This is a genomic window from Bacillus sp. SRB_331 (assembly GCF_003264175.1).
GTDB classification, from domain to species: domain Bacteria; phylum Bacillota; class Bacilli; order Bacillales; family Bacillaceae_G; genus Bacillus_A; species Bacillus_A mycoides.
In genome coordinates this window covers 1-50061 of the sequence record NZ_NADV01000037.1, presented here as the reverse complement: position 1 = coordinate 50061, position 50061 = coordinate 1, and the positions used below count along the sequence as shown (strand labels likewise).

Here is a 50061-nt window from a genome sequence, read left to right as displayed (position 1 = left end):
ATGACTGACTGCAAAATATCTAGTAATTCATCATTAAAACTCGACATTTTGGCAGCCAGTAATTCTCCCTCTTACATATATCCTAGCTTTTCTACTTCAGTATTTCTTAATTGCTATATTTTTTTAGCAATCATTGAAATTCTTGTAGCTGAAAACAAACAATTTTTTTTGTTTACCTCATCTGTATAAAAGCATAAATTCTTATCCGGTAAAAAATGTATGTCCCATTCTTTATAAAGATCTGTCAATAGTGCTTTAGCTTCTAAAGATGATATTATTAACCTTTCCGGATAATTTTCACCATCTAATTTAACATCTGTAAGAAAAGTTATAATATTCTCACCATTATCTTTTGTACTATTCTGTATTTTCTTAACGTAATTTCCAATTGGAATAGTTGTAATATTATGTATTGCATCAATAAAAATAACCGCGTCATAAACCGATAAGTCAAAACCAAAATCTAACATATCTCCACACTCAACATTTACGTAGTTCTTAGCATTTTGTGATTCCAATCTTCTGTTTAATATTTGCACTCCTCCTTCGGATTTTTCTATACAATCCACGAAGAAGCCCTTTTGAGCAGCAGGCACTGTATGCCTTCCATCCCCCGCCGCAATATCTAAAACTCTTATTTCGTCTCCTTCTATATTTCTTTTCTCTTCCAATCTATTAAATAATTCTTTCACACATGTTTTAGGCTCTCCATGAAATGACTCCTCCATTTCATGTGTGTAAAATTGATCATATTTTGTACGCATATCCATCTACTCCTTTTAAATTATTTGATTTCATTTATGACTGACTGCAAAATATCTAATATTTCATCACTAGAATTCTGAGTACCATAACTTAATTTAATTACTTTAACATTATCAATAATTTTGTTAAGCATAGTGATTCTTACCTCATCAAGTTCCCCATCTGAAAGAGTACGTTTCTCTATCCATGGATTTAGCCACATGTCATCATTAGGACTTAACATATTTTCAGCCAGTAATTTTCTCTTTTCAGCATCTCCTAATTCTTCTACTTCAATTATATTTTTATTTAAAATAATGTTTGGCATCACAACAAGTCTTAAATTAGCACAGTCTTTCAAATTACACGAAAAAATCTTTTCTAGTTCTTTTGATACAATTTCATATTTTAACGCCCCTTTAAAAATAGCCTCACTATTACCATTGAGACCTTTCATTTGCATCCTAGAAAGTTTCATTGTTTTTACATATTCCCTGACTTTAGACATATTATTGAAAGTACCTACACCAATTCTCATTGATAACGGTAAATATACAATATCTAACTCATCTGTTATAATTATCCTATCATTCGCAATATAATCGATATTCATTTTATTTAAGATGTGACATAACAAAGTTGTTTTTCCTGCTCCCTTTGGCCCACTAATAATAATACCTTTATTTTGTAGCATTACAGCACCAGCATGGAAAATAACCCCACCTTTATTCTCATATGTGCGAATAGTAACTTCTTTCATTATTCTTAATAATTGTCTATTCTTCTCTTTTGTATTTTTCCTTAACACTAAATATTTATAATTACTATCACTTATAAAGAAACACTCCATTACTTCATTGAAATACACCTGTAATCCACCAAAATCATATTCATTAACAAATGTATCAACTCCATTATTACTTTGGTAAATCTTTATTTCTTTATTTTTTTCGAATTTTTCGGACATATCATACAGTTCATCAAAAATGTTTTCGCTTTCAATTCCATATATGTTAAATTCCTCATTTAATAATCTATCACCATTATGGATATAATCTAAACTTTCAACTAAAGTATCCTCTACAATAGCATCTAAATATAGGTTAAACTTTATCCCCGACATAATTACTTCTCTTTGATAAAGTTCCTTGCTTCGAATTTCTTGTATCAATCTGTTAATTTTATCCATTTGTTTTTTTGTATGATATATCTACGCAGACTCTATCATACTCCTCCTCTTTTCATTCTATGTGGATGATGAATTTGTTATTAAGATTTTTTGTCAATTCATCTTAATCTACTATATAAATATAAACTTTCAAAATAATTCTAACATCAAAGATGTTAGGTCAATATTTATTATATTCATGAAATACACTTACTAACTAAACTGAATCAATAATGAAGCCATTGATAGATTTTCATATTTACTACATAATTGTTTAAGTGAACAAGAATCATTTAAAAATTTATCTATTACTGAAATTCTTTCTTTAAAAACATTGTATCTACAATCCTCTACACATTCCCTCAACTTACGTCTAAAATTAACTTCTCTTTCTTTCCCCCAATATTTTTCTATATAACCAAGCAATTTATCTCTAATGAATATTATTGTACTATTCAAATTCCCTCTCTTATATTCATTAGCATATTTTATAAACGGTCTAACCAAATACCCATATAATGCAATCCAATGATCTTCCATAGTGTCTAGGGATTCCAAAAATATATTCATTGGATAAGCTGATCTTTCAGGAAATGCACTTCTATATATAGGAGGTGTAACGTCAATATAAATAATTTTATTAGTATTTTCCTGTATAATGAAATTCTTAGTATTTAAATCTATTCTAATATCCTTATTATATATCCACGCTTTTCTTTGAATAAATATCAACAACTCTATCATTTCCATTAAACCTTCTAAAAAATCAAACTTTAAATTTAATGCAAAATAGTCATGTGCTCTACTATCTTGTATAGAGTGTAAAGTATATCCTTTGATATATTCTTGCTTAATAATTATTTCATTTTTTTTAGAATTATAGATCTCAAAAATTTGTGCAACGTTTATTTTTGCATTTAATAAGTCATTGTAATATTTATATATATTTTTTCTCGGTTCATTTCCACAAAACATATGCATTATTTGAGCATCTAATTTTGAATTAGGATGCTGTACCTTGGTAATAATATTTTTTTCTGTATGACATTTTAAATGACTTCCATTTTTTAAAGTACCATTCACAAGATTACTCCTTAATATCTAGAAATATAAATTCACCGAAAAATAATCTATAAAACTCAAAATCAACATATATATTTTAACACTTTAATATTTAATAACAGCGTACTGTAATGATCAGCTAATAACTATCCTAGATAAAATTTGTGTACATTTATTTCATTATTAAATTTTTGTTCATATATACTGAATGCCAAAATATAAACATATTTTCTTCATTATTTCATCTGCCATATTTTCAAATTCAGCATCCGTATATACTAAAGTATATTTATATATACCTAACGCAGTTAAAAATTCCATTCCTTTTTTCAACAATTCACTTGGCTCTTCTAAAATCCTCACTTCTGCATATCCTTTTAAAAAACTAGTTTTTAGTTCTTTTGTATTAGCTTCTCTATTTAAAAACTTTGTAAAATCCATCCATGGGCTATCATATCTACAACGTTCAAAATCAATTAAAATATATTGATGATTCAGTTTTTTTATATTTCGAATACCAAAATCTCCGTGGATATTTATTTTGGGAATATGTTTATATTCTTCATCTACTAATTGCATACTTGCATATATTTGGTTATATAATGAAATAATTTTAGTATACTTTTTATGATTTTTTAATATTGAAATAAACTCAAAAACTTTCAAAGAGAAATTCGGTTCAACATTATCATATAATTCAATCCCACATGCTTGTTCATGAAATTCTGCAAGCAATCTACCCGCCTGAAATGAAACTTCATTATTAACAAAATCAATATTTGTATAATCTTTGTTGTGAAGAATAAGTATATAATTACTATTTATATAGTCTGTACCTATATATAACTTAGGATAAATCCTACATATAATCTTCACTTCATTATAAAAATTCATTGCATTTGTACTTACTTTTATAAAAATATCGTCATGAAAAACATCACTATACCCAAAATAGTGTTTATTACTCGAACTATGATCTTTCTTTTCAAAATTCCCTTTATATTTATCATTTAAATAGGTAACTATCCCCAAATTTTCTATAATTATTCTCACCCTTTTATGAAAAGATATTGAAAATTAGACAACATGAAATTTATTATGTCAATTAGTAATTTGATTCATAAAGAGCATAGTACTCATGACACCACAAAATTCACTTCTATCTTTTTAAACTAGTTAACTCAATACTATTCATTTTTTAATTCATTCTTACAAATACACTAGCTTTTCCTATTTTATTTTTTTAGAAGTACTCTCAAAAAATAATGATTTTATTTTTTTTCTTTTAAAAAAGTATAAAGTTAAAGAATAAAATCTAAATAATATGCTAGTAAACCCTCCAATTAAAAAGTATATACATTTTGTTGAAAACAAAGGTATTTGGGTTCTACATTGTTTTTTCTTAATAAACAAGAAGAAAAACATATATACAGCCAATACAATTGAAAATGAAATATAGTAAGAAAGTAAGTACAATGGATTTGAAAATAGACCAACTAAACATAAAAACAGAACTCCACATTCTAACCATTCATTAAATACATCAAAAAGCACGCTTACAGACATAGCAATTTTCTTTGAAATTGGTAGCTGGCCAAATTCTTGTTCGTACTCTCTTAGTATTTCCCAAAACTTAAAAAGACCATGGTATATTTTTAAATGTTGCTTTTTGCATTGACTAAAGGAAGTCGTTGCATAGACTGAATTGACATGTGGCACAACAACTTCTTTCTTATTACGAATAAACAATTTATATCCTAATGCAATATCATCTGAATAAACCGGGAAACCATTTAATTCAACTAAGTCCTGGTATTTAATAAACATACCTGATCCCATACAATACTGTATTTTCTTTAAACTATCTTTAAAGATTAATGGCATTCCTTCGATTCCTAAAGATCGACGTATATGCCATATTGAATAAATACTTACAAAAAGACGTTTATAATTAAAACCATTTAAAATAATCGGAATTTGTTGATATATAGAAGGCAATTTACTTTTTTCTTTTACCCTTCTTTCAATATCATCAATTATCCAATTTAACGTCATATTATGGGGTTTAGCATCAAAATCATAAACTCCAATATATGTGTTACTATTTAGTTCATCACTAGAAATTTGTTTTACCGCATAATTCAACTTAGCTGCCTTAGTACTCTCTTTATTGGTATCAAACAATATACTTATATTGTCAAATTGTTTATCTTCCAAGATTTTATTTAATCTAGTATATGAATCTTCTTTTATTATTTTCCCATTTTCATATTCACGTCCAGTTATAATTATCACCTTGACATTACTATGTTCTTTAGTGAATTTATGAAAAAACTCCAACGTGGATTCAAGCATCTCATATTCTTTATGACACGGTAATAATATATAAATTTTCCCGTTTATCAATTTTACAGCTTTATTGTCTCCCCTTAAATAATAATTAATTCTTCTAAGATTATATCCCGCTCTAAAAAGGAGAAATATTTCAAACGCTATCACCACTATTAAAATGACCTTCAATTTAGTCACTCCTAATAAAATAATTGACTGCAAAAACAAAAGTGCAATACTATTTCACTTTGCCTTGTATCTAATTAGAAGGATTTTTACAAATTAATAAATTAATTGTATAGATACTGCCCAATTCATAAATAACAACTAATGTATTTTTTTGTAATTCGTATGCATTAGAACGAAAAGGGATTTGTATTCTTTCGTAATCACCATACTATTTAATCCTAAGTCAACAAATAATGATTAAAGATTTACCTACATATTCATTCTAAAAGTAATACAGAAAATGTTCTTATCTCTGCAACAATTTTTTAAAAACTACACTACTATGAAAATAATCTTCTTTTGTATCTATTCCACCTAGTATAAAAGTCTCTACTCCAGCATCAACATAGCTTTGTAAATAATTTGCTACTTCATCATAATCCCCTACTAGAAGCGGATAAGATGATCCTCCCGTTTTAAATGCCCCTGTCCAATATACCTTGTCGTAAATATCTCCATTGAGCGCTAATTTTGCTATTTTTCTACTCCAAGTATTTTCACTTTTTGCCCTCATAATGGTTTTAATTTTCCCTTCCCTAGTTTGAGGATATCTACTTACTGCAATATCCCATGCTTTTTGGGCTGTATCTCGAGCTATGATTCCAATTCTTATTCCATTACTTTTTAAAGAACTCAATGACTTTTTATTATTCTCTAAAAAAAGTGATATTGGCTCGGGATGAGTTATAATAACATCACCAATCTCTATCCCAACCTCAACTCCACTTTCTGATGAACCTGAAACAAAAAACTCGGGCATGAGATCAAAGCTAATTTTAGAATTAACATATAAATCCTTATAATTATAGTATTTTCCATTATAGGAAAGGGGTGTGTTTTGAGTTAGGCAATATTCTAATACTTCCTTATACTCTTTCAATCGCTTATATCTTTCATCATGTATCATTAATTCGTTTGTTTGTTCTAATTCACTTTTAGAAGCACCTGCAATTAAATTAATATTAATTTTCCTATTGTACAGAACTGTTAAGGATTTTATAATTTTCGCCAAACTATATGGTGGTATTGCATAAGGCTGTACAGCCACTACAGGCACAATTTTTTTTGATAACTCTAATACTTTTGATACTAAAATCCAAGGGTCCATTACATTGTGATTATAATAAATCAATGCACCATTATAGCTATAAGTTTCAATCTTTTTAATAGTGTTTTTAAGATAATCTACATATTCTTCTTCTAAATAGGGGTTCTCCCATTCACCTGATATCTGTGTATATATTTTTATCATTGAATTCTCCTATTCTAATTAATTTCTGAATTAAATAATGATAACTTACCATTTATCCCTTTAAGACGATTATTATGAAACATTATAGAAGCTGATCTTAAATCTCTTAAAGTTCTCTCAAAATTTATTTCCTCTATTTGCTGATAACCATAATACATACCAGATACTTCCACAATCTCATTAATTGCCTTATACAAATTTTCTGATGAAATTATTTTCAAATTATTTATTTGAATACTAAAGCTATTCCAATCCATTTGACTCTTATCTTCTTCTAAATATTGAATGAATTTTTCAATAGTTGATTTTAGATAAATATCAACGGTGTCTATCAACAATCTTATCTCAGAGATTTTACTTAAAATAATTTCAGAATCCCTTTTTGTTTTATCTTTTCTTATTATACGAATAAAACGTTTAAAGGCACTTTTTATTGAACCCAGCCAACTTGAAGCCCACATGATATGACCAATTGGAATCATATAAAATTTTGCAATCTCTTTGAAAGAGATAGAATTTAAGACCCTGTCTTCACTTAATATTCCATGGAACTTCATAGGGATACTTTGGGTGCCTCTCATTCCAAGAGAAGACCATTTTCCTTTCACTTCACTCTGAATCTCATCTTTGAAAGCAAACACTAAAGTAACATCATCTTCGTTAGAGTTAATTGATTTTTTCATAGTAATTAAATACCCATCGGCAAATGCTCCACCTGTTACTACGGGTGCTCTTCTATTAAGAATTATGTTTTCATTTAACCACTCTATTGGGCTTGTAGAGGTTAAAAGATGCCCTCCTTTTCCATATTCAGATGTTACTGAAGCAATATAACTTTGATTATCACAAATACTTTTTAATAACATTTTTTTGAATGGAGTCTCTTCAATATTTAAAAGTGTAAATAATTGTTGACAGTGCATTCCATAAATCATAGATGTGGACAGACAATGCTCTCCTATTTCTTGAACTAGCTTAGAACATCTGAGTATACTCTCTTTTCTTTGTTGACTATTTTCATACATGATCATACTCATTAGTTTATTTTTTTTTAACAGCTCAATGTTCTCTATCGGAAATATACCTTTATCTATTTTTCTTGCATTCTTTGATATGACCCCTAAAACAGTTGTTAAATCTTTATCAAATAATTTAGGATTCTCCATTTAACATCCTGCCTTATCAGGGGTTAATTTGTTTATTGATTCCCATAATGTTTTTGCTGTCGAAAATGTTTCCTCAGTTAAAAGTTCATCTGGAAACACAATGTCAAATTGATCTTCTAATTCTAAAAGTAACTCAATAGAAGCCATAGAATCTAATCCCATATCTTTTAGGGTAGTTTCAAAATTATTACTTACATCATCACTTAAATAATTATTTAACACCTGTATAAATATATTTTTCATTATTATCTCTCCTTGATATTAATTTATTTTCAAAAACCAGGTGTACCTTTTCGTTTTCAACAATTATTTCTTTTGGTAAATCTCTACTAAGGAAACCTATTAGACTCGCTGTTAATCCATAAGCTCCTACATTAGGAATGTAAAAATTATCTCCCCTACTAAAACGGGGCAAATATGCCTTTTTATTTATATAATCTAACGGTGTACATAATGGTCCGACAAGAGTAGTTTCAATCTTTTCTTCATTATATTTATCTAGCGGAATTATATTAAAACTAGATGAAGGAAGCCTTCGTAATCCACTCATCCCTCCTAAACTATTAATACCAAAATCAATCACACAAAAATTACTTCCTTTACTTCTTTTTAAACTTTGTACAGTTCCAATTATTACACCCGAGGTAGCAGTTAGATAACGTCCTGTTTCGAAAGCGATTTCAACTTCTTTATCAAATTCTTTATTTATCATTTCTTTTAGTTGAATTGTTACATCTGAATAATTTGTTAAATCACCAATCTTGCCATACGGTGCCGAAAATCCTCCGCCTAGGTCAACAAACTTTAAATCAATATCTAATTTTTTACTAATTCGTTTTACTGTAAGTATTGCTGATTTGAAATTGTTCAATAATTTTTCACTACTATCAAAATTAGAGCCATTATATATATGGAATCCTTCAATAAGAATGAACTTATTTCTATATTTACTTAATTCTTCAGAATTCAATTGTTCTTCTTCAAATCCAAATTGAGAAGAAACGCCCGTCATGTTTATACTTGCACTCGAAGCTTGAATCTCAGGATTAATCCTTAAGGTAATTCTTATTTTCTTCTGTTTACTCAACGATAAACCGCTAATAATTGCCAACTCATCTAGCGATTCTACGGAAAAATGATTAACCCCTTTTTCTATTGCACAATTAATCTCATCATTAGATTTACCAGGACCTGTATATAAACATTTATCCGCTGACAACCCTGTTTCAAGAGCTGTATCTAATTCTCTAATAGATGATACTTCTGCATAGCATCCTAACTTAATTATATGATTTACTACTTCAGGATTAGGATTTGCCTTTAATGAATAAAATATCTTACTACTATCCGGTAAATAACTTTTTAATCTTTTATACGCAGTTGTAATTTTATGTAAATCGTAAATATATAAAGGACTTCCATAAATCGCAACCAAGTCTTTATAAAATTTCATTAGTTTCGTCTCCTAAGTAAGATTCTATAAGCTTGTTTTTGTCAACCTTTCCATTTATATTAAGTGGAAACTCTTTAACTACTACTATAATTTGAGGTAACTTGTATCTCTCTAATTTCATCTTTAATTGTTCGTTAACATAAGATATGTCTTTATTCGTTTTTGCATATAAAATGGATTTTTTTATTTTTTTATTTGGTGTTATTAATATTCCTCTCTCTACATAAGGGATTTTGTTTACCGCTTCTTCGATTTCTATGGAACTTAATCTATACCCACTTTGTTTAAATTGATCATCCCGTCTTCCATGAAAATATAAATATCCATCATCATCCATATGGAAATAATCCCCAGTAAACAAGGCTCGATCTTTTGTAAAGGGTAAATTATGTCTAAATCGCATTTTTGTCAATTCACTTTGATTCAGATACCCCTCCATTACATTAGGACCTACTACTACAAGTTCCCCTATTTCCCCTGATGGTAATAGTTCATTGTTTTCATTTACAATAAAACAATGTGTTCCCTCTAATGGCTTACCAACTGATGATATTTTCGTACTAATATCTTTTGGGTTAAGTATTGATACACGCTTACATTCTGTAAGTCCATACATAAGATATATCTGACTATCAGGAATTAACCTTCTAATTTTCTCAATTAAACTACTAGGTAAACTCTCACCTGTATTCGTTATTTTTTTAATACTTAAAGTACCCTTTCTTTTTTCTAATATTCTAATTAAACCATTAGTTAAATGAGGCATTGATGGAAAAACTGTAATTCTCCATTTATTTAAAAAATTGTACAATTGTATTCCTGCATCTTTAGTATTACCTAAACATATATCAGCACCAGAAATTAGAGCTAAAAACACTTGATAAAGTCCATAATCAAATGAAAGTGGGAGTAAACAACCAATTACATCACTGTTTCCCATATCTAATTCCTTAGAGATAGCTTTTGTACAGAATATCACCTGCTTATGAGATGATATAACAGCTTTTGGCTTCCCTGTACTCCCCGAAGTATATATTAATAAGGCCTCATCATTTTTAGATCGAGTAATATATTTGTGACAAAAATTCAAATTAATTCCCTGTGAATAAAACTGAATATCCTGTTTATATTCCATTAAAGAAATAATTTTAATTTCCTCATTGTAATAATTGAATTTATCAGCGAATGATGATATGATATATTTTGGTTTGCAATCATTTATAATATACTCAACATTCTCTGTTAAGGTGTCTGAATTAACAACAACAACACTTCCCCCAGCCATTGAAGTACCAAATATGAGTTGAATTAGTTCTATACTATTTTCTAACATTATTAATACTCTATCGCCGGGTTGTAATTTATATGATTTTAGTAAAGCTGCTGTTCTCTTTGCATTCTTTCTTAATTCTGAAACATTAACTGTATCATCATCTGTATGAAAAAATAAATTCCCACTTTTTATATCTAATAAATCGTGTATAAATTCCACTATATCACCCATTAATTAATTAATTATTCATTCCATTAATTATTTAGTTAATTACTTATTTATTTCATTAATCATTCTCGGTCTACTTATATCAAATACTCTATCAACTAGCTCTTGATTAGCGTTATGCTTATAAGCAACTTCTTCGCTATCGTATTGATAAACAATATCAAAATCTTCATTGTAGCTATTTTTATTAAGTAACGGAGAAATATCACATTTAAAAATCCTTTTTACATAAGTTAAAGCAAACTCAACTTGTTTTTCCATTTCATACTCCTCAATGGTTGAAACAATGGTATTCCAGTTTATAAGATTTTTATTAAGCAATATGTGATATATATCACATATTTTATATAGCAATAAATCTTTATACATATTCAAATCTCTAACTGACTTAGCTTCTTTATAAAAGTGTTCACATAAAAAGATAAACATATCATTATAATCAAGTGAATATATCATCTTCCCTTGGATTTTTTCTTTTATCCTATGATTTAAGAATTTTTCAACGATATCCTCATTATGGTTTTTCGTCATTAAATTAACCGAAAAGTGAAGATCAATGACATGGTGAGCTGCCAACATACTATCCTTTGATATATCCTTTACTAATGGAATTACTTCATGAGAATTCATCCTTCTAATCAATAACTCTCGCCTAGTTGGCTTTACAATTTTAATATGGTGTTTAACGTTTCCTTGTACATATCCTAGGGAAAGAATTTCTTCTTTTGCCCTATCTAAATCATTAGGGTGAATCAATATATCATTGTCATTAAAATCCCTTAGGCCACCATCTTTATAAATTATTCCTGATAATGAAACCCCCTTTAGTACTACATATCGAATATTTTTATCTTCTAAAGCCTTACATACCTGATATGTATACTCTAATTGTTCGGAAAATTTTTCTTTTTGCGCATTATATGATTCATTTAAGAGTTTAAATAATCTAGGCATAGCACATCTATTTTTTTCATCTTGAGAATAGTATTTTTTTAAGTTTAACCATGCAATTCCTAACACCCTGTGAATATATAAGAGTCCAATTATTCTATCCCACTCTAAGTGGCTCCCTAATAATTCCTTTAGTCTATTAATCTCACTTTCATTTAAATCCTGTTTCGTTAACAATATTATTAATTCATACTCTAATTTCAGTACTATCAGTCCCTTCAACTAAATTCTCTTCGATAAATTTTTCAATCGGAATGTTAATACTGTACGTAGAACAGTTAATTGCTGCTGGGTGACTATTTTGTACCGCTATTCCAATTGCACAATTGTTTAACATTTGCACATCATTTTCTCCATCACCAAACGCAATAACTTTTTCTAAATTTTTCTCATGAAAATCTGTTGCTAAAAGTTTTATTAGTCCATCTGCCTTATTAACATTCGGTGTTATTTTAAATGCATTTAAGTACGATATAGGTTTCACATTATAATTACTAAAATAATTTATTGAAATTTGTTTATCTTTGTCTTTAGGAAAAACATATACATTACTAAGTCCATTCAAATTAATTTCATCAAAAGATTTTACAATTATTTGAGATCTGTTTATTCTATAAACCATACTATATTTAAGCGCAGCAGATTTTGTCTCTGCAAAACACTCTCCATTATTAATTACAACGAAGTCAGCACTGCTCTTTAATGAATAGAAAATACTCCAAAAAAAATCCAAATCAATTTTTTTAAGTATCGTAATTTTTCCTTCCTCATAGAGAATGTTTCCATCATGACAAACTATTTTTTTATGAAATAGTTTATTATATCTATTTGAAGAAAATAGATTTTTGTAAGATTGCAGAACCCTTCCTGTGGCTATTATTGGTGTTATTCCTGATTTTCTCAATTTCAAAATCGCCTTCTCAATGTTCTGACTAATTTCACCTCTTTCATTTACTATAGTTCCATCTAAATCAAATGCCGCAAATTTAAATCCTTTTAATGTGAACGTTTCTTTTTTCATAAACACCCTTCCTATCCATTAATACTTAGATGTAACTATTAAAAATAACAAACACAAAATCCTTCAAGCTTATTATTTTGACACTAGTAAAAAATAATATAAATCTGATTTCAAATATGATAGAGCGTTAATTTAAAGTTTTTTCATTTATAGCCCCCTCAAAGTGGAAAGGGCTTTCAATAAAGACTAATCTTTTATCGAAAAAATTCTTACCAGTACAAACGTAGCTCATAAACTGCGAACAACATTTTTTAAACTTCATAAAAAATCTGACTTCACCACCTCTATCCCTAAAATCCAAGATAATAGAAATTTGAATTCTCTTCATGTTTTTTTCATAAAGACTTCTAAAAAACAACTATTATTTTGAATTTAAAAAAACGCTATAAGATTTGATTAAATAGTATCCCTATGCAACCTAATCGTAACAGAAAAACGACAAGCTCTTAACATGAGACGATTAGTTATTTAGCGATAATTAAAGCAAACGTTTTCGCTATTATTCAAAAAAAATGAATAAATCATTTAATAACCAATTTCCTCTTATAGTTAAAAATAGTCTTTTTCTTCGTCAATCTTGATAGAATAGTAATACATGGGCATTCATCCCTTCACCAATGATATAAATCCGGATTATTTTCCATAACGATGGTTAAGAATCCTTACATCAATTTAAGAAAGCGATTGCATAAATTAATTTTATTTATTAAGATAGTAATTGTCAAGATATTTATTAAATTGATAAATTTGGAATGGGAGGTGTTTTTTTGATAAAGATTAAAAATCTATCAAAGAAATATAAAGTTATTAAAAAGGAACCTGGATTAAGAGGTGCTATAAAAGCCTTGTATAATCCAAAATATGAATTAGTACATGCGGTTAATAATATTAATTTTTCTATTTCAGAGGGAGAGATAGTTGGCTACATTGGTTCAAATGGAGCAGGAAAATCCACAACAATTAAAATGATGAGTGGAATACTTACACCTGATGACGGGGAAATATTAGTTAATGGTATCATTCCGTATAAAAATAGAAAAAAAAATGCACAGCAGGTTGGGGCAGTATTCGGGCAAAGAACACAATTATACTGGGACATTCCCATCCGCGAATCTTTCGAGCTTTTAAAGCATATTTATGCAATACCTGAGGAAGAATACAATAAAAACCTGAATCACTTTATAGAAATATTAAACCTTAATGATTTACTAGATAAGCCCGTACGTCAGCTATCCTTAGGACAGAAAATGAGATGTGAACTCGCTTCATGCTTTCTTCATAATCCAAAAATTGTTTACCTAGACGAGCCCACAATTGGATTAGATGTAAGCGTTAAAGAGAAAATTCGAGACTTTATAAGTTATATAAATCAGAAAAAAAAGACAACTATAATTCTAACCACCCATGATATGCAAGACATCGAAGTATTATGTAACAGAGTTATAATAATTGATAAAGGCGCTATTATATATGATGGCGATATAAAAAATTTAAAAAACAACTCTCAATATAATCGTGTAATAGAAATGGAGATAGAAAATATAGAAGATAACTTTATATATCCAAGTGAATTCGAGGGATTGGTTGAATATGAAATCAGAACCAATTCGATAAAAGTTCACTATAATAATACAAAAGTCTCTTCACAAACTATTCTATTAAATTTCATGAATAAATATGAAATATCAGATTTCACAATTACCGAACCTGATATAGGCAGGGTCGTTCAAGACATATATAATGGGAGTGCAGAACAGTGAGAAAATATTGGGAATTAGCAAAATCTCAAATAAAGGTTGATATTGCATATATTTCTTTGCATTGGACAAGTATGTGCTCTGGAATTCTAAAAGTATTTCTATTATTTTATTTTTGGAAAGCAGTATATGCTAATCGCTCTACAATTAACGAAATGAATTTTTCTACAATGATTACCTATGTAATTATTGCTCTAATGCTGGAGAGCTATGTGTCAGGTGTAGGTAATAACTTGTCCAGAGGAATTAAAAATGGAGAAATTGCAAATGAGCTACTTAAGCCATATCACTATTTAGATAAGCTTGTAAGTCTCGATATTGGATTTAAAATTTCTAACCTTATAAGGATCTCTTTTCCAATGTTTCTTATCTCTGTGCTTGTATTAAGAGTCGAATTGCCTGGTTCCCCCGTTTCATTATTTTTATTTTTAATAAGTGCATTATTTGGTGTACTAATAGGTACACAATTAGACTTATTAATTGGAATATTAGCCTTCTGGACTACAAATACCTGGGGAATAAAAATATTAAGAGATTCAATTATAAAATTCTTTTCTGGAGCATTAGTACCATTAACTCTTTTTCCTCAATGGTTTCAAATAATTGGGGATTACTTACCTTTTAAGCATATGATTTTTATTCCGGTTTCAATTTATGTTGGTCAGTTTAACACTCACGAATCAATTAATTGTTTACTTTCCCAATTTTTATGGTTAATATTACTATTCTCTATAGTTAGAATTGTTTGGATGTTGTCAATTAGAAAAATAACAATATTTGGAGGTTAATAATTTGTTTAAAAAATTTATAAGATATAGTTCTCTGTATCTTCAATATTTTAAAAAACATATCAAAGTTATTATGGAATATAAAATTGACTTCTTAATCGGCAGTGCTTCTATAATAATGCAGCAACTAATTGCAATCTTCTTCTTACAGATTATTTTTAGCCATATTGAAAAATTAAATGGCTGGAATTTTTATGAAATGTTATTTATTTATGCTGTAGCTTACCTCGGGAGATCCATTCATCATATATTTTTTGATAATCTATGGACACTAGGTTGGGGGTACATAAAAACCGGAGATTTTGACCGATTATTATTAAGACCAGTTAATCCACTTTTTCAATTAGTTTCAGAAAGAGTTCAGCAAGATGGCTTAGGACAGATTATTGTTGGAGGAATAATTTTATTTATTTCATCGAAGGAAATTGGTCTCCAGTTTAATCTTAGTATAATTCTACTTTTACTATTAATGATTATTTCTAGTGGTATAATCTTTATATCTATTAACTTATTTTTCATTAGTTTTTCCTTCTGGATAGTGGATAGTTTAGCTCTTACTTCATCCGTGTTTCAATTAAATGAGTATGCTCAATATCCAATTAATATTTATAATAAGTACATTACCTTTGTTATAACTTGGATTATTCCATACGGTTTTACAGCTTTCTATCCAGCTTCTTATATAATTGAAGATAAAGGTTTCATACACATCGGAGTATTGACTCCTCTCATAGCTATATTATCTTTTATAGTTGCCTATAGATTTTGGAAGTATGGAATCAGAAATTATACTAGTACTGGAAACTGATAATAAATTAATATACATATTCTCTCATAATTTTTCATAACTGATTGCATAGAAAAATCCAGGTTCTGTTGCAAAGTTTCTTAACATCAAATGAGATGAGAAATTTCTCACTAACTATTATGCAACTATAAATAATTTTTGTAATTCACTGTACGTCGAAAAACAGGAGTCTGGTTTAAAACTCCTGTTTTTCTTATATAAAGCATGAATCGTTTCGATTCCTTTCAAGGTGCGCGAAGCATGGCGAAGACTTTGAAAGCCTGCTGATTTAGCAAAACGTCGTTTTACATGTCTATGGTCTTGTTCTATAAGATTGTTCAAATATTTGATTGTACAATGATTTGTGTGTTTATAAAGACCTTCTTCTTTTAACTTCTTAAATGCACAAAGTAATGCTGGGGCTTTGTCTGTCGTGAGAACCGCTGGTTCTCCAAACGTTTTTCCCAATCTTTTCATACAGGCATAGGCAGCCTGATGATCTCGCTTTTTCCGAAGTTGAATATCCAATGTGTCCCCTTCTTTATCAATCGCACGGCATAGGTAACACCATTTTCCTTTCACTTTTATATAAGTCTCATCTAACTTCCACGACGATTGTACCTTTTTGTTTTCCCTCTTCCAGATTTGATAGATCAAATTCCCACATTCATGAACCCAGCGCATAATGGTTGTAGGGTGCACAGAAACACCACGTTCTTTCAAAATTTCAGAGACATCACTATAGCTTAAAGAAAAACGACAATAATAGCCGACGGCTACCAAAATAATATCCTTCTTGAACTGTTTCCCTTTAAAATATCGCATTTGTGATTCTCCTCGTACCCTTTTTCTAGAATGTAAACTACTTTGCAACGGAACCGAGCGAAGCTTTGCGGATGCCAAAGAACTACATGGCTACCGCTATGCCCGGTTTCGAGGGCTGAAGTCTGTCAAAATGCAAGCTTACCTCACCGCTGCTTGCCAAAACATGAAAAAAATAGCCCTCCATCTAACCAAAAAGGGGTTAATGGAGGGCTATTTATCTAAATTCTATTATTTTATATGGTTTTCTTTCACTAAAATCAAAAAGATTCCAGAGTGTTGGGAACCCCTTTAGGGGTTCCCAACACTCTGAGCATTTTTTCAAAATGTAGTTAAACTACTCTTAATGGATATCTAAATTTCTAATCACCCTACCAATTACTACCACCTTCTTGTTTATTATCTATATCCTGTTTGTACTCTAATTCTTCAATTAACTTAGATAGAATTTCAATTTCTAAATCTTTAATATCTTTAAGCGTTTCTTTAATATTTTCAAGTGTCGATTCATTATATGTTTTGTTAAATTTCATAGTAAGTAGTTTTATACTTTTTGATTTTTTTACTACGTCGTTATATTTAATAGAACAACCATGCTCTTTCTCTACATAACCTTCCTGTTCTAAATATTCTATTCTTTCTAGCATACATAGCTTATGCTCTAAGAGCTTTTGTAAATATCTTAAATCTATAAAAGAAGTCCTTTCTCTTTCGTAATCTAGATATTCGACTAAATAGTTATAACATTCAATTCCAAACACAAGATTTTCCGGTTCAGCTAATGCATTAAATTTCCCGGCAGAATTCTTAGAAAACAAGTACTCTTTTAGAGAATCTATTACAACACTCAATCTAAAATTGTACTTCGTGTTCCTTTCAAATCTATAAAGATAAATTTGATTGCAATCATTTTTTATATTACTAAGATTTTGAAAGCCTTTTCTAAACAAATCATACGGAACCTTAGTTTTTGAAAAAAGCTGTTTTTCATTGTATCCTAATAATGAAAATTCCAAGTCATTTTCATTATAACCAAACACTAATATATCGTGAGATTTATTGTAATTCTTATATGCTGCGCGATGTGGTATAAAATATTCATCCACATTCAAATATACATAATATTCTAAATCAATTGCTTTTTTAATAAAATCTACTATATCTTCATTAAATAACGAATATACTTCCCTATCTAATTTCTGAACTTTTAGCCAGGGAACTAAACTATAATCGAAGAGGTAAAACTTAAAAGGTACTGGAGCTTCTATAAAATCTTTATGGAATGCAAGTTGTATGTAATTACTATGAATCCATGGAAAAGATTCTTTATAATTTGAAATAATTGTTAAGGGAAAGGCCTCAAATTGAAAACATGTTACATTAATTTCAGTATTAATAGGTAATATTTTCTGCATATTAAAAATGCCTCCTACATCTACAAATATTTTAAATTGCACACTTTACGTAAAAAACAATTAAATAATATAATTTTCACATCAAATTATAAATTTTAATTACTATCCCAAACGGAAGAATAACTAACTTTTCTACCAATACAAAACTACTATAGTCAATGATGCATTCATCCCTATATTTTTAAGCTTTCCTAAAAAATTAGAGCTCTAAAAACAAACATCCATAGTTTATCTAAGATTAATTGCAACTAAATCACTACTTATTATATTATTACACACAATTCACATCACGAAAACAATAAATCTAATAAAATACAACACTTTGTTCAAGAGATTTTTTACATCTCTAGATTGTTCGTGAAATCTTATTAGAGATGTTGATTTTATTATACATGTTTCAAATCTCTAATGGTTTCTCCACAGTACATTTGGTTAATTGAATCAATATAATCTTTAGTAACAGTCTTAAAATGTTAACGATATTACTTATCTTATTGATTCGTCTGTTTTTGTCCCATGAAAGAAAATAGATTGATAGGAGCAAACTGGCCAATAAGAAACCGTAGCAAATGATCCAAAATCAAGTTGGTAATGTAGAACCCCCCCTAGCAATCCACCCCTCATTAAGTGTATCCGTTATAATATTTATTGTGTTTTTTCTCTTTTAATGTTGTTTTTTTACATTCTAACTAATTGCACCGTAGGTATGACCTTAATGTAAATTTTAAATTTTAAAATGAGCAACATACATACAACAACATCCAAAATGAAGGGGTAGCTTTGAAATGTCTTTAACTTCTTTCCACAAATATACATCTTTCACACTTCCACAAATTGAACACCCTTCTGGCTCCTCTGCCTTCAATATTTCAATTCCATCTCCAGCCCTAATAGATAATAAATTGTTTAACTTTTGTTGATTTGTTGCTTTAAACAGCGCATAGTGGCAATATAATCGTATCTTATCATTATTACTTGAATTCATTCTACTAGCGTATCCACCATGGGTTTTTTTAAGGAAACCATCTAGCGAAGAGCATTTAATTTCCTCCGTGGTTTCATCTAAAAAACGATTGATCATCTCATCGATGTGTTCCCCTAGCAAATCACCGATAATTAGATGCTTCTTTATTTGATTCTTAAACTCTTCTGTATTATCAAGGTCGAGAAAAGTTAAGTTAAAAATTTCATTACACCTATTTGTTAAATGATTTGGTTCAGTAGTTTCCCAATCAATCCCTAATCCTCTTTTGAATACTTGCTGTTGCTCATATTCGATAACTGCTTCTGCTGCTCTTGTTAAATTCCTCTCTTCAATGCACTTGGAAATATGACTTATGAGTTGGTTACGTTCTGTATCTTTCTTATGTTTATAGTCATTAACAAGCTTTTCCCCATCCGGTGTTAATACATATATAGTCAGATCCTTATGCATTTGATAAATATCCTCTTTTGAAATGCTCTGTAAAAGAGTATCAATAACTTCGACCTTTTTTAATTTAGAATATCCCTTTATACCATTGCTTTTAGCAATTTCTTTTAATGTCTTTATAGTATTGGTCTCAAGCATTTGATACTCATTGGGTTGTGTTAAAAGTCCCATATGAAGGAATTTAGATATTGTGGCATCTATATCCCCTATGTGTTCATACCAATAGTATGGTAAGTTAGTATAATCCTTTTTATTTACGTATTTTAAGAATTCAAGCCGTGCATCATCTAATCGATTACTTGAATTTGGAATATCCTTTTGAAGTTCAATTGTTTGAAGCTCATTCGGTTTATCTGTCTTTGATTTACTACCTTGGAATATTTCTAATATTTTTTTGAACATAAAACCTATCACTCCTTGTACTAATTATGTAACGCTTTGGCTAAGTTACTATTATTAAATTAGAGCTTCGTAATCTTCTTTGAATTTCAAATAAAGTCCTCCAGTTTTACTTGGAGACTTTACAGTTGCTGGTTCCGTTGCAAAGTTTTCTAAGTGAGTTTACGCTCTAGAAAAAAGGTACGAGGAGAATCACAAATGCGATATTTTAAAGGGAAACAGTTCAAGAAGGATATTATTTTGGTAGCCGTCGGCTATTATTGTCGTTTTTCTTTAAGCTATCGTGATGTCTCTGAAATTTTGAAAGAACGTGGTGTTTCTGTGCACCCTACAACCATTATGCGCTGGGTTCATGAATATGGGAATTTGATCTATCAAATCTGGAAGAGGGAAAACAAAAAGGTACAATCGTCGTGGAAGTTAGATGAGACTTATATAAAAGTGAAAGGAAAATGGTGTTACCTATGCTGTGCGATTGATAAAGAAGGAGACACATTGGATATTCAACTTCGGAAAAAGCGAGATCATCAGGCTGCCTATGCCTGTATGAAAAGATTGGTGAAAACGTTTGGAGAACCAGCGGTTCTCACGACAGACAAAGCCCCAGCATTACTTTGTGCATTTAAGAAGTTAAAAGAAGAAGGTCTTTATAAACACACAAATCATTGTACAATCAAATATTTGAACAATCTTATAGAACAAGACCATAGACATGTAAAACGACGTTTTGCTAAATCAGCAGGCTTTCAAAGTCTTCGCCATGCTTCGCGCACCTTGAAAGGAATCGAAACGATTCATGCTTTATATAAGAAAAACAGGAGTTTTAAACCAGACTCCTGTTTTTCGACGTACAGTGAATTACAAAAATTATTTATAGTTGCATAATAGTTAGTGAGAAATTCCTCATCTCATTTGATGTTAAGAAACTTTGCAACGGAACCCTTCTGATTTTCTTAATATTTTTTTCAAATATTCCTTTTTTGATTCTTGATTCATTGCTGTATCTACCTTCAGATTTTTAAATACACATAAATTATACCACATTTTAACATATACTGGATTAGAATTGATTTGAGGCTTCTAATCTACTTCTCTTTTATACTTATTCTAACTAAACATTATTACGTCATCTGAATTATTCACTTTAAATTATTTTGAAATAAATATTATCTCATAGATCCTCATTCACTCTTCATTTTTTTATATCCATTTTATTCTGAATCACTTTTATAATTTCATTATCAGAAAAATAAGCCATTTCTATATAAATTCTTTTCTTTGCCAACTTTAAATCCCCTGATATATAACATGTAATTTCTTTTCCTGATCAAGTTAAAGCACGAATAGAAATTTTAAATATATAAAATAACTTATCTTTTGATAATCTTAATTATATATATGAATATAACATTTCAACTTCCAACCTACTGCCTCTTCTGCCAAAAAAGAGTACTGATAAAATGTTTAATATGAATAATGCAATTCTTATAGATAAGCTAGATGCATAGTTTAATAATGCACATAAATTAGTTTTGCACACCCTGAAACAACTCATTTATATCTTATTTGTATACGTTTTTCACACTTCACTTATTTATGCACACATATTTTTTATAGATAAAGTACCTAAACCTTCTGTTTTCTTCAATACTTTCTCAAGCTCTTCATTCTCTAAATACTTACCGGCCGTTTTCATTAACGTAATGAGTTGTCCTTCTGTATAACGTTTCGGTGGCTGTGTTTTTCCTTCTTTCACTTTCACCTTTACAACTTTTCCTTGTTCACCTTCAGCTACAATTGGAAGAATCGTTTCGTCATCTTTATCGTCTTGGAAAATAACTTTACGCCAACCTTCTTGAATTTGCTGTTTTCCTTTCGAAATGAACGCAGCACGTTCGTCTACAAGAGTTGTAATCGTTGTGTAATCAAAGATTGCTACTTCATAATGCGCCGCAATCAGCCTTCTTACGATCATATCGTAAATTTTCTTTTCATCACCTGATAGTTTGCTTGGATTTGTAACTTGCTCTGTCGGTATAATTGCGTAGTGATCTGTAACTTTCTTTTCATTCACATAACGCTTATTATTCATAATCGATTCAATTGGTGCTGGCAATAAACCTTTATATTCATCAAACTGACTTAACTTCTGTAAAATATCAGGGAACGTCGCTGCTTCTCCTTGTGTAACATAGTTAGAATCCGAACGTGGATAAGAGACTATCCCTTTTTGATATAGTGCTTGCGTGATATCTAGCGTCTTTTTCGGTGAAAATTTAAAGGCTTTATTCGCTGTCGCTTGCAGTGCTGATAAATTAAATAAAAACGGCGGCTGAAACTCTTTACGCTCCGTTTTCATTTCTTTTACTACAGCCGGTTTGTTTTGACAAAACGCTGCAATTTTATTTGCCAAATCAGGGTCATTTAAGCGGGACTCATTATCTTTCTCCCATTTCCCCTCATATTTCTTTCCTTCTATATTAAAGGTTGCGAACACTTCCCAAAACGGCTCTGACTTAAAGTTCTCTATTTCTTTTTCACGCTTTACGATCAATGCCAATGTTGGTGTTTGCACACGACCAGCGGAAAACACATCATTCATTCCCTTTTTCTTTAGCAAAATACTAAAGACACGTGATGCATTCATACCAACAACCCAGTCAGCGCAAGATCTTGTATATGCTTCGTAATACGTATTAATCGTATCTGCTTCATCTAGTAAGTTTTTAAACCCTTGATAAATAGCTTGCTTCGTTAAAGATGAAATCCAAAGACGTTTCATCGGCTTTTGCACATTACAAAGATTAATAATATTTCTTACAATCAGTTCCCCTTCACGCCCAGCATCGCCCGCGTGAATAATTTCTGTTACCTGTGGATTATGTAACAGCTGTTTCACAACGTTAAATTGCTTATACTTTGACTTTGTTACCTCAAATTGAAAACGCTCTGGAATCATCGGCAATGTATTAAGTGACCATTTCTTCCACTCAGCGTGATAATGTTCTGGATTACATAACTGCGTCAAATGACCAATTGCCCATGTACAGTACGCTCCATTTGGAAATAACTCATTTGCTTCTACTTCTAAATACCCATCTTTCCGGCGATATTTAAACTGTGAAACAAGAGCCAAACCTTGATCTGGTTTCTCGGCAATAATTAATTTCATTTTATAACTCCCTATCTGTATTCCAGTGTTACTTTCATTGTCTATATCTTTAGAGGCGATGATAATACAACAATCTTATTTATCATTCGCGGTTTGTCTCACAAATGGGAGACCTATAATATTATACGCTTATTCTTTATAGCTTCACAATAGAAACTCATTATATAACACTTTCTTTCGCATGCTCACAAACAAAAAAGACGCCCCAAAATCGAGCGTCCTTTCCATTCACTACTATTTGCTTTCATATATTCTATAAAATTTAAAATACAACAATTCCTTATGAAGCATCGTCTACTAAGATAACCATCATTATTTAAAAATTATATTGAACTTACCTTTTTTAAATTGTGCAGATAATTTGCAGATATATATTAGCATAAGTACTCTCCATTTGAACATATGATGAAGTGAATGATAGGACAGGGAGGTATCATGATGTTCGCTTATACGTTAACTGCCTTAACACTTTGTTGTATCTCGATTATTATTACATCATATATTTCTAAACGTAAGGGTACCCTAATGGAGTATATGGTATTTATTATGTCTTTTAGTATATGTATCGGTTTAAGTATAGGTTTTTATTTAGGGATTCTCTTCAAAGGAGAATTACTATATTCTACTTTGCTTGCTATTTTGATTAGTGGGTTTATCGGTTTTTTAGTCGGTCTACGTTTTCACCTATATACTGCTTTAGAAGGACTGTTCTCTGGATTAATGGCAAGTATGATGGGAGCTATGATTACAGAGATGTTAAACGCTCAACAAGCCCATAGTATACTGTTCATTAGCCTCTTACTTACCATAACGATAACTATGTCATGTATGATTCAGCTTTTATCAGAAACCTTTTCTACTTATATCCATCGTCGGTTTCTATTATTACTTTCGATCAGCGTAGTAATTGTTCTTACTGTATTCGTAACATTCCCAGACCATATCCCACCGCTCCCCTCCGAACATGAACAACATATACATAAACACTAGCAGCTATAATCGATAATTTTATTTTTTAACAGATGAAAATAAAAAATACTTTTGAATCGTCAGCCCCAAATGAAAAGTGGTTTACGGATGCGACTTACTTATTATTTCGGAGTATTTGTAGATAATAACTATAGTTTAGCTTCTGGCATGGGATCAGGATTAATAATTATACAGAAAACTAATAAATAATAGCTTTGCATTATATAATAAGAGGTCACAGAATTACAATGCTGTGACCTCTCTTTTTCAAATTACTTCATGTCATAATCTTCACCATCAATTATTTTCCTACTTTTCTACACTTAATGAACCTTCTAAATCTACATGATTGATAGTATATTTTTTCATTTCATAGATATTCAATTCTCTTAGCTTGATAAAGTATACAATTCCACCTTGAAATAATAAATTCTTACTTAACTAATATATGTTTTTGGATCCATAGCATTGCTCTTCTGTGCATTCCATTCACCTTTATGGATTTCAAAATGTAAGTGTTGTCCTTCAGATTGTCCTGTATTCCCCATTATGCCAAGTTGTTGTCCTTGCTTCACTTTTTGACCTGCAGAAACAGAACGACTCTTTAAATGAGCGTATACAGTCATATATGTTTGTCCGTTAATATTGTGAGAAATAAACACAACATTACCGTAGCTTGTGGAATAATATGAGCGAGTGACTACACCTTCTGCGGCAACAACAACTGGCACTGTTCCTGAAGCAGCAATATCTAATCCGTGATGCATTTGCCCACCACGTTTCTCAAATCCAGAAGTATATCTTCCTACAGCTGGTTGAATAAAGTCATTCGTTTTAATTTCATTAGTTGTATTTACCTCTTGGGATTGTCGCTGCTCCTCTGCATCAGTCTCACTTGTTTTTGATAGAAATTTACTTGATACATAACCGTTTTTACCGTTGTAATTAATTTTCCCCCATCCATTTTGTTCAAATAGAACTTGTACTTTTATTCCTTTTGATAAAGCACCGATTACACCATGATTTGTACCAGCACCGCTTCTTACATTTAACACGCTTACGTTAACATAGTAGTCACCAACTGTTGCTCCAGTAAATGGATTACTTGTTTCAGGTTTTGATGGTGTACCCCCTTTAACGAATTTTACATATTCACTGCTTACATAACCAGTTCTTCCATTATGATTAATTTTCAACCAGCCATTTTCAACGCCAGTTACTTGCAATGTTTGTCCGTTTAATACACCACCAATTACACTATGGTAAGTAGCAGGACCTGTACGCACACGTAAAGAAGTAGCGTCTACAATGTATGTACCGTCAGTTTGAACCGTAACATTATTTTGTTGTTCATTTGTTTGGCCTACATTTGCATTAGAGCCACTCTTTGAAATGTAATCTTTACTAATATAAGCAGTTTGTCCACTATAGTTAATTTTGACCCAGTCTTGAACTTCACCAGTTACTTGAACAACTTGTCCTTTATGTATAGAGCCTAAAATCGTATGGGAAGTACTTGGACCTGTACGAACGCGGAGGGAGGATACGTTAACTTTGTAATTCCCACTCGCTACTTGAACTTTTCCATTGTTATTATCACTTCCATTTGAGCTATCGTCTATTACAAATTGACTGCTTACATAACCTACTTTTCCATTATGGTTAATTTTCAACCAACCGTTATCTTCTCCAATAACTTGTAAAACTTTCCCTTCATACACGCGCCCCATTATTGCACTAGACGTATTTGGCTGTGTGCAAACACGTAATATATTAGCAGTTACAGTTTTACTACGACTCGTACTTACATTCGTCTTCGCTGATACACCTTTTTCCGAAACAAATTCACCACTTACGTAGCCAATTTTTCCGTTATGATTAATTTTCAGCCAACCGTTATCTTCTCCAATAACTTGTAAAACTTTCCCTTCATACACGCGCCCCATTATTGCACTAGACGTATTTGGCTGTGTGCGAACACGTAGAACATTCGTGTTTACTGTTACTGGATTTTCATATGTTACTGCATCAGTAGATTGCTCATTTTTTTTGTCTTTTGGCATTATAGAAGTTTGCGCTTGAGCATTACCAATAAATGTACTTCCTGCAACAGAAACTACTGCCACACTAGCTAAAATTCTTTTCATAGGTATTAAACACCTTCCCATAAATACATTTAAGTATCATCATATCTTTAGTTTATTATTTTTTATATCAAATGCTTTTCTACTCATGTTGTACTCTTCTTTTCTATCAACCTCTATTTCTAGATATTCAACGGAGGTATTATTCCATTCTTTCGTAACGAAGAAGGCAATTAAGAAAAAAGGAATCGTAAATCCCAGTTTGTAAACTGTAATGTAAATAAATACTTGATCTGGATTCGTTGCACCAAGCATTAATAATGCTGTCAAAATTGGACCGATGCACGGTGAGACCAATGAAAGCATCCCCGTTCCTAGTACAATCCATATCTTTTAATCTGCTGCATTCATTTTGCTTCTTTTCACAGAACACTACACTGTGTAGTTTAAATTCTCAAAAAAAAGCTACAAACACTCACCCATAATTAATACTGCAAAAATAAAAAATAGCCCTGCTGTTTCATTAACTTTTCATATGTATAACTGAATATTCCATGTAACAGAAGATGGATCTACAATCTGCTGCACCCGTAAGTTAATCGCTGTTTTCGTAAAAGATACGGTTACAAGCTCATTTGAAGCTTTTTCCATCCCAATAAAATTAAGCAAAGCACTTCAAAATCCAAAAGATGAATTCATATTATGTACTGATCAGCTAACGATTCTTGAAATGTGCTATAACGTCGTAGCATTAATTTTTACTGCTCTTCTTTAATTATGACACCTTCTAAATACCAAATATTTACTATGTTTTTTTCAAACGGTTAAAAACAGTAATTTAGGCCCTCTTCATTTAACTTATAATTTTACTTGAACATACCCATCCTCCCTTCACACTACGGATTGTAGTATAAAATAAAAGAAAGGTCAAATATAAGTATCTATCCTTTTTGAACTACAATACATTAAATTTATCACTGTAATTTTCTCAACTTCTAATCAAAAACGAGTATGCTTTTTAAAATATCTAAATAGCAAAAATCCCATTTTTAATCTTGTAAACTCTTACTACACGGTATTTCTCTCTCTTATTGTCTAAACTTTTATAAAAATAATATTCCCAATTCACAACATTACATATAAAAGCAGCTATCCATAAGATAACTGCTTTATTTTATTATAAACTACTTGAATTTTACTTTATTCTGGCTTATTAGGAATGTTAGGGTTTGGAACATAATCAGATTTGTAATCTGTATATTTTACTTCTGTTACCATCCCCGCTGAAGCATGGTGTAAATCATGACAGTGGAACATCCAATCACCCGGATTGTCTGCTACAAAGGCTACTTCATATTCTTCTCCTGGTTTTAAGTTCAAAGTGTCTTTAACAATTGGAGAACCTTCTACCGGTTTTCCGTCTTTACTTAACACCTGGAAGAAATGACCGTGTAAATGCATCGGATGATCGTCCGCTTTAGAGCGATTTACTAATTTTACTCTTACTAAATCACCCTTTTTCACTGGAATTGGATCAATATCCGGAAATATTTTTCCGTTAATTGTATATACCATTTCCTTTCCATTCATTTGCGTATTCAAGTCCATATTATATGTGGCAGTATACTGCTGGTCTAACGTGAAACTACCTAATTTTTTCGCACCATATTTCGTCATATCTAATTTTGGTAGTTTTTCTTTTTCGTTTGCTTTATCTTTCATCTCTTTACTACCTTCATATTCAATAACAGCTTTCATTCCTTTTGCACCCTTATTTTTCGAATGGTCTTCAACGTACCATCTCCCAGGATTGTTAGCTGTAAATTCAACATCATAACGTTCACCCGGTGCAATTGAAATTACTTTGTCTTTTATAACTTTTGGATCATTAATTGGTTGACCATCTGTTGCAATTACTTTTAAATCATGACCGTGAACGTGTATATCATGTGATAGATAACCCGCATTAACGAGTCGAAGACGAACTTTATCCCCCTTATTCACTTTTAATGGCTCTACTAAATCTCCGCTTTTACCATTGATTGTGAATATGTCATACATACTCATATCATGACCTTCCATCTTCATATTTCCATGGTCCATTCCTGCCATATTGCCGGCATCTTTTTTATCACTGCCCATATCCATACCGGAATGATCCATGCCTTTCATATCATCATTCTTTTTCGTATTTTCATTATCCTTACTAGATTTATTACCGTCTGCTTTTTCTGTTTTCCCTTTTGTCATTTCTTTTAACTGCTTATTAATTTCTTCTTTATCTGTTACCCATTCATCTAACATTAATGTGTAATCTTTATCATACTTTTCACTTGTATCCTCTACAATAAGAGCACCATACAAACCTCTATCTAGTTGATTTACAGAATCTTGATGTGAATGATACCAATACGTTCCTGGTACGTTCGCTTCAAATTCATAGGTGAAACTTTTTCCTGATTCAACCGCATCTTGTGTCACACCCGGAATTCCATCCATGTTATTTGGGACTGGATATCCATGCCAATGAATAGATACTGGTGCAGATAATTCATTTTTTAATGTCACTTTAACCTTTTCACCTTTTTTCACCCTGATTTCTGGTCCAGGAGATGAACCATTAAATGTCCAGACCGGAACAATAACACCGCTACTTAGCTTTTGCTTTTCTTCTTTCGCTACTAAAGTAACTTCTGGTCCTTTTATAACTTTCAATGGTTTTGTAGCAGTTTCAGTCTGTTCTGCTTTTTTATCATTCATATTTTTATGATCATTTGTTGTATTTGTGGTCGCAGAACATGCAGCAATTAAAGATATTACGGAGATTGTAACTGCTGTTAATACAAATCTCTTCATGGAAAATCCCTCCTTTTTCTTTTTCAAGATTATTATAGAAGACAATTTTCAAGAAAATATGGAGATATAAAATGAGCAAAATAAAAAGACGCCCAAAATTGAGCGTCTCTTCTAATTATTATTTCGTAACAACTTCATCTTCTTTTACATTTACATTATTTTCACTCATAAATTCTTCAATCTCTTCAACTTCTCTAATGATATCTTTTGACAAGTTTTCATAGCCATCTTTTGTTACAAGAATATCATCTTCAATACGAATTCCAATTGATTCTTCTTCAATATATAGACCAGGTTCAATTGTTATAACCATACCTTCTTCTAATACTCTATCTTTGTATGTTCCTACATCGTGAGTATCTAAACCAAGGAAATGGCTGACACCATGATAGTAATATTTAGATAGTTCCTCGTCTTCTTGAATTAAACCAATTGCTTTACACTCTTCTGCTAGTACTTTTTTTGTATGCTCATTTAATGCAGCAAACTTTACTCCTGGCTTAATAATCTCAGTTGTTTCTTTCAATGCTTTTAACACGATATTATATATTTGTTTTTGGCGACTAGAGAATGTTCCACTCGCTGGGAATGTGTAACTAATATCAGCGTTGTAGTAATCTTTCTGAGCACCTAAATCGAGCAGTACTAAATCACCATTTTGAATTTGTGCATCATTATCTTCATAATGAAGGACTGTAGCATTTTTACCGCTCGCTAAAATTGTATTAAACGCATGATGTTTAATTCCAGATGATTTAAGCGTAAAATCAAAATGAGCTTCTAATTCATATTCCATCGCATCTGCTTTTGCATGCTTCAGCACGTTATAAATACCCTCTTTAGTTACAGCAATCGCTTCTTTAATGATTTCAATTTCTTCTTCTGTTTTAAACACTCGTAATTCACAAACGATCGGGTATACGTTACCAATTGTTATGTGTGGGTACTGTTCTCTTACATGTTTAGCAAACGCTAACGTTTTCGTCTCAGTACCCTTCCACTCACGACGCTCTAAATCTAAATACAGATGCTTCACATTTTCTGTGAAAAGTGTATTTGCCATTGTCTTCTCAAAGCTTTCTATATATACAACTTTTTTTATGCCTGAAATTTGTTCTGCATCTTCTTTAGAAACTGTTTTACCGTCCCATTTTTCCGTTACTGGATCTGATTTTTCAATGAAAAGAGTTTCTTCCACACTATTTCCAAACTTTTTCAACATGAAAATAACATTTGGCTCATCGATTCCCGTTAAATAGTAAAAATTTCGATTCGGCACAAATTTATAATGTGCATCGGCTGACATATGAGGTGCTTGCCCAGCAAATAAAATAGTAATAGATTCATCCGGTAATGTGTTTACTAATCGTTCTCTATTTTGAGCAAAAAATGTTGATTTCATAATAATCCCCCTAGCGTTCTATGTATAATTTTGAAACTGATTATCCAATATAATTCATTCTATTATTGTTATAATTTTTCGTCAATTAATAGTACTCATAGAGAAAAGAAAATTTTCATTACTAGGGCCCCTTCCACTCTAAATTATGCATACCACTCCACAATTTCTTGACATTTATTCCATATACTTAAAATCTCATATATAGAAAGGAGTCTACAAAAGTGAAACATTATGTAGCAACAGGGTTAGCAATTACTTCTTTATTAATAATTACAGGATGTTCTAGCAATGCTGAAACAGCACCAGCTAAAAAAGAAACCGTGCAATCTCAACCCAAAAATACAGAAACAGCAAATACGATTCCGCAAAACTTCTATAAAGAAATTACATCTGGAAAAATCGAGCACATTCATGGAATTGGCTATGCAGGAAATATGCCTGGGATTTCTATCGCCACGCACAGTGGTATAAAAGTTTATCAAGATGGCAAATGGTTTGAAACTACTACACAGTTACACGATTATATGGGCTTTCAGGCAACAAAAAATGGATTTTTTGCTAGCGGGCATCCTGAACCAGGAGCAAACTTAAAAAACCCTTTAGGATTAATGAAAAGTTCTGATGGCGGTAATACCCTTGAAAAGCTAGCGTTTTATGGAGAATCTGATTTTCATAACCTTGCTGTCGGATATAATACGGAAGCAATTTATTTATACAATGAGCATCCTAATTCTAAATTAGAACAAGGTTTTTATTTCAGTACGGACAACGGACAAGAATGGAAAAATAGTAAGTTAAACGGTCTTTCAAGTACAATCCATTCCTTTTCAGCACATCCAGATCAATCTAGTGTAGTCGCGGTAAGTGCTAAAGACGGTGTATATTCGTCTACAGATTACGGGAATACTTTTAAATTATTCTCTAAATCTCTTGAATCGACAGCAGTTACATTTAGCGATGAAGATGTCATTTATGCCCCTATTAATAAGGAAAACAAACAAATGATAACGAAGAAATCAATTGCTACAAATAAAGAAACAAACTTACAAATTCCATCTTTAGATTCTAAAGATACAATTATGTACATATCACAAAACCCTCAAAATTCAGCTGAAATAGTATTTGCTACAATGAAAGCAAATGTGTTCCTTTCTCCAGATGAGGGGAAAACTTGGAAGCAGATTACTAAAGAGGGAACATTCCAATTTAATTAGAAAGGTGAATATAACGTGTTTTCAACAATTAGCGAGTGGAGTTATCAACTCATGTCTCCTTTAATGGATGTCGCGAATGCTACGAAATCAGTACCTCTATTATTTGCGTTTTTATTAGGCGTAGTAGGTACCCTGGCTCCTTGCCAATTAACAGGAAACATTAGCGCTATTACACTTTATGGGAATCAATCTTTACAAAAGGGACATGCATGGAAACATATATTGTTATTCATTTTAGGAAAAATAGTAGCTTTTACGACACTTGGACTATTTGTATGGTTCTTAGGAAAAGAGATTCAGCAAATATTAACTTTGTATTTCCCATGGTTACGAAAAATAATTGGACCTTTATTAATTTTAATGGGGTTAATGTTGGCAGGTATTATAAAAGGAAGAAGTTTCTTCTCGATCAAATTTATACGAAAACAAAATGAGGTTGGCTCATTTTTACTTGGATTCTTTTTTTCCTTAGCCTTCTGTCCGACTATGTTCGTTCTATTTTTCGGAACGTTAATCCCTTTATCTTTCTCATCTAATTATGGATACTTGTTTCCGACATTCTTTTCGATAGGAACTGCTCTACCTATCGTTGTACTAATGTTCATCATCTCCTATCTTGGATTAAATGGGACTTTACTGAAAAAGAGCCGAAAAATAGGAAAAAACATTCAACTTATAGCAGGGGTACTACTCATTTTAATTGGACTTTATGATATATCCTTATATTGGGTATAAATAAAAAAGGTAAGCTCAAGTGACTTGAACTTACCTTTTTTGCAAATTATTTTTAACTCTTCTGCATCCCCCTCTGCTTCATCTCCCATTTTTTATACAGTAGTACTGCCCCAAATAAGAATACCCCCGCAATGAATGAGCCTACAGGTAACATTTTTATCATTTCATCAGGAAATACGAGCGGCAATAACGGAAATGCATATGCTGCTGGAATACGTACTCCAACGATTTTTAATAAAATTAGCATTAATATCATATTTAATAAAGTGACTACAATCCATGAATCAATTGCAAAATACAATAAAGTTCCAACAGTTGCTGATGTAGTTAATACTAATATTTGTTTAAATGCCATTTTTTCATTGTACATCGGTTTTTGAAGTGATTCATACACTACGACTAGAATTGGCGGAATAACCGCTAATTGTTCATAACCAGTTATCCAACATAAACTGATCCATACAAAATTTAAAAATAGAAATACAACCATATATTTATATTGGATTTTAACTTTTCTCTCAATACCGTTATTCAATTTAAAAATAAGAACACCAATCATTAAAATAAATGTCAAAACGAAGACTGAGATAACAAATGACCATTCCGTCGCATTTGTTACTAATGGTAATAAACCTGTCGCAATAGATGGTGCTAAATTGGATTGAATAACACGTAAAAACAACATCATTAATATAAGTGTTAAGCTAACTTTTCCCATATAGGAAATATCCATTTGATTCACTGCAAAACCAATAACAGCTGTTATTGACGGCGCAATAAAGATTTTTTCTGGTTGTCTTAGCCATCCCGGCTCACGGTATGCCCATAAAGCTATTGCCATCGCAGCTATTTCCGGCAAAATTACTTCTGGATCATTTAATAACACACCTGCTATTACCATAGCTAAAATAAATAAAATAGCAATCGTATATGAGATGATTGTTTCTTTCTTTGAAATTACTGCATTCATTATTACATACTCCTTTTTGCTTATTACTCTCATAAAGTAAAATAATAACTTTATATACCCTACTTAGGTATTGTATATTAACATCTTCCCTATTTCAAGTATTTGTAGTTTTTTCATTCTTTATCACCCCACACACTTACAAAACAAGGAATGTTTATAGGCATTGACACTTATTAAAAGATAAGTTAAAATAACTATACATTAGTAAGTAACTAATGTAATTAAATTTCACTAGAGGTGAAAACAAATGAAAAACATTTTATTTCGTATTAACGAATTATCAAAAAAAGAAAAAGCATCTGGATTAACGGTTGATGAAAAACAAGAACAACAAATGTTGCGTCAAAACTATACAAAAACATTTCGTGGAAGCTTAGATTCCATTTTATTAAACACAAAAATCGTTGATCAAAATGGTCTTAACGTTACACCAGTTGCATTACAAGATGCTCAAGATCGTTTGAAATTTAGTAAATGAGCTCCGCGCTAAAGAATTTCAATAAAACATAAAAAGAGCTGGATTTCCTATATAGAAATTCCAGCTCTTTTTATTGTCTTTTCTAATTTAGTAAATGAGCGATACATCGCAATTCTCCACGATACAATCATCGCAAATGCAAGTAAGAAAAACATCCCGCTTAATTGCGCCAAATCAATCGATTGACTTAAATATGATTTAAGTCCTACTCGTACAGCTAATAATCCAACTAAAATAAATATGAACGCTTTTGACGGTTTCATATATATATCTTCGCCTCTTATTTCAAACTTCGATGTTTTAATAAGAAATATAGAGAAAATAAGTCCTATACTAATTGCCTCTACTATTTCTAAAGATGTTAATCGAAACTCTGGTAAGAAGTACATCATTGCACCCGTACTCATAAAAATTGGTGGTAATATAATTTTCTTTTTCACTACCGGTTTTTTCGCTGACTTAAAGCGAAGAAACATTACACCAACAGCCATACAAACCGCTACTATACTTGATAAAAGTGCTAAACTCATACTCTCCACCCCTATCTATTTAAATGACTTTTTGAGCAAAATCATAAACCAAACGAGCCCAATACTTATAATGACATGACCTAATCCAGCCATATGGCTTAAACCATTAAAGTCAGTTCCGTTTACTTGTAGAAGACCTCTAAATACCATTGTAGCAATAGTAAAAATTAATCCTACATTATAAAAAACAAACCACGCACGAAAACTTTTTGTTTCATGGACATTAAATACTTTAAATAGAGCTAAAGCGATCAAAAAGAATACGAAGCCGAGCACTAATACGTGTGTATGCACTAATTGCAACATAGTGGATCCTTTAATTCCTTGCGCTTTCGTATACTCTCTAGCAAATACACCTGATAATAAACCAATAATTAAGTAAATGAATGCTGCATTATATAATTTCTTCATCATATTCCTCCTGCTGTAAACTTTCCATATTCGATGCAATCATTTTACGCAAAGTTTATGAACGGAATATGAACGGAATATTACATTCTATTTTTGAAAATAAAAAAGCCATTCCACAACTATTCATTGTGGAATGGCCTTTTAACTTATTTTAAATCTTCAATTGAGAAAGCACCTGGCAGTAACTGTTCCACAGTCACTTCTTTTTCATCACCTTTTACATTCGTTAGTAATACAGGCATTTTCGGATCACAAAATTCAGCAATAACTTGTCTACAAGCACCACATGGTGAAATAGGTCCGTCAGTTTCTCCTGTAATGACTAAGTAACTAAAGTCGCGCTCACCTTCTGATACTGCTTTAAAGATCGCTGTTCTTTCTGCACAGTTACATAAACCGTAAGAAGCGTTTTCTATATTACAACCAGTATAGATTTTACCTTCTTTCGTAACTAATGCTGCACCAACAGGAAATTTAGAATACGGAATATACGCTTTCGATAACATCTTATTTGCTTCTTCGATATATTTTTTCTTATCCATATTATTTCCTCCTCAAAGTAAATTTAATGATGATTAGTCAGTAATAACTGTATGCACTAATTTAGGAGCCACTGCTGTTTCAGCGATAGAAATGTTTTCATAAATTTTAGCTTTTACATCTTCTACATTTTCACGATTTGCATAGATTGTTACGAACGGCTCGCCTTCTTTTACTGCATCGCCAACTTTTTTACGTAACATTAATCCTACCGCTAAATCGATTTCATCTTCTTTTGTCGCACGACCTGCACCTAATAACATAGCTGCGATACCGATTTCATCTGCAACAATGTTTGAAATCACACCTGAAGTTTTTGCAGGTACATCAATTACATACTTCGCTTGTGGCATTTTTTCTGGATTGTCTACAATCGAGCTGTCTCCGCCTTGGTTGCTTAAGAACTCTTTAAATTTCTCAGTTGCTTTTCCATTTTTCATAACTTCAATTAGCATTTCACGAGCTTCTTCTAATGTATTTGCTTTTTTCGCAAGTACGACCATTTGGCTTCCTAATACAAGTACTAATTCTGTTAAATCTTCTGGACCTTCGCCTTTTAAAGTATCAATTGCTTCCTTCACTTCTAGAGCGTTACCAATCGCAAAACCAAGAGGTTGTGACATATCTGAAATTACTGCCATCGTTTGACGTCCAACATTATTTCCGATACGTACCATTGCATGAGCTAATTCTTTTGCATCTTCTTCGGTTTTCATAAATGCACCAGCACCTGTTTTTACATCAAGTACGATTGCATCAGCACCAGCTGCAATTTTTTTACTCATAATTGAACTTGCAATTAGAGGAATTGAATTTACTGTTCCTGTTACATCACGTAATGCATAAATCTTTTTATCAGCAGGTGTTAAGTTTCCTGTTTGTCCGATAACAGCCACTTTGTCACGGTTTACAATATCAATGAACTGTTCTTTCGTAATTTCAACGTGGAATCCTTCTACCGCTTCTAATTTATCAATTGTCCCGCCCGTATGTCCTAAACCACGACCAGACATTTTTGCTACTGGTACATCTAAAGCAGCAACTAATGGTCCTAATACTAATGTTGTTGTATCACCAACACCGCCAGTTGAATGCTTATCTACTTTAATGCCTTTAATTGCTGATAAGTCGATTGTTTCTCCAGACTCAACCATTGCCATCGTTAAATCTGCACGTTCACGATCCGTCATATCTTTAAAGAAAATTGCCATTGCAAGTGCACTCGCTTGATAATCAGGAATACTTCCATCTGTATATCCATTAATAAAGAATTTGATTTCTTCAGTCGTTAATTCTTTTCCATCACGTTTTTTCGCAATAATATCTACCATTCTCATTGTAATCACCATTCCTTTTTATATTATATGAATCTGTTAAAATAATAAGCCAACGATTGTTGCTGATAAAAAACTTACTAATGTTGCACCGAAAAGTAATTTCAAACCGAATCTTGCGACTACATTCCCTTGTTTTTCATTTAAGCTCTTAACTGCCCCCGCAATAATCCCGATTGAAGAGAAGTTTGCAAATGAAACTAAGAATACAGATATAATCGCTGTCGTTCTATCTGAGAAATTAAAGTTTCCTTTTGCTAAATCTGTCATAGCGACAAATTCATTTGATACTAATTTTGTTGCCATAATATTTCCGGCATTAACTGCTTCATGCCAAGGTACACCCATAATAAATGCAAATGGTGCAAATACATAGCCAAGAATTTCTTGGAATGAGATACCGATTACACCTTTAAATACTGCATTAATGAATGCGATAAGAGCAACGAAACCAATTAACATAGCTGCTACTGTAATCGCAACTTTAAATCCATCTATAATGTATTCCCCTAATACTTCAAAGAATGTCTTTTTCTCTTCTTCTTGTACTTCTAACATATCCTCTTCTTCAGTAACTTCGTACGGGTTAATGATAGAAGCAATAATGAAACCACCGAATAAGTTAAGCACTAAAGCGGTTACAACATATTGCGGTTTTAATAACACCATATATGATCCAACGATAGACATAGATACTGTAGACATTGCAGATGCACATAATGTATACATTCTTTTCTCTGGCAATAATCCTAGTTGTTTCTTAACTGAAATAAACACTTCAGATTGTCCTAAAATCGCAGAAGCTACCGCGTTATATGATTCGAGTTTCCCCATCCCATTTACTTTACTTAATACTAGACCGATAGATTTCACAATAATAGGTAATACTTTAATGTGTTGCAAAATACCTATTAAAGCTGATATAAATACGATTGGCATTAATACACTTAAAAAGAATGAAAACTCTTTTTGATTTACTAATCCACCAAATACGAAATTCACACCATCAGCGGCATATTTTAATAATTCTCCAAAACCATCTGCTATTCCGCTAATTAATATATTCCCTACGCTTGTATTTAATAATAAAAACCCCAAAATGAATTGTAATATAACCATCGTTATGATTGGGCGATATTTGACTTTCTTTCTATCATTACTAGCAAGCCAAGCGATACCTAAAATCAATACGAGGCCAAAAACACCGATTAAGTATTTCATAAGCCGTCTCCTCCCATTCGTATCCGCTTACATTTTTTTCAATTGTTAGAGCAATAGATACACTATACGTTGTGTATCTATTGCTCTTCACTCTTTATTGATTAGTAGTTATCTGTAGCACCTTTTGCATCATTTAATACGATTGCAACACTAGCACTTGCTCCAACGCGAGAAGCTCCAGCCTCTACCATTTTGTCTGCATCTTCACGTGTACGAACGCCGCCAGATGCTTTCACGCCAACGTTTGGTCCAACTGTTTTACGCATTAACGCGATATCTTCAGCAGTTGCTCCGCCAGTTGAGAATCCAGTTGAAGTTTTTACGAAATCAGCGCCAGCTTTTACTGATAATTCACAAGCACGAACTTTTTCTTCATCTGTTAGCAGACAAGTTTCAATGATTACTTTTACAAGAGCTTTTCCTTTTGCTGCTTGTACTACTTCATAAATGTCTTTTTCAACGAATTCGTTGTCGCCATCTTTTAGAGCACCTACGTTGATTACCATATCAACTTCAGTTGCACCTTTTGCGATAGCATCTTTTGTTTCGAATGCTTTTGTTTCAGTAGTGCTTGCTCCTAATGGGAAACCGATTACAGTACAAACGTCTACATCATGTCCAGCTAATTCTTCAGCAGCTAGCTTTACCCATGTAGGATTAATACAAACTGAAGCAAATTTGTATTGCTTTGCCTCTTCGATTACTTTCATAACATCTTCTTTTGTAGAATTTGGTTTTAAAATTGTATGATCAATTAACTTTGCAATGTTCATTATTTTCACTCCTCATATCTTTTAACAACTTCATTCTAACCCTTAGTTGAACAAATGTAAATACACTTTTGAAATTTTGTTCACTCTTTTACAAAAGGGAATTTCTTGTAGTAGATACGGTGCATTCTAGCTGAGAAACAATTCATATACATCACAAGTTGAAATCAAAACTTTTATGTTAACACTGGTAGTATGTATCTCAATATCCATAATTATTTTTAAAAAGGAAGTTTGTGTTCCAAGAAGGACTCCTATCATTTATACATAACAAAATAAAAGGCTTTCTCAAAATTAATATTTTGAGAAAGCCTTTTATTTCTAACCTTTTTGATAATGTAACAATTCCTTCGCCGTATGCTGATCGATAATTAATACATTTGCATACCCGCCACGTAACGCACCATCAATTGCTTTTACTTTTCTATTACCACCTGCAACTAAAATAGAACGTTTCTTTAATTTAAGTTCCTCTAACTCAATTCCAATTGTACGCTTATTAATTTCTTCGCTACTAATATTTCCGTCTCCATCAAAGAAACGTGAACAAATGTCACCGACCGATTGTTTTTTCAAAATGTTCGTTTCATCCTTATCGAAATATCCTAATCGGAATAATAGCGCTTCGTCTCGCACTGTTCCAACAGTAAAAACTGCAATATTCGCTTGTTTTCCCATTTCGATAATGTGATGAATATGTCTATCTTGCTCCACTAATTCTTTTGTCACTGCATTATCAAATATAACTGGAAGGGGTAGATTTCTTGGCGTCGTTTGAAAAGCATCTGCAAATAAAGCAATCGTCTCATTCGCATATGTATTTACACTTGAGTGACTAATGCCACCTTTTAATTGGACAACCTCTACACCTTTCACATGTTGCGGCACGATTTTTCTAGCGATTTCATACATCGTCATTCCCCAGCTTACACCAACGATATCACCAGTTTTCACTGTCTTTTCCATATACTCAGCAGCATACTTACTAATATACTCCGTAATCGTTGCATATTCTGGTACTGGAGAAAATACGACATGCGCTTCTAACAGGTTGTACTTTTCTTTAAGTAAATTCCCAACGTTATCTAAATCAGCAAACGGATCGGCTATGCTAATTTGAACAAATCCTTTTTCTTTTGCGTACTTTAATAATCTAGAGATCGTCGGTCTTGAAATATTTAATTTGTTAGCAATTTCTTGCTGACTATAATCTGATTGATAATATAATCTTGCAACTTCAACGCTTAACTGTTGTTTATCTTTTTCCATAGTAACTTATTACAAACCCTTTCCTGTATTTCCCTTTCGTTACAAGCATTATACAGCTTTATGCAAGAAATTTCGACTCCCTTATTTATCAACCTAAACTTCTACCCCATCTAGTATTTACAATGAAACTTTATTTTTTAGCTTCATACACTCGATACAGATGATCTTGAAGCATGTAAATCAATTTATATTTAATTCATTCTTTTTTGCTTTTTCTGTAGTAACGATAACAAAGCCGTTCAATAACAAACATTAGATATCATTTATGGAACTTCCTTACTGTACGGTAAAATCAAGTTTTTTAACATAGAAATTCCTTAGCGTGCGAAATTCGCATTTTGATGGTGATCCCATTCCCATCAACTTAAGAATGGAAACAAAGTGAACTTTCGTTTAAATAAACTAAAAAACCCTTAAAACACTTTTTCTCCTTAAAAATGAGCATGCCAAATAAAATTAGATAGGTATTATTTTTAAAAAAAGATAAACAAGTTATCAAGCATGTAGGCAACACCGAAGGAAGTTCATGAAAGACCTAACCTTAGCTTGATAGGCATGTGGCGATACCACATCAAGCTAAGAAAAGCTATTCCCCCCAAAACGCAAATTTTGTATTTATTATATCCCTGCATTCTTATTAAATAAAAATGAGAATGCAGGGATACTCGATTTGTAATATTCCCGCAACGATAGTGGTGATTATTCTGAATATTAAAAACACTAATCTAATTCTAAGGTTATTTCCGTTTTTTTTGATTGGATTTTGAGAAAGTGTAGGTTAAATTCTTTTAAACAATATAAACCAAATCCAAATACTGTATTCTACGCTCTATTTTTTTACTTTTCTAAAACAATTGCTGCTATTTCATTAGCATATTTTTTAGAGTCAAATTCATCATAGTTACTTAGTACCGCAACAGACAAATATTTTTCTGGAAACCGCATGAAGTGCGAACGATAACCTGCCCAACCTCCTGAATGTTCCAGGTATCGACAGTTAAAACCTTCTGCAACTCTCAACCCAAAAGCATAATCTTCATTGTCAATAATCATTTCTCCAGTTGGAGAAATTTTCGGACCTATTTCGCTCATTCTTTTAACAAGGTCTTTTCCACCAACGGTACCTGTTGTTAAATTCTCTCCCCATTTTACCAGGTCTTCAACTGTTGTATGAACTGCCCCATCCCCTGTATGTTCCCAAGGACTTTCATAGATTTTATATGTTCCTTGTTCATTCTTCGAATATCCGCTAGCAATTGATATAGTAGTTGGGTAGTAATCCACAATTGTTGTGGCCCTCATATTTAAAGGGTCAAAAATACGCTCCTTTTTAAACTGACGTAGAGACTTGCCACTTACTTTCTCTATCACTTGTGATAATAAAAAATATCCTGTATTGCTATACTCAAATTTTGTTCCAACTGGGAACCTTGCAATTTGATGATTTTTAAGGTGTTCTAGCGATTCTTCCACAGTTAATGTATCAGTATATTTAATATTTGCTGCTTCTGCCAATTCCATATAATCAACTAGTCCGCCAGTGTGATGAATTAGGTGTCTCAATGTTATAGGTTCAGCATATGCTCCTATAGACGGAACAAACTTTACAATTGAATCATCTAAACTTAATTTCCCCTCTTGTTCTAAGAGCAATATAGAAAATGCTGTAAATTGTTTAGAAACTGAAGCAATATTAAAAATGATTTTAGTATTTATCGGTAGATTTCCCTCTATAGAAGCTAAGCCAACTGCACCTTTATAAGTTATTCCGCTATCGAAACTAGCAATATATGCAAAGCCAGGAGCTTTTGATGAAAACTTTTTTAATAATTGTTTAATCGATGTATGCGTCTTTTCATTATATGTATTATTCACCTCAATCACATACCCTTCCCTTTAAATGATTAGAAATATATTAACCTGTTATCTTTCTCATATTCATTCCAATTGAACTCCGTATCGGATTATGAAATCCAGCAATAGGATGACCATCTTCAGGCTGGTTGCGCAGACCTACTTGTATACTTCAGTTTTAGATTATCTTTTGCATCATTCCAATATAATTTCAATTTTAGAATTATATTACTTCAACTCAAAACGACATATTTTAATTTGACTACAATAAAGCACCCTCACACTAATTTCTTTAGTTTCTAAATTCTTCTCTTTATAGAGAACTTGAATTTAGTGAGTGCTATTATCCTCGACTTTACGGAAGTAACTCTTTCAATTCCAAAACCACTCATGGCAACGTAATAGATATTTTCGAAATGGGGTCAATAACATCTATTTTACTTTCAGAATTAGGAACGATGTGCTAGCGAATATGAAAACTATTTACCAGTCCTCTGTGAAGATAGGTTTTAATAAAATATTCATCTCCCTTATACCTTGTTCCAATTTCGGTTATAGTCTACAACTTTTATAGTCATCGTCCATAGTGTTTTACTTTTTCGATATAAAAATCCGAATACCCATTTTAAACAACTAAATTATATTAGACTATATTCACAAAAAAGCAGGGGGTTTCCAACTCTTTATTTTTCATTGTAGTTTCAAATGTAGTATTGGGTAGTGATGCCCTGTATTATCTGTAAGTTCCCCATTGACTTCAGCTAACTAGTTCCAGTGAGAGTGTCAAGAAAGTAATCCTATATCTTTTGCCTTTTGTACGGCTTCTTCTCGATTTTTAACTCCTAGCTTCTCATAGAGATTGGAGGCGTAATTTCTTACCGTTCCGTTTGACAAGTAAAGTTTCGAAGCTATTGTTTTATAACGGCTTCCTTGTGATAATAGTTCCAAAATCTCTAATTCTCGTTTCGTTAATCCATACTCTTTTCCATCTGATTTTGATTCAAATGATCCTATTTCTTCATTTTCTTCCCACATTCTATGGAACAAGTCATGATTAATCATCGTGCCTCCTCGATAGACTAGACGAATTGATTCAGCTAGTTCACGCGAATCTATGGATTTCAATAAATATCCATCCGCACCATTTCGTATGATTTCTTTTGCCCTTTCTGTATTCTGAAAGGTTGACAGAATGAGTACACGAATGCCCGGCCATTTTTCCTTAATCATTTTAGTCGCATGAATCCCATCCAGATTTGGCATCTCTAAATCCATTAATACTACATCTGGTTTTAGTCTCTCACACAATTCCAAAGCCCGTTCTCCATCTTCAGCCATTCCCACTACTTGTAAATCCTCCTGTCCATCCAAAATTGTATGAAGACTTTCTCGGATAAAAGAATGATCATCGACAATACACAGGCGGATTTGTTCATTAGACAGTTGTACTTGTTTCGGTAAAACACATGAAATTAACGTCCCTTCCCCCTTTTTGGAATAAACAATGACTCTTCCTTGTGACTGACTCACACGCTCTTTCATTGCAGTTAATCCAAAGCCATCCTTCCACTCTTCTACCCCACAGCCATTATCCTGTACATCCAATCTTATCTGTTGTGGTTCAAAGTGAAGTGACACAATGATTTCTGTGGAATGCCCATGGCGAACAGCATTTGTTAGTGATTCCTGCAAGCTCCTATATAGTGTCATTTTTGATTGTTTGGAGGCCATATACTCTTCCCCTATTATTCGAGTACGTACATTTACTTTTGCATGTTTCTTAAATTCCTCTGTCAATTGTTGTAATGTGACAGCTAAGGGAAGCGATTCTTGTGATAAATCCAATTGATGTAAATACAGTCTTACTTCCTCCATACTGTTACGGGCCAATTGTAATAATGAATCGAGCTGTTGCTCTCCTTCTTTAGACTTTAATTCCATACGTAATGTTTCCATCCCCATAATAATTGAGGTATAGGAATGCCCCATCGTATCGTGTAAGTCTTTTGAGAGCCTATCACGTTCCTCGAGTAATGTAATTCGCTCAACTTGGGATACGTATTGTTCCAATACATGTTTCTGGTTCCGAATAGTTTCACTTTGACGGTAATTAGTAGCCAGTAAACGAAAGAAAGACCCCATAGCAAAAGCTAAACTGATTTGTAGGATGATTCCCCATAAATCTGTTACTTTGGAAAATATCGCAATGAGCAATGGGAATAAAATAATTGTGATAGGACCCGACCAACGGTAAGATTTATGAGCACTATTTGCCGCAATCATAAAAGTTGGCATTAAAAAAGCAAGATATGCTGACGGAAATAATAAAGTTAAATAGAAACACACTCCGCCAAATAATATTATTTCAGTAAACAAATAATAGCGATAACTAAACATTAAACAAATCCAAGGTACTGAAAATGAAACTATTTCCCAAAGAATAATGATCCAAAGTGGTACTGTCAAATAATCTTGTTGTTGGATAGTCATCGATATCAATGATAGCCAAATAATAAAACGTATACAAAGTAAGGCCCAATCATACCAAAACCATATTTTCAAAGTATTAAACAAATTATCACTCCTTTATAGCTTTAAACATGGAACGCGTGTACATTCCAATAATTCTAACTAAGCCGTTTCCAATAAGATTATGTATCCAGATGAGAATGAAACCAACAATCATGACAAAAATTGCTGTCTCCCATGAATTCACAGCAATGCCCAATAAGTATATATTAAAATATCGAAAAAGTAAGGGTGTAACGATACATACTAGCGGCATTACATACAGTAAAACAGCACATATAAGACTTATTATTCCGATAAAAAATTTCTGCATGAGCCAAAAAATAGCTCTCCAGTTGCTATTATTAAGGATTGTATCTCTCGCTTTAATCCATTTATCCCCTTCCTCTTTTTTTCTTGGTTCGAATAATTCTATCGATACATCTGTATAAACCTTTGTTTGAATACGTTCATACTGAACAAACGTGTGAGTTGTTTGTAGCACCCAAACCAACAAGGGAATACCCAAAAAGATAATCGTCATTACTAATGCAAATGTAATGCTGACCAGATAGAAACAAAAGTAAAAGAATCCGGATACAAAGGTAAATAACAAGAAATAAAAATCTTGCAAAGTTTTTTGAGCTGATGCTTTCGTCATTAAAATCTCTCCTCCTCATTCATTGTTAATGCGTTAAAAGCTACTTTTTGATTCTAAGTATTTTTCTGTCACATACGGTAGTGTCAAAGTGTCATTGTTTGTATGACATAACTATCAATAAAGCCTTAGCCCACTCAATTTTTGTTATCCTTTATAAATATGACAAAAAGTTCCAACCGAATAAAGGAGCGTACAAAAATGAAACAAGCAATTAACAAACTGGAGATCGTTGCAATTCTTCTTTCTTCTTCAACCATGATTTCTGCATGTTCCCAACAATCGTTAGAAGCAGGAAAATCAATACCATCAGCATCCACGAATAATATCCAAATGACGAAAGGTCCTAATAATAAAAAAGAAATAGAATCTTTTGCCTGATACTTACTGATTCGTTGTACAAAACCAACATCTCTAGCAAGATCCCGTAAGGTATTTAAAGATAAAAAACTTTGAATCTCTTGAGCAAATAGTTGTAATTCGTCAGACATAGAAACAGACATAAAAAACACCATCCTTTCCTATGATTCTACAGAAAGAACAGCGTATTTTTCATTTTAGTGGGCATTCCTTTTTATTAACTTGATAGCGATAGGGTACCGCCACATATCCATCAAATTAAGCACTTGCTTTACCCCCAAATGTAAAAAAACGCTATCCTTTTCTATGATTCTAGAGAAAGAATAACGTTTTTTTATATTACGGAGAATTTTGTTTTATTAGCTTAATAGCATTTACCACCTTAATTAAAAATTTTAAAAGGAAGTTGGTTTTTTAAACCAGAAAGGTATATTTTCAACTATAAAAACTATAACAAAATTTACTTGACGTTCCTTTTTGCCTACTTGTTAAATTCAGAAAGTAAAATGTTTTTAAAAGGATCAGAACGACTAGTTTTATGGCCATTCAAATTGATGGCCAATGTATGCTTGCCTCCAAGTGTGCCTCCAGAAAAAGTAGAAAACCCTGGAACACCGCCTGCGTGTCCCCATATCGAGACACCGTTTTGAAGTTTAGTTTCATAGATTCCAAGACCATATCCATCGATTTCTTCTGTTCCTGTAGGAACTGTAGTAAGCATTTGTTTTAGTTGCTGTTCCTTCAGTAATTTGCCACTGAGTAAGTAAGAGAAAAATTTGTTTAAATCGTCCGCAGTAGAAATCATATCTCCATCCGAGCTACCTGGGTTAGAATAAGTAACGTCTTTTAGCTCACTTTCTCCATCATATCTTTCATATCCACGGGCATGCTTGGTGCCTGGAATAACCGTTGAATTGCCAGGTAGGAATGTATTCGACAATTCAAGCGGTTCAATAATTCGATTTTCGACCTCTTCCGCATAGCTGTTTCCAGTTACTTTTTCAATAAGGGTACCCAGTAATACGTATCCTGTGTTTGAATAAGACCAGCCCTTTCCTGGAGCAAAGTCTGGGGGAAGAGAAATCCCCATCTTTACGAATTCTTCAGCTGTATACGATTTTTTTGTATCTTTAATATCAAAGTCTGTTGACTTTATGTAGTCAGCGATACCACTTGTATGATTCAATATCTGCCGGATAGTAATCTGGTTACTATCATATCCGTTTCCTTGAATGACACCAGGCAACCATTTTTCAATGGAGTCGTCTAGATTCAAGCGGTTCTCTCCAGCTAATTGAAGTAGCACTGTTGCAATGAATGTCTTCGTCGTACTGCCAATGCGAAAGCGAAAATCTGTTTTCATCGGCTTCTTGGTTCTCAGATCCGCTATGCCAGCGGTATAACTCCACGTTTTTCCACCCTTATAAATTTTAGCAAGTATTCCAGGGTATCCAAGTTGTAGTGTATCCCGTATTGCTTGCTTTACAGAAGTACGATCTCGTTGGGTACTTGTTTGTAACGAACTAGATATATTTTGAGTGGGCTCTGCTTTTACAATTGAGGTTGGTGTTGTATATAACAGAGAACTTCCAGTCATTAAAAGGACTAAACCTGTAGATGTAATCTGGCAATGCTTTTTCATAAAGATATTCCTCTCCTCTATTCATATTTTATCGGTAGTTATTTGCTGTTTTATACTAGTCACACAGCTTTCATCTTAACCAAAGACAAATGGACAAGAGTGGATTTGCAATTATCTTACTCAGTATTATTTTCACAAATGCTATTGTGTCCTAACAAACGGTAAATTTCTCTTTTTCCACTTGTATGTTAACCCTAGAAACTACTTCTTTTCCTTAAAATACTCTTGTTACTGGTTTGTTTTTCATAAATAGGTCATACCTGTTTCCCCTTTCACGCCTCTTTATATTTTTGTCATGCACAATGAAAATCTCCCCTCCTCATTTATTGTTAATACTTTAAAAACTGCTCTTTGATTCTAAGTTTTTTTTTGTCACATACGGTAGTGTCAAAATGTCATGGTTTCAATGACATAGCTATTAATACAGCCGTATCCCACTCAATTTTTGTTGTTCTTTATAAATATGACAAAAGTTCACTATCGACTATGACTCGCCGCTTGCTACACTCTTTTCATACGCTAACGAGCCGCTAACTCGTTGCGCTAACAAAAAAATTCCAACCAAATAAAGGAGCGTACAAAAATGAAACAAGCAATTAACAAATTGGGGATCGTTGCAATTCTTCTTTCTTCTTCAACCATGATTTCTGCGTGTTCCCAACAATCGTTAGAAGCAGGAAAATCAAAACCATCGGCATCCGCGACTAATATCCAAATGACGAAAGGACCTAATAATAAAAAAGAAATAGAATCTTTTGCTGATCCGTTATTTGAAGAAAAAATGAAGAAGCACAATGTGAACGGTTCTAGTTTTGTCGTCGTTCATGATGGAAAGGTCGTTGTCAATAAAGGGTATGGATATGCCGATAAAGAAAAGAAAATCCCCGTCACTAAGGATACGGTCTTTCAAATCGCTTCAGTCTCGAAAACTTTTACTGCTTTGGCTGTGATGCAGCAAGTCGATAAAGGAAAGCTTAAACTAGATCAAGACGTACAAAAATATCTTGGTGGATTACAAATACCTAATCAAACAGGGAAACCTCTTACCTTGTTTGATATGCTCACTTATACTAGTGGGGTAGATTTTCCCGACCTCACAAATATAACTGGACCTGAATATATTGATAATAGTATACCAATGAAAGAATTTTTCTCTAAACATATGCCAACTGTGGTACGACCACCGGGTGAAGTTTATACGTATGACAACGTCTCATTTGCGCTCGCAGGGTTTGCAGTAGAGAATGTTACTAACAGCCCTTTCTCCAAATATATGGAAAAGAATATTTTCAAACCATTAGATATGAAATCTACAAGTATGAGCTTTACGCCTGAACTTCTAGAAAGAATGGCTACACATTATGGTCCCACTGGCGAACCGATCCCAACAAGTGGGAGCGGTTTAAGGGATACACCACAAGGAGGCATTTTATCTACTGCAGAAGACATGTCAAAATACATGATTATGCAACTACAGAAAGGAAAGTTTAAAGACAAAGAAATTGTAAGTAAAAAAAGCATAGATATGATGCATGCCTATCAAGTTTTTGATGATAAGACCAACCCTGTTGCGACAATTGGATTTGAAACGCCTTTTAATAAATTTGCTAACGGTCAACACGTTGTAATGAAAGGGGGAAGTATGCCCGGACATCAATCACTGATGATTTTAGTGCCTGAACAAAAAACAGCATTCTTCATGTCTTACAATAATGATTCCTTGATGAGTATAGACGTATATGAAGCTCTCATGGATCACTATTTCCCTGCTAAGAAGAATGAAGTAAAAACAAGTTATCTCCCGTTAGAGGAAAAAGAAGCTCATAAATACTTGGGCTTATTCCAAAATACGCGTTTCGCTGCAATTCGCACTCATTTTACTTATGAAAATGGGAATTTAGTCATGGAGGGTGGAATAACTGGAAAACAAGTTCTCAAAATGATTCATCCGTTGTTATTTGAAGATTCGGAAGGCAACAAAGTTGCTTTCAAAAAGAATTCAGCTGGAGAAATCACATATTTTCACTACGATTCTCCTAAAAGCCTTGATTTTGTAGCAGATGCCCAGAGAATTAACAACAAACCACCTTTTGATGACGTTCCACAAAAGAGTAACTATAGAAGTCACATTGATAATCTTCATGCCCTAAATATTATGGGTGCTAAAACAGGTAATCTATTCAATCCGATGGAAACCATGACACAAGGAGAGTTTGCGGATACGTTGTTACTTGCTCATGGATGGAACGGTTTTCCAGACGACTCAAAAGAGGCAAGGGAAAAAATTATGAATGGAATTCCAGAGTATAACCGTGCTACTCCGATTACCCGACAGGTCGCAGCAACCATGATTCAAAACGTAAAGCAAATTCAAGACTTGAAAACGATTCAACCTGACAAAGCTATTAAAGTTAAATTACTGGATGCCGCAGATGACTGGGCAGTCCAATCGATTCAGGCACTTGCCTCCCAAGGAATTCTAGACCCTGATACTTCCATTAATGCTGACGGATCCTTTATGTTTCGTCCGAAAGACCTGTTACTGCGTCAAGAAGCAAGTGCTCTGCTGGATTTAGCTTTTAACTATTATGTACTGCCTATCAAACGACAGTAGATATTCATCCTAAATTGAATCAAAAAAATTGGATGATGGTATCTCATCAGCATCAGGTAAAAAATAACAAGACATTCAACTTTATAAGAGCTTTATGGAAACGGTAACGATTTGAAGCATAACCTGACACACTTGAAGTTTTTGCATTTAAAGAAGGAACCTATCAGGAAGTATGAACTGTACCCCGAATCAT

At 32.3% G+C, this 50061-nt stretch carries 41 protein-coding genes and 3 pseudogenes; 10 read left to right on the top strand and 34 right to left on the bottom strand.

Translation table 11 applies throughout. The features are described 5' to 3' along the window. Positions 1-113: 113 nt before the first annotated feature. The 12 genes from B5P42_RS23245 to B5P42_RS23190 form a co-directional block, all read right to left on the bottom strand. Positions 114-764: a class I SAM-dependent methyltransferase gene (locus B5P42_RS23245; RefSeq protein ID WP_181458824.1), complete on the bottom strand. Its 651-nt coding sequence runs from the start codon at positions 762-764 to the stop codon at positions 114-116. Between the two features lie 20 nt (positions 765-784). Beyond that, positions 785-1867, bottom strand: coding sequence for a GTP-binding protein (locus B5P42_RS23240; RefSeq protein ID WP_220089403.1), 1083 nt, complete (start codon positions 1865-1867; stop codon positions 785-787). A gap of 258 nt (positions 1868-2125) precedes the next feature. Further along, a complete protein-coding gene (locus B5P42_RS23235; RefSeq protein WP_113735366.1) occupies positions 2126-2995 on the bottom strand; it encodes a hypothetical protein in 870 nt (289 codons plus the stop codon). 174 nt (positions 2996-3169) lie between these two features. Further along, positions 3170-4027 carry a phosphotransferase gene (locus B5P42_RS23230; RefSeq protein ID WP_142674057.1) on the bottom strand — a complete coding sequence of 286 codons (858 nt, stop codon included), beginning with the start codon at positions 4025-4027 and terminating at the stop codon, positions 3170-3172. A gap of 177 nt (positions 4028-4204) precedes the next feature. After that, entirely contained in the window at positions 4205-5494 is a 1290-nt protein-coding gene (locus B5P42_RS23225; protein WP_113735364.1) for a glycosyltransferase family 2 protein, read from the bottom strand. A 286-nt stretch (positions 5495-5780) separates the two neighbouring features. Then, positions 5781-6785, bottom strand: coding sequence for an LLM class flavin-dependent oxidoreductase (locus B5P42_RS23220; RefSeq protein WP_113735363.1), 1005 nt, complete (start codon positions 6783-6785; stop codon positions 5781-5783). A 14-nt stretch (positions 6786-6799) separates the two neighbouring features. After that, positions 6800-7951: an acyl-CoA dehydrogenase family protein gene (locus B5P42_RS23215; RefSeq protein WP_113735362.1), complete on the bottom strand. Its 1152-nt coding sequence runs from the start codon at positions 7949-7951 to the stop codon at positions 6800-6802. Next, positions 7952-8194, bottom strand: coding sequence for a phosphopantetheine-binding protein (locus B5P42_RS23210; protein WP_113735361.1), 243 nt, complete (start codon positions 8192-8194; stop codon positions 7952-7954). It abuts the gene before it with no gap. Next, positions 8163-9404, bottom strand: coding sequence for a type III PLP-dependent enzyme domain-containing protein (locus B5P42_RS23205; RefSeq protein WP_113735360.1), 1242 nt, complete (start codon positions 9402-9404; stop codon positions 8163-8165). Before B5P42_RS23205 ends, B5P42_RS23210 begins: the two co-directional genes overlap by 32 nt. Continuing rightward, positions 9391-10896, bottom strand: a complete 1506-nt coding sequence (locus tag B5P42_RS23200) for a class I adenylate-forming enzyme family protein (protein WP_220089402.1) — start codon at positions 10894-10896, stop codon at positions 9391-9393. The genes B5P42_RS23205 and B5P42_RS23200 overlap by 14 nt, the downstream gene beginning before the upstream one ends. 51 nt (positions 10897-10947) lie before the next feature. Next, positions 10948-12078 (bottom strand): nucleotidyltransferase family protein, encoded by a 1131-nt coding sequence (locus B5P42_RS23195; protein ID WP_113735358.1) that lies wholly within the window; start codon positions 12076-12078, stop codon positions 10948-10950. Then, the gene (locus B5P42_RS23190; protein WP_113735357.1) at positions 12044-12877 is read right to left on the bottom strand and encodes an HAD-IIB family hydrolase; all 834 of its coding nucleotides are present in this window, start codon (positions 12875-12877) and stop codon (positions 12044-12046) included. Before B5P42_RS23190 ends, B5P42_RS23195 begins: the two co-directional genes overlap by 35 nt. A 767-nt stretch (positions 12878-13644) precedes the next feature. Between B5P42_RS23190 and B5P42_RS23185 the strand changes: the two genes are divergently transcribed. From B5P42_RS23185 to B5P42_RS23175, 3 genes are read left to right on the top strand one after another with little or no spacing between them, the layout of a single operon-like run. Next, a complete protein-coding gene (locus tag B5P42_RS23185; protein WP_113735356.1) occupies positions 13645-14637 on the top strand; it encodes an ABC transporter ATP-binding protein in 993 nt (330 codons plus the stop codon). Next, a complete protein-coding gene (locus B5P42_RS23180) occupies positions 14634-15422 on the top strand; it encodes an ABC transporter permease (protein WP_113735355.1) in 789 nt (262 codons plus the stop codon). Before B5P42_RS23185 ends, B5P42_RS23180 begins: the two co-directional genes overlap by 4 nt. 4 nt (positions 15423-15426) lie before the next feature. Continuing rightward, entirely contained in the window at positions 15427-16230 is an 804-nt protein-coding gene (locus B5P42_RS23175) for an ABC transporter permease (protein WP_258397524.1), read from the top strand. Positions 16231-16347: 117 nt separating this feature from the next. On the opposite strand, the gene B5P42_RS23170 is transcribed toward B5P42_RS23175, so the two are convergent. Next, positions 16348-17034: an IS6 family transposase gene (locus tag B5P42_RS23170; RefSeq protein WP_113735354.1), complete on the bottom strand. Its 687-nt coding sequence runs from the start codon at positions 17032-17034 to the stop codon at positions 16348-16350. A gap of 55 nt (positions 17035-17089) precedes the next feature. Between B5P42_RS23170 and B5P42_RS32900 the strand changes: the two are divergent. After that, positions 17090-17326 (top strand): annotated as a pseudogene (locus tag B5P42_RS32900) (transposase); the annotation flags it as partial. 76 nt (positions 17327-17402) lie between these two features. Here the strand turns inward: B5P42_RS32900 and B5P42_RS23160 are convergent. Beyond that, positions 17403-18446: a hypothetical protein gene (locus tag B5P42_RS23160; protein WP_113735353.1), complete on the bottom strand. Its 1044-nt coding sequence runs from the start codon at positions 18444-18446 to the stop codon at positions 17403-17405. A 724-nt stretch (positions 18447-19170) separates the two neighbouring features. Beyond that, the gene (locus B5P42_RS23155) at positions 19171-20280 is read right to left on the bottom strand and encodes a Rho termination factor N-terminal domain-containing protein (protein ID WP_113735352.1); all 1110 of its coding nucleotides are present in this window, start codon (positions 20278-20280) and stop codon (positions 19171-19173) included. Positions 20281-20475: 195 nt separating this feature from the next. Between B5P42_RS23155 and B5P42_RS23150 the strand changes: the two genes are divergently transcribed. Next, positions 20476-21162: an IS6 family transposase gene (locus tag B5P42_RS23150; protein WP_113735351.1), complete on the top strand. Its 687-nt coding sequence runs from the start codon at positions 20476-20478 to the stop codon at positions 21160-21162. A 736-nt stretch (positions 21163-21898) separates the two neighbouring features. Here the strand turns inward: B5P42_RS23150 and topB are convergent. Continuing rightward, positions 21899-23449 (bottom strand): annotated as a pseudogene (gene topB / locus B5P42_RS23145) (DNA topoisomerase III); the annotation flags it as partial. Positions 23450-23863: 414 nt separating this feature from the next. Here topB and B5P42_RS23135 point away from each other — a divergent pair. Further along, positions 23864-24439 (top strand): hypothetical protein, encoded by a 576-nt coding sequence (locus tag B5P42_RS23135; protein WP_113735350.1) that lies wholly within the window; start codon positions 23864-23866, stop codon positions 24437-24439. 416 nt (positions 24440-24855) lie between these two features. Here the strand turns inward: B5P42_RS23135 and B5P42_RS23130 are convergent, their stop codons facing one another. From B5P42_RS23130 to B5P42_RS23115, 5 genes are all read right to left on the bottom strand, one after another. Next, positions 24856-26565: an SH3 domain-containing protein gene (locus B5P42_RS23130; RefSeq protein ID WP_113735349.1), complete on the bottom strand. Its 1710-nt coding sequence runs from the start codon at positions 26563-26565 to the stop codon at positions 24856-24858. Positions 26566-26604: 39 nt separating this feature from the next. Beyond that, positions 26605-26859 carry a cytochrome c biogenesis CcdA family protein gene (locus tag B5P42_RS33435; RefSeq protein ID WP_370445724.1) on the bottom strand — a complete coding sequence of 85 codons (255 nt, stop codon included), beginning with the start codon at positions 26857-26859 and terminating at the stop codon, positions 26605-26607. Positions 26860-27033: 174 nt separating this feature from the next. Beyond that, entirely contained in the window at positions 27034-27171 is a 138-nt protein-coding gene (locus B5P42_RS32110) for a hypothetical protein (protein ID WP_181458822.1), read from the bottom strand. A gap of 531 nt (positions 27172-27702) precedes the next feature. Beyond that, positions 27703-29358, bottom strand: a complete 1656-nt coding sequence (locus B5P42_RS23120; RefSeq protein WP_113735348.1) for a multicopper oxidase family protein — start codon at positions 29356-29358, stop codon at positions 27703-27705. Between the two features lie 118 nt (positions 29359-29476). Then, positions 29477-30760 (bottom strand): aminopeptidase P family protein, encoded by a 1284-nt coding sequence (locus B5P42_RS23115; protein ID WP_113735347.1) that lies wholly within the window; start codon positions 30758-30760, stop codon positions 29477-29479. A gap of 221 nt (positions 30761-30981) precedes the next feature. Between B5P42_RS23115 and B5P42_RS23110 the strand changes: the two genes are divergently transcribed. Beyond that, positions 30982-31974 carry a F510_1955 family glycosylhydrolase gene (locus B5P42_RS23110; RefSeq protein WP_113735346.1) on the top strand — a complete coding sequence of 331 codons (993 nt, stop codon included), beginning with the start codon at positions 30982-30984 and terminating at the stop codon, positions 31972-31974. A gap of 15 nt (positions 31975-31989) precedes the next feature. Continuing rightward, positions 31990-32709 carry an urease accessory protein UreH domain-containing protein gene (locus B5P42_RS23105; protein WP_220089401.1) on the top strand — a complete coding sequence of 240 codons (720 nt, stop codon included), beginning with the start codon at positions 31990-31992 and terminating at the stop codon, positions 32707-32709. Positions 32710-32761: 52 nt separating this feature from the next. On the opposite strand, the gene B5P42_RS23100 is transcribed toward B5P42_RS23105, so the two are convergent. Beyond that, positions 32762-33679, bottom strand: a complete 918-nt coding sequence (locus B5P42_RS23100; RefSeq protein ID WP_107887681.1) for an HPP family protein — start codon at positions 33677-33679, stop codon at positions 32762-32764. A gap of 247 nt (positions 33680-33926) precedes the next feature. On the opposite strand from B5P42_RS23100, the gene B5P42_RS23095 reads away from it, so the two are divergent. Beyond that, positions 33927-34157, top strand: coding sequence for a DUF896 domain-containing protein (locus tag B5P42_RS23095; RefSeq protein WP_044440515.1), 231 nt, complete (start codon positions 33927-33929; stop codon positions 34155-34157). 47 nt (positions 34158-34204) lie between these two features. Here B5P42_RS23095 and B5P42_RS23090 read toward each other — a convergent pair whose 3' ends face one another. The 12 genes and pseudogenes from B5P42_RS23090 to B5P42_RS23035 all read right to left on the bottom strand — a co-directional run bounded on the left by B5P42_RS23090 (position 34205) and on the right by B5P42_RS23035 (position 47254). After that, positions 34205-34687 carry a CcdC family protein gene (locus B5P42_RS23090; RefSeq protein WP_113735344.1) on the bottom strand — a complete coding sequence of 161 codons (483 nt, stop codon included), beginning with the start codon at positions 34685-34687 and terminating at the stop codon, positions 34205-34207. Positions 34688-34702: 15 nt separating this feature from the next. Next, the gene (locus B5P42_RS23085) at positions 34703-35098 is read right to left on the bottom strand and encodes a DUF2871 domain-containing protein (RefSeq protein WP_044440511.1); all 396 of its coding nucleotides are present in this window, start codon (positions 35096-35098) and stop codon (positions 34703-34705) included. A 146-nt stretch (positions 35099-35244) separates the two neighbouring features. Continuing rightward, positions 35245-35640, bottom strand: coding sequence for a cytidine deaminase (locus B5P42_RS23080; RefSeq protein WP_000358532.1), 396 nt, complete (start codon positions 35638-35640; stop codon positions 35245-35247). A gap of 33 nt (positions 35641-35673) precedes the next feature. Continuing rightward, a complete protein-coding gene (locus tag B5P42_RS23075; RefSeq protein ID WP_113735343.1) occupies positions 35674-36975 on the bottom strand; it encodes a pyrimidine-nucleoside phosphorylase in 1302 nt (433 codons plus the stop codon). 36 nt (positions 36976-37011) lie between these two features. Next, a complete protein-coding gene (locus B5P42_RS23070) occupies positions 37012-38193 on the bottom strand; it encodes a NupC/NupG family nucleoside CNT transporter (protein ID WP_002012109.1) in 1182 nt (393 codons plus the stop codon). A 101-nt stretch (positions 38194-38294) separates the two neighbouring features. Beyond that, entirely contained in the window at positions 38295-38966 is a 672-nt protein-coding gene (deoC, locus tag B5P42_RS23065; RefSeq protein WP_002012110.1) for a deoxyribose-phosphate aldolase, read from the bottom strand. Between the two features lie 318 nt (positions 38967-39284). Further along, on the bottom strand, positions 39285-40232 hold the full coding sequence (locus B5P42_RS23060; protein ID WP_002202408.1) for a DNA-binding transcriptional repressor DeoR: 948 nt from the start codon (positions 40230-40232) through the stop codon (positions 39285-39287). 837 nt (positions 40233-41069) lie between these two features. Next, on the bottom strand, positions 41070-42107 hold the full coding sequence (locus B5P42_RS23055) for a serine hydrolase domain-containing protein (protein WP_113735390.1): 1038 nt from the start codon (positions 42105-42107) through the stop codon (positions 41070-41072). 762 nt (positions 42108-42869) lie between these two features. Next, complete coding sequence (locus B5P42_RS23050; protein WP_113735342.1) at positions 42870-44660, bottom strand: helix-turn-helix transcriptional regulator; 1791 nt, start codon at positions 44658-44660, stop codon at positions 42870-42872. A gap of 4 nt (positions 44661-44664) precedes the next feature. Beyond that, positions 44665-45255, bottom strand: coding sequence for a sensor domain-containing protein (locus B5P42_RS23045; RefSeq protein ID WP_088032494.1), 591 nt, complete (start codon positions 45253-45255; stop codon positions 44665-44667). 356 nt (positions 45256-45611) lie between these two features. Next, positions 45612-45755, bottom strand: a pseudogene (locus B5P42_RS23040) (IS4 family transposase); the annotation flags it as partial. Positions 45756-46093: 338 nt separating this feature from the next. After that, the gene (locus tag B5P42_RS23035) at positions 46094-47254 is read right to left on the bottom strand and encodes a serine hydrolase domain-containing protein (RefSeq protein ID WP_113735341.1); all 1161 of its coding nucleotides are present in this window, start codon (positions 47252-47254) and stop codon (positions 46094-46096) included. Between the two features lie 583 nt (positions 47255-47837). Between B5P42_RS23035 and B5P42_RS23030 the strand changes: the two genes are divergently transcribed. Continuing rightward, positions 47838-49868, top strand: coding sequence for a serine hydrolase domain-containing protein (locus B5P42_RS23030; protein WP_113735340.1), 2031 nt, complete (start codon positions 47838-47840; stop codon positions 49866-49868). Positions 49869-50061 lie beyond the last annotated feature (193 nt).

Excerpts from the sequence above, each read along its gene's own strand:
- B5P42_RS23245 (WP_181458824.1), bottom strand. The coding sequence starts at position 764 with ATGCGTACAAAATATGATCAATTTTACACACATGAAATGGAGGAGTCA.
- B5P42_RS23240 (WP_220089403.1), bottom strand. The coding sequence starts at position 1,867 with ATGTCGGGGATAAAGTTTAACCTATATTTAGATGCTATTGTAGAGGAT.
- B5P42_RS23220 (WP_113735363.1), bottom strand. The coding sequence starts at position 6,785 with ATGATAAAAATATATACACAGATATCAGGTGAATGGGAGAACCCCTAT.
- B5P42_RS23215 (WP_113735362.1), bottom strand. The coding sequence starts at position 7,951 with ATGGAGAATCCTAAATTATTTGATAAAGATTTAACAACTGTTTTAGGG.
- B5P42_RS23210 (WP_113735361.1), bottom strand. The coding sequence starts at position 8,194 with ATGAAAAATATATTTATACAGGTGTTAAATAATTATTTAAGTGATGAT.
- B5P42_RS23205 (WP_113735360.1), bottom strand. The coding sequence starts at position 9,404 with ATGAAATTTTATAAAGACTTGGTTGCGATTTATGGAAGTCCTTTATAT.
- B5P42_RS23190 (WP_113735357.1), bottom strand. The coding sequence starts at position 12,877 with ATGAAAAAAGAAACGTTCACATTAAAAGGATTTAAATTTGCGGCATTT.
- B5P42_RS23170 (WP_113735354.1), bottom strand. The coding sequence starts at position 17,034 with ATGCGATATTTTAAAGGGAAACAGTTCAAGAAGGATATTATTTTGGTA.
- B5P42_RS23160 (WP_113735353.1), bottom strand. The coding sequence starts at position 18,446 with ATGCAGAAAATATTACCTATTAATACTGAAATTAATGTAACATGTTTT.
- B5P42_RS23155 (WP_113735352.1), bottom strand. The coding sequence starts at position 20,280 with ATGTTCAAAAAAATATTAGAAATATTCCAAGGTAGTAAATCAAAGACA.
- B5P42_RS23150 (WP_113735351.1), top strand. The coding sequence starts at position 20,476 with ATGCGATATTTTAAAGGGAAACAGTTCAAGAAGGATATTATTTTGGTA.
- B5P42_RS23135 (WP_113735350.1), top strand. The coding sequence starts at position 23,864 with ATGATAGGACAGGGAGGTATCATGATGTTCGCTTATACGTTAACTGCC.
- B5P42_RS23130 (WP_113735349.1), bottom strand. The coding sequence starts at position 26,565 with ATGAAAAGAATTTTAGCTAGTGTGGCAGTAGTTTCTGTTGCAGGAAGT.
- B5P42_RS23120 (WP_113735348.1), bottom strand. The coding sequence starts at position 29,358 with ATGAAGAGATTTGTATTAACAGCAGTTACAATCTCCGTAATATCTTTA.
- B5P42_RS23115 (WP_113735347.1), bottom strand. The coding sequence starts at position 30,760 with ATGAAATCAACATTTTTTGCTCAAAATAGAGAACGATTAGTAAACACA.
- B5P42_RS23100 (WP_107887681.1), bottom strand. The coding sequence starts at position 33,679 with ATGAATGCAGTAATTTCAAAGAAAGAAACAATCATCTCATATACGATT.
- B5P42_RS23095 (WP_044440515.1), top strand. The coding sequence starts at position 33,927 with ATGAAAAACATTTTATTTCGTATTAACGAATTATCAAAAAAAGAAAAA.
- B5P42_RS23090 (WP_113735344.1), bottom strand. The coding sequence starts at position 34,687 with ATGAGTTTAGCACTTTTATCAAGTATAGTAGCGGTTTGTATGGCTGTT.
- B5P42_RS23085 (WP_044440511.1), bottom strand. The coding sequence starts at position 35,098 with ATGAAGAAATTATATAATGCAGCATTCATTTACTTAATTATTGGTTTA.
- B5P42_RS23080 (WP_000358532.1), bottom strand. The coding sequence starts at position 35,640 with ATGGATAAGAAAAAATATATCGAAGAAGCAAATAAGATGTTATCGAAA.
- B5P42_RS23075 (WP_113735343.1), bottom strand. The coding sequence starts at position 36,975 with ATGAGAATGGTAGATATTATTGCGAAAAAACGTGATGGAAAAGAATTA.
- B5P42_RS23070 (WP_002012109.1), bottom strand. The coding sequence starts at position 38,193 with ATGAAATACTTAATCGGTGTTTTTGGCCTCGTATTGATTTTAGGTATC.
- deoC (WP_002012110.1), bottom strand. The coding sequence starts at position 38,966 with ATGAACATTGCAAAGTTAATTGATCATACAATTTTAAAACCAAATTCT.
- B5P42_RS23060 (WP_002202408.1), bottom strand. The coding sequence starts at position 40,232 with ATGGAAAAAGATAAACAACAGTTAAGCGTTGAAGTTGCAAGATTATAT.
- B5P42_RS23045 (WP_088032494.1), bottom strand. The coding sequence starts at position 45,255 with ATGACGAAAGCATCAGCTCAAAAAACTTTGCAAGATTTTTATTTCTTG.
- B5P42_RS23035 (WP_113735341.1), bottom strand. The coding sequence starts at position 47,254 with ATGAAAAAGCATTGCCAGATTACATCTACAGGTTTAGTCCTTTTAATG.
- B5P42_RS23030 (WP_113735340.1), top strand. The coding sequence starts at position 47,838 with ATGAAACAAGCAATTAACAAATTGGGGATCGTTGCAATTCTTCTTTCT.